The 56,525-nt window shown below is 62.6% G+C and carries 55 protein-coding genes and 1 riboswitch (2 of these 56 cut by a window edge); of the genes, 27 read left to right on the top strand and 28 right to left on the bottom strand.

All coding sequences use genetic code 11. From position 1 onward, the window contains the following. From metF to API01S_RS25450, 9 genes are all read right to left on the bottom strand, one after another. On the bottom strand, nucleotides 1–753 hold the 5' portion of the coding sequence (gene metF / locus API01S_RS25490) for a methylenetetrahydrofolate reductase [NAD(P)H] (protein ID WP_006216371.1). The gene continues 90 nt to the left of window position 1, outside the view; 753 of the gene's 843 nt are visible here — the first part of the coding sequence; the start codon lies at nucleotides 751–753; the stop codon falls past the left edge of the window. Continuing rightward, entirely contained in the window at nucleotides 753–1,088 is a 336-nt protein-coding gene (locus API01S_RS25485; RefSeq protein WP_006224804.1) for a phage holin family protein, read from the bottom strand. The genes metF and API01S_RS25485 overlap by 1 nt, the downstream gene beginning before the upstream one ends. Before the next feature lie 124 nt (nucleotides 1,089–1,212). Next, nucleotides 1,213–2,631 carry an adenosylhomocysteinase gene (ahcY, locus tag API01S_RS25480; RefSeq protein ID WP_006216373.1) on the bottom strand — a complete coding sequence of 473 codons (1,419 nt, stop codon included), beginning with the start codon at nucleotides 2,629–2,631 and terminating at the stop codon, nucleotides 1,213–1,215. Nucleotides 2,632–2,731: 100 nt separating this feature from the next. After that, nucleotides 2,732–2,878: riboswitch (S-adenosyl-L-homocysteine riboswitch) on the bottom strand. 59 nt (nucleotides 2,879–2,937) lie between these two features. Next, nucleotides 2,938–3,999 carry a glycosyltransferase family 4 protein gene (locus API01S_RS25475; RefSeq protein ID WP_061306472.1) on the bottom strand — a complete coding sequence of 354 codons (1,062 nt, stop codon included), beginning with the start codon at nucleotides 3,997–3,999 and terminating at the stop codon, nucleotides 2,938–2,940. An 87-nt stretch (nucleotides 4,000–4,086) separates the two neighbouring features. After that, entirely contained in the window at nucleotides 4,087–4,323 is a 237-nt protein-coding gene (locus tag API01S_RS25470) for a DUF1289 domain-containing protein (protein ID WP_061306471.1), read from the bottom strand. Nucleotides 4,324–4,401: 78 nt separating this feature from the next. After that, the gene (locus API01S_RS25465) at nucleotides 4,402–5,289 is read right to left on the bottom strand and encodes an alpha/beta fold hydrolase (RefSeq protein ID WP_061306470.1); all 888 of its coding nucleotides are present in this window, start codon (nucleotides 5,287–5,289) and stop codon (nucleotides 4,402–4,404) included. A gap of 19 nt (nucleotides 5,290–5,308) precedes the next feature. Then, nucleotides 5,309–5,965 carry a 3-isopropylmalate dehydratase small subunit gene (gene leuD / locus API01S_RS25460; RefSeq protein WP_061306469.1) on the bottom strand — a complete coding sequence of 219 codons (657 nt, stop codon included), beginning with the start codon at nucleotides 5,963–5,965 and terminating at the stop codon, nucleotides 5,309–5,311. Continuing rightward, nucleotides 5,962–7,383: a 3-isopropylmalate dehydratase large subunit gene (leuC, locus tag API01S_RS25455; RefSeq protein WP_061306468.1), complete on the bottom strand. Its 1,422-nt coding sequence runs from the start codon at nucleotides 7,381–7,383 to the stop codon at nucleotides 5,962–5,964. The genes leuD and leuC overlap by 4 nt, the downstream gene beginning before the upstream one ends. Nucleotides 7,384–7,548: 165 nt before the next feature. Beyond that, complete coding sequence (locus tag API01S_RS25450) at nucleotides 7,549–8,532, bottom strand: tripartite tricarboxylate transporter substrate binding protein (protein WP_061306467.1); 984 nt, start codon at nucleotides 8,530–8,532, stop codon at nucleotides 7,549–7,551. A gap of 154 nt (nucleotides 8,533–8,686) precedes the next feature. On the opposite strand from API01S_RS25450, the gene API01S_RS25445 reads away from it, so the two are divergent. Further along, nucleotides 8,687–9,610 (top strand): LysR family transcriptional regulator, encoded by a 924-nt coding sequence (locus tag API01S_RS25445; RefSeq protein ID WP_061306466.1) that lies wholly within the window; start codon nucleotides 8,687–8,689, stop codon nucleotides 9,608–9,610. A 178-nt stretch (nucleotides 9,611–9,788) separates the two neighbouring features. On the opposite strand, the gene API01S_RS25440 is transcribed toward API01S_RS25445, so the two are convergent. From API01S_RS25440 to API01S_RS25430, 3 genes are all read right to left on the bottom strand, one after another. Next, nucleotides 9,789–10,430 (bottom strand): flavin reductase family protein, encoded by a 642-nt coding sequence (locus tag API01S_RS25440; protein ID WP_006216383.1) that lies wholly within the window; start codon nucleotides 10,428–10,430, stop codon nucleotides 9,789–9,791. A 1-nt stretch (nucleotide 10,431) separates the two neighbouring features. Further along, nucleotides 10,432–11,202, bottom strand: a complete 771-nt coding sequence (locus API01S_RS25435; protein WP_061306465.1) for a GntR family transcriptional regulator — start codon at nucleotides 11,200–11,202, stop codon at nucleotides 10,432–10,434. A gap of 79 nt (nucleotides 11,203–11,281) precedes the next feature. After that, on the bottom strand, nucleotides 11,282–12,244 hold the full coding sequence (locus tag API01S_RS25430) for a polysaccharide deacetylase family protein (RefSeq protein WP_061306464.1): 963 nt from the start codon (nucleotides 12,242–12,244) through the stop codon (nucleotides 11,282–11,284). A gap of 231 nt (nucleotides 12,245–12,475) precedes the next feature. On the opposite strand from API01S_RS25430, the gene API01S_RS25425 reads away from it, so the two are divergent. Genes API01S_RS25425 through API01S_RS25415 form a run of 3 tightly spaced genes read left to right on the top strand, consistent with a single transcriptional unit; the run spans nucleotide 12,476 to nucleotide 17,076 of the window. Next, on the top strand, nucleotides 12,476–13,666 hold the full coding sequence (locus API01S_RS25425; RefSeq protein ID WP_061306463.1) for an ABC transporter substrate-binding protein: 1,191 nt from the start codon (nucleotides 12,476–12,478) through the stop codon (nucleotides 13,664–13,666). A 39-nt stretch (nucleotides 13,667–13,705) separates the two neighbouring features. Next, nucleotides 13,706–14,584 (top strand): branched-chain amino acid ABC transporter permease, encoded by an 879-nt coding sequence (locus API01S_RS25420; protein WP_006216388.1) that lies wholly within the window; start codon nucleotides 13,706–13,708, stop codon nucleotides 14,582–14,584. Beyond that, a complete protein-coding gene (locus tag API01S_RS25415; RefSeq protein ID WP_061306462.1) occupies nucleotides 14,584–17,076 on the top strand; it encodes a branched-chain amino acid ABC transporter ATP-binding protein/permease in 2,493 nt (830 codons plus the stop codon). Before API01S_RS25420 ends, API01S_RS25415 begins: the two co-directional genes overlap by 1 nt. A 119-nt stretch (nucleotides 17,077–17,195) precedes the next feature. Here API01S_RS25415 and API01S_RS25410 read toward each other — a convergent pair whose 3' ends face one another. Then, a complete protein-coding gene (locus tag API01S_RS25410; protein ID WP_061306461.1) occupies nucleotides 17,196–18,200 on the bottom strand; it encodes an Lrp/AsnC family transcriptional regulator in 1,005 nt (334 codons plus the stop codon). 82 nt (nucleotides 18,201–18,282) lie between these two features. On the opposite strand from API01S_RS25410, the gene API01S_RS25405 reads away from it, so the two are divergent. Continuing rightward, nucleotides 18,283–19,602, top strand: coding sequence for an MFS transporter (locus API01S_RS25405; RefSeq protein WP_006216392.1), 1,320 nt, complete (start codon nucleotides 18,283–18,285; stop codon nucleotides 19,600–19,602). Between the two features lie 72 nt (nucleotides 19,603–19,674). Further along, the gene (locus API01S_RS25400; protein WP_061306460.1) at nucleotides 19,675–21,105 is read left to right on the top strand and encodes an amidase; all 1,431 of its coding nucleotides are present in this window, start codon (nucleotides 19,675–19,677) and stop codon (nucleotides 21,103–21,105) included. Between the two features lie 94 nt (nucleotides 21,106–21,199). Here the strand turns inward: API01S_RS25400 and metK are convergent, their stop codons facing one another. Continuing rightward, entirely contained in the window at nucleotides 21,200–22,363 is a 1,164-nt protein-coding gene (gene metK / locus API01S_RS25395; protein WP_046802994.1) for a methionine adenosyltransferase, read from the bottom strand. A gap of 274 nt (nucleotides 22,364–22,637) precedes the next feature. On the opposite strand from metK, the gene API01S_RS25390 reads away from it, so the two are divergent. Genes API01S_RS25390 through xerC form a run of 5 tightly spaced genes read left to right on the top strand, consistent with a single transcriptional unit; the run spans nucleotide 22,638 to nucleotide 27,079 of the window. Beyond that, complete coding sequence (locus tag API01S_RS25390) at nucleotides 22,638–23,504, top strand: lysophospholipid acyltransferase family protein (protein ID WP_050728453.1); 867 nt, start codon at nucleotides 22,638–22,640, stop codon at nucleotides 23,502–23,504. Nucleotides 23,505–23,537: 33 nt separating this feature from the next. Further along, complete coding sequence (locus API01S_RS25385) at nucleotides 23,538–24,428, top strand: lysophospholipid acyltransferase family protein (RefSeq protein WP_006216397.1); 891 nt, start codon at nucleotides 23,538–23,540, stop codon at nucleotides 24,426–24,428. A gap of 27 nt (nucleotides 24,429–24,455) precedes the next feature. Further along, a complete protein-coding gene (gene dapF, locus API01S_RS25380; protein ID WP_050728452.1) occupies nucleotides 24,456–25,367 on the top strand; it encodes a diaminopimelate epimerase in 912 nt (303 codons plus the stop codon). A gap of 4 nt (nucleotides 25,368–25,371) precedes the next feature. Next, nucleotides 25,372–26,049: a DUF484 family protein gene (locus API01S_RS25375; RefSeq protein WP_006216399.1), complete on the top strand. Its 678-nt coding sequence runs from the start codon at nucleotides 25,372–25,374 to the stop codon at nucleotides 26,047–26,049. 22 nt (nucleotides 26,050–26,071) lie between these two features. Beyond that, the gene (gene xerC, locus API01S_RS25370; RefSeq protein ID WP_050728451.1) at nucleotides 26,072–27,079 is read left to right on the top strand and encodes a tyrosine recombinase XerC; all 1,008 of its coding nucleotides are present in this window, start codon (nucleotides 26,072–26,074) and stop codon (nucleotides 27,077–27,079) included. Nucleotides 27,080–27,110: 31 nt separating this feature from the next. Here the strand turns inward: xerC and API01S_RS25365 are convergent, their stop codons facing one another. From API01S_RS25365 to API01S_RS29395, 6 genes are read right to left on the bottom strand one after another with little or no spacing between them, the layout of a single operon-like run. Further along, a complete protein-coding gene (locus API01S_RS25365) occupies nucleotides 27,111–28,208 on the bottom strand; it encodes a nickel/cobalt transporter (protein WP_006216401.1) in 1,098 nt (365 codons plus the stop codon). Next, nucleotides 28,199–28,792, bottom strand: coding sequence for a DUF1007 family protein (locus API01S_RS25360; protein ID WP_231689362.1), 594 nt, complete (start codon nucleotides 28,790–28,792; stop codon nucleotides 28,199–28,201). The genes API01S_RS25365 and API01S_RS25360 overlap by 10 nt, the downstream gene beginning before the upstream one ends. Nucleotides 28,793–28,842: 50 nt before the next feature. Beyond that, nucleotides 28,843–29,829 carry a metal ABC transporter substrate-binding protein gene (locus API01S_RS25355; RefSeq protein WP_061306459.1) on the bottom strand — a complete coding sequence of 329 codons (987 nt, stop codon included), beginning with the start codon at nucleotides 29,827–29,829 and terminating at the stop codon, nucleotides 28,843–28,845. Nucleotides 29,830–29,848: 19 nt separating this feature from the next. Then, a complete protein-coding gene (locus API01S_RS25350; protein ID WP_061306458.1) occupies nucleotides 29,849–30,715 on the bottom strand; it encodes a metal ABC transporter permease in 867 nt (288 codons plus the stop codon). Next, nucleotides 30,712–31,434: a metal ABC transporter ATP-binding protein gene (locus API01S_RS25345; RefSeq protein ID WP_061306457.1), complete on the bottom strand. Its 723-nt coding sequence runs from the start codon at nucleotides 31,432–31,434 to the stop codon at nucleotides 30,712–30,714. The genes API01S_RS25350 and API01S_RS25345 overlap by 4 nt, the downstream gene beginning before the upstream one ends. Then, a complete protein-coding gene (locus API01S_RS29395) occupies nucleotides 31,431–31,601 on the bottom strand; it encodes a hypothetical protein (RefSeq protein ID WP_167351740.1) in 171 nt (56 codons plus the stop codon). Before API01S_RS29395 ends, API01S_RS25345 begins: the two co-directional genes overlap by 4 nt. 219 nt (nucleotides 31,602–31,820) lie before the next feature. Between API01S_RS29395 and API01S_RS25340 the strand changes: the two genes are divergently transcribed. From API01S_RS25340 to hslU, 5 genes are all read left to right on the top strand, one after another. Next, nucleotides 31,821–32,324: a Fur family transcriptional regulator gene (locus tag API01S_RS25340; RefSeq protein WP_039883708.1), complete on the top strand. Its 504-nt coding sequence runs from the start codon at nucleotides 31,821–31,823 to the stop codon at nucleotides 32,322–32,324. Nucleotides 32,325–32,677: 353 nt separating this feature from the next. Further along, nucleotides 32,678–33,805 (top strand): CobW family GTP-binding protein, encoded by a 1,128-nt coding sequence (locus API01S_RS25335; protein ID WP_050728446.1) that lies wholly within the window; start codon nucleotides 32,678–32,680, stop codon nucleotides 33,803–33,805. A gap of 126 nt (nucleotides 33,806–33,931) precedes the next feature. After that, nucleotides 33,932–34,396: an RNA polymerase-binding protein DksA gene (gene dksA, locus API01S_RS25330; RefSeq protein WP_006216410.1), complete on the top strand. Its 465-nt coding sequence runs from the start codon at nucleotides 33,932–33,934 to the stop codon at nucleotides 34,394–34,396. Nucleotides 34,397–34,528: 132 nt separating this feature from the next. After that, nucleotides 34,529–35,068, top strand: coding sequence for an ATP-dependent protease subunit HslV (hslV, locus tag API01S_RS25325; protein WP_006216412.1), 540 nt, complete (start codon nucleotides 34,529–34,531; stop codon nucleotides 35,066–35,068). 83 nt (nucleotides 35,069–35,151) lie between these two features. Further along, the gene (hslU, locus tag API01S_RS25320; RefSeq protein WP_006216413.1) at nucleotides 35,152–36,486 is read left to right on the top strand and encodes an ATP-dependent protease ATPase subunit HslU; all 1,335 of its coding nucleotides are present in this window, start codon (nucleotides 35,152–35,154) and stop codon (nucleotides 36,484–36,486) included. Between the two features lie 105 nt (nucleotides 36,487–36,591). Here the strand turns inward: hslU and API01S_RS25315 are convergent, their stop codons facing one another. Further along, a complete protein-coding gene (locus API01S_RS25315; RefSeq protein WP_061306521.1) occupies nucleotides 36,592–36,897 on the bottom strand; it encodes a copper-binding protein in 306 nt (101 codons plus the stop codon). Nucleotides 36,898–37,103: 206 nt separating this feature from the next. Between API01S_RS25315 and API01S_RS25310 the strand changes: the two genes are divergently transcribed. The 11 genes from API01S_RS25310 (at nucleotide 37,104) to API01S_RS25260 (ending at nucleotide 48,354) form a co-directional block, all read left to right on the top strand. Continuing rightward, on the top strand, nucleotides 37,104–37,664 hold the full coding sequence (locus API01S_RS25310; protein ID WP_061306456.1) for a cob(I)yrinic acid a,c-diamide adenosyltransferase: 561 nt from the start codon (nucleotides 37,104–37,106) through the stop codon (nucleotides 37,662–37,664). A gap of 177 nt (nucleotides 37,665–37,841) precedes the next feature. Further along, nucleotides 37,842–38,903 carry a dTDP-glucose 4,6-dehydratase gene (rfbB, locus tag API01S_RS25305; RefSeq protein WP_061306455.1) on the top strand — a complete coding sequence of 354 codons (1,062 nt, stop codon included), beginning with the start codon at nucleotides 37,842–37,844 and terminating at the stop codon, nucleotides 38,901–38,903. 147 nt (nucleotides 38,904–39,050) lie between these two features. Continuing rightward, a complete protein-coding gene (locus tag API01S_RS25300; RefSeq protein WP_061306454.1) occupies nucleotides 39,051–39,974 on the top strand; it encodes a glycosyltransferase family 2 protein in 924 nt (307 codons plus the stop codon). 8 nt (nucleotides 39,975–39,982) lie between these two features. After that, the gene (gene rfbD / locus API01S_RS25295) at nucleotides 39,983–40,879 is read left to right on the top strand and encodes a dTDP-4-dehydrorhamnose reductase (RefSeq protein ID WP_050728442.1); all 897 of its coding nucleotides are present in this window, start codon (nucleotides 39,983–39,985) and stop codon (nucleotides 40,877–40,879) included. After that, the gene (rfbA, locus tag API01S_RS25290) at nucleotides 40,876–41,757 is read left to right on the top strand and encodes a glucose-1-phosphate thymidylyltransferase RfbA (protein ID WP_050728441.1); all 882 of its coding nucleotides are present in this window, start codon (nucleotides 40,876–40,878) and stop codon (nucleotides 41,755–41,757) included. The genes rfbD and rfbA overlap by 4 nt, the downstream gene beginning before the upstream one ends. Beyond that, on the top strand, nucleotides 41,757–42,302 hold the full coding sequence (rfbC, locus tag API01S_RS25285) for a dTDP-4-dehydrorhamnose 3,5-epimerase (protein ID WP_050728440.1): 546 nt from the start codon (nucleotides 41,757–41,759) through the stop codon (nucleotides 42,300–42,302). The genes rfbA and rfbC overlap by 1 nt, the downstream gene beginning before the upstream one ends. A gap of 71 nt (nucleotides 42,303–42,373) precedes the next feature. After that, the gene (locus API01S_RS25280; RefSeq protein WP_197283407.1) at nucleotides 42,374–43,750 is read left to right on the top strand and encodes a glycosyltransferase WbsX family protein; all 1,377 of its coding nucleotides are present in this window, start codon (nucleotides 42,374–42,376) and stop codon (nucleotides 43,748–43,750) included. 1 nt (nucleotide 43,751) lies between these two features. Further along, entirely contained in the window at nucleotides 43,752–45,473 is a 1,722-nt protein-coding gene (locus API01S_RS25275) for a rhamnan synthesis F family protein (RefSeq protein ID WP_050728438.1), read from the top strand. Nucleotides 45,474–45,569: 96 nt separating this feature from the next. Continuing rightward, nucleotides 45,570–46,370 carry an ABC transporter permease gene (locus API01S_RS25270; protein WP_050728437.1) on the top strand — a complete coding sequence of 267 codons (801 nt, stop codon included), beginning with the start codon at nucleotides 45,570–45,572 and terminating at the stop codon, nucleotides 46,368–46,370. Nucleotides 46,371–46,400: 30 nt separating this feature from the next. Continuing rightward, entirely contained in the window at nucleotides 46,401–47,144 is a 744-nt protein-coding gene (locus API01S_RS25265) for an ABC transporter ATP-binding protein (protein ID WP_050728436.1), read from the top strand. A gap of 124 nt (nucleotides 47,145–47,268) precedes the next feature. Continuing rightward, nucleotides 47,269–48,354, top strand: a complete 1,086-nt coding sequence (locus tag API01S_RS25260; protein WP_050728435.1) for a class I SAM-dependent methyltransferase — start codon at nucleotides 47,269–47,271, stop codon at nucleotides 48,352–48,354. Between the two features lie 81 nt (nucleotides 48,355–48,435). Here API01S_RS25260 and API01S_RS25255 read toward each other — a convergent pair whose 3' ends face one another. The 7 genes from API01S_RS25255 to API01S_RS25225 all read right to left on the bottom strand — a co-directional run. After that, nucleotides 48,436–50,787 carry a hypothetical protein gene (locus tag API01S_RS25255; protein WP_050728434.1) on the bottom strand — a complete coding sequence of 784 codons (2,352 nt, stop codon included), beginning with the start codon at nucleotides 50,785–50,787 and terminating at the stop codon, nucleotides 48,436–48,438. A 42-nt stretch (nucleotides 50,788–50,829) separates the two neighbouring features. Further along, nucleotides 50,830–51,228 carry a GtrA family protein gene (locus API01S_RS25250; protein WP_050728433.1) on the bottom strand — a complete coding sequence of 133 codons (399 nt, stop codon included), beginning with the start codon at nucleotides 51,226–51,228 and terminating at the stop codon, nucleotides 50,830–50,832. Between the two features lie 3 nt (nucleotides 51,229–51,231). After that, on the bottom strand, nucleotides 51,232–52,524 hold the full coding sequence (locus API01S_RS25245) for an NAD(P)/FAD-dependent oxidoreductase (RefSeq protein WP_197283414.1): 1,293 nt from the start codon (nucleotides 52,522–52,524) through the stop codon (nucleotides 51,232–51,234). A gap of 2 nt (nucleotides 52,525–52,526) precedes the next feature. Continuing rightward, on the bottom strand, nucleotides 52,527–53,468 hold the full coding sequence (locus tag API01S_RS25240; protein WP_050728431.1) for an NAD-dependent epimerase/dehydratase family protein: 942 nt from the start codon (nucleotides 53,466–53,468) through the stop codon (nucleotides 52,527–52,529). A 91-nt stretch (nucleotides 53,469–53,559) separates the two neighbouring features. Continuing rightward, nucleotides 53,560–55,272, bottom strand: coding sequence for a hypothetical protein (locus API01S_RS25235; protein WP_050728430.1), 1,713 nt, complete (start codon nucleotides 55,270–55,272; stop codon nucleotides 53,560–53,562). Nucleotides 55,273–55,284: 12 nt separating this feature from the next. Beyond that, complete coding sequence (locus tag API01S_RS25230; protein WP_050728429.1) at nucleotides 55,285–56,040, bottom strand: SDR family NAD(P)-dependent oxidoreductase; 756 nt, start codon at nucleotides 56,038–56,040, stop codon at nucleotides 55,285–55,287. 2 nt (nucleotides 56,041–56,042) lie between these two features. Then, nucleotides 56,043–56,525, bottom strand: the final stretch of a protein-coding gene (locus tag API01S_RS25225; protein ID WP_061306453.1) for an FAD-binding oxidoreductase. 810 nt of this gene lie beyond the right edge of the window; the window shows 483 of its 1,293 coding nt (coding positions 811–1,293); its start codon lies off the right edge, out of view — the gene reads right to left on this strand; it ends in the stop codon at nucleotides 56,043–56,045.

The following is a 56,525-nucleotide window of genomic DNA, read 5'->3' as shown; positions in this document are numbered from 1 at the left end:
GGTCTGGCACAGCTCGGTCACCACATCTACGCCAAAGGCGCGGATGGATGCCTTGTCGTCGCCAAACTCGGCCAGGCGCAGACGGATCCAGCGCGGCACTTCCGCGCCGCACATTTCAGAGAAGCGCAGCAGTTGCGTGTGGTTCGTGATGGGCATGATGCCCGGCACGATCGGCACCTGCACGCCCTTGGCCTGGGCCCGGTCGACAAAGTCGAAGTAGGCGTCGGCGTTGAAGAAATACTGCGTGATGGCGGCGTCGGCGCCGGCTTTCACCTTGCCTACGAAATGATCCAAATCGGCCGACGGATTGGCGGCTTGCGGATGCATTTCGGGATAGGCCGCCACTTCGATGTGGAACCAGTCGCCCGTTTCCTCGCGGATGAACGACACCAGTTCGCTCGCGTAGCGCAGCTCGCCCGCGTCGCCGCCCATGCCCGAGGGCAGGTCGCCGCGCAGGGCCACCACGCGCCGCACGCCTTCGCTCTTGTAGGTCTGCAAAATGTCGCGCAGATCTTGACGCGTGGCGCCCACGCAGGACAAGTGCGGCGCGGCGTCGCAGCCCAGGTTGCGCAGCGTGCGCACGGCGTCGGCCGTGCCGGCGCGCGTGGAACCACCCGCGCCGAACGTCACGCTGACGTACTTGGGCTGAATGGCCAGCATCTGCTTGGCCGCGCGCACCAGCCGTTCCTGGCCGGCCAGGTCGCGCGGCGGAAAGAACTCCAGGCTGAAAGCAGGGGTAGTCGAGTCAGACATTAGGGGATCAGTTTGGTAAGCAGGCCAGAGATGATGCTGTACAGAATGGCACCGCCCACGGCCCACCAGAACCCGTTGACCTGGAAGCCTTTCAGCACGGAGCCGACGAACCAGAACAACAAGGCATTGATGACGATGAGGAAGAGCCCGAGCGTGACGATCGTGATGGGCAGCGTAAGCAGCACCAGCACCGGCTTGACCAGCATGTTGACCAGGCCCAGCACCAACGCCGCGATCAGCGCTGATCCGAAGCTGGCCACGGCGATGCCGGGCAGCAGGTAGGCGACGGCCAGCAGCGCCACCGCGTTCAGGATCCAGACGAGTATCAATGTCACCATGTTCGAACTCCTGTGTTGTCGCTCCGCGGCCCCGTCTTCAGCCTGCAAAAACGGGGGGCTCCGCGGTTCGGAAAGCCCGCGCCGACATGGCGCGGCATTTTCCTATTGTGCTTGGACCCGATCAATAACGGTAGTGCTCGGGCTTGAAAGGACCTTCGACCGGCACGTTGATGTAGTCGGCCTGATCCTTGCGCAGCGTCGTCAGCTTCACACCCAGCTTCTTCAGGTGCAGGCGGGCGACCTTCTCGTCCAGGTGCTTGGGCAGCACATAGACTTCGCCGGACTTGTAGGCTTCGTTGCGCGTGAACAGTTCGATCTGAGCGATGGTCTGGTTGGCGAACGAGGACGACATCACGAACGACGGGTGGCCGGTGGCGCAACCCAGGTTCACCAGGCGGCCTTGGGCCAGCAGGATGATGCGCTTGCCGTCCGGGAAGATCACGTGATCGACTTGCGGCTTGATCTCTTCCCACTGGCAATCGGCCAGGCCGGCGACGTCGATTTCGTTGTCGAAGTGGCCGATGTTGCAAACGATCGCCTGGTCCTTCATGGCGTTCATGTGCTCACGCGTGATGACGTGGTAGTTGCCGGTGGCGGTGACGAAGATGTCGCCATGCGCGGCGGCTTCTTCCATCGTCACGACCTTGAAGCCTTCCATCGCGGCTTGCAGGGCGCAGATCGGGTCGATTTCAGTGACCCAGACTTGCGCGCGCAGCGCGACCAGCGCCTGCGCGCAGCCCTTGCCCACGTCGCCGTAACCGGCCACGACGGCGATCTTGCCGGCGACCATCACGTCGGTGGCGCGCTTGATGCCATCGACCAGCGATTCACGGCAGCCGTACAGGTTGTCGAACTTGGACTTGGTGACCGAGTCGTTCACGTTGATGGCGGCAAAGGCGAGTTCGCCCTTTTGCGACATCTGGTACAGGCGATGCACGCCGGTGGTGGTTTCTTCGGTCACGCCCTTGATCTGGGCCAGACGCGTCGAATACCACTTCGGGTCGCGCTTGAGCGTTTCCTTGATGGCGGCGAACAGGATGCGCTCTTCGTCGCTGCCCGGGTTGGCCAGCACCGAGATGTCTTTCTCGGCCTTCGTGCCCAGGTGCAGCATCAACGTGGCGTCGCCGCCATCGTCCAGGATCATGTTGGCTTGCTGGCCATTGGGCCATTCGAAAATCTTGTGGGTGTACTGCCAGTACTCTTCCAGCGTCTCGCCCTTGACGGCGAACACCGGCGTGCCCGAGGCGGCGATCGCGGCGGCGGCGTGGTCTTGCGTCGAGAAGATGTTGCACGAGGCCCAGCGCACTTCAGCGCCCAGCGCCACCAGCGTTTCGATCAGCACGCCGGTCTGGATGGTCATGTGCAGGCTGCCGGCAATGCGGGCGCCCTTGAGCGGCTGCGCGGCGGCGAATTCTTCGCGGATGGCCATCAGGCCAGGCATTTCGGTTTCGGCGATGGCCAGCTCGCGACGGCCCCAGCCTGCCAGCGACAGGTCGGCAACCAGGTAATCGGAGAAGGATTTATCAGTAACAGCGTTCATGGTGTGTAGGCTCCACGTGAATATCGAACGGCGCACGATATGGCCGGACAACGCGAATACACCACGACAGTCGAGTGCTCGCCTTTCCCGCCATATGCGACAAAGGTGAGCGCCGTTGCTGTAGCGACGCGCAAGGCGCGGCGCTTGAACAAGGATTCCTGAGCCTGGCGAACCGGGTTTCACGCGGGGTGTGCACGATGCCGTGCAGGGCGGGAACCACGAGGTCGTCGCAACGCTCCTCAGGATTGCCGGGGATTGTACCGGTTTGGCCGATGGTGCGGAAATGCGTCCCTGAAAAAAATCGGGTCATCCGGCGCGCGCGGGCGCGGGGCCGGCAGCGGATCGCGGCGCGGCCGGCGACAGCGGGACCAGCGCGTCCAGCAGCGCCGCCGCCACGCCATCCCAACTGCGGGTCAATGCATGCGCGCGCACGGCGTGGCGATCCAGCGACAGCGCGGCGCGGCAGGCATGGGCAAGGTCGTCGTCCAGGCAGCCAGTGACGCCCTGCTCCACCACCGCCAGCGGCGCCTCGCTGCGAAACGCCGCCACGGGCGTGCCGCAGGCCATCGCCTCCAGCATGACCAGGCCGAACGTATCGGTCAGGCTGGGAAAGACGAACACATCGGCGGCGGAATACAGGGAAGGCAGCGCATCATCCTGCTGCATGCCGAGGAACACCGCATCGGGAAAGCGCTTTTGCAGCCGCGCCTGATCCGGTCCCGCCCCCACCACAACCTTGCTGCCCGGCAGGTCCAGCGACAGGAACGCATCCAGGTTTTTTTCTCGCGCCACCCGGCCCACGCTCAGAAATATGGGGCGCGGCAGATGCGCGAGCGCCGTGCGCGCCAGTGGCTGGAACTTGTGCGCGTCCACGCCGCGCGACCACACTTGCAGATTGGCCAGACCGCGCCGCACCAGCACGTCGCGCACCGTCGGCGTGGGCACCAGCACGCATCGGGACGGGCGATGAAACCAGCGCAGATAGCGCCACGGCAAGGCGGCCGGTATGCCCATGCGCGCTTGCAGGTAGTCGGGAAACATGGTGTGGAACGATGTCGTGAACGGCCAGCCGCGCGACAAGGCCATCCGGCGCGCCGCCAGGCCCAGCGGGCCTTCGGTGGCGATGTGCAGCGCGTCGGGAATGGTGTCGCCCAAGGCATCGCCCAGGACGCGGCGCAGTTGCCGCCCCGGTTGCAGACACAGCCGCAGCTCGGGTTCGGAAGGGGCCGGCATGGTGCGGCTGCCTTCCGGGCTGACCACGATCAGCTCGTGGCCCCAATCGCTGAGAATCTGCCGCATGGTCGTCCAGGTGCGGACGACGCCATTGACTTGCGGATGCCAGGCATCCGTAACCAGAACGATGCGCATGATAGGGCCGGAAGTGGGCGATACCGCGATTTAGCCCGCCCGATGTGACAGCCCCAAGACGGTTGCTGCAACCGCCTGCCCCGCGCCTCAGTTATTGCGCCGGGGATACCCTTGCGCCTTGATGCGCACCCAGACGTCGCGCTTTTCCTCTTCCGTCATGAATACCCAATTGGCGACTTCCATGGCGGTGCGGCCACACCCTCGGCAGATGTCATCGAACAAGGTCGAGCAGACGGCCACGCAGGGGGAGTCGGTCGCCTTGAAGACACGTTGCGCGTCTTCAGGCGAAGGCAATTCGGAAAGATCAGCGAAGTAACGATTCATGGGGCGAAGGTTACCACCAGGGTTATGTCCCTTTTTGGATAGCCCTTACGCCCACCCTGGCTTGATTGACAGCCGCGCCTAGCGCCATCCGAAGAACGCGGCGGCCTCGTCCAGCAGCGCGTCGGGGCACTCTTCGGCCAGGTAATGCGCTCCCGGCAGCGCCTTGCCCGAGACGTCCTCGGCGATGGCGCGCCACAGCGCCAGCACGTCGAAATTCCTGCCCACCGCGCCGCGCTCGCCCCACAGCGCCCGCACCGGCATGCGCAGCCGTTCGCCCTGTTCGCGGCCCGCGCGATCATGGTCCAGGTCCACCGTGGCCGACGCGCGGTAATCCTCGCAGATGCCGGTCGCCCAGCCGGGCAGGCGCGCCGCGCGTTCGTACTCGGCCATGGCTTCGGCGGAAAAGTGCACCAGTCCGCCCGGCCGCCCGCCCATCACCGAGCGCAGATAGAACACGGGGTCATGCTCGATCATCGTCTCGGGCCCTGGCGCGGGCTGGATCAGCCAGAACCAATGGAAGTACGCCTGCGCGAACGCGCGCGTCGTGCCCTCGTACATGTCCAGCGTCGGCGCGATATCCAGCAGCATCATGCGCGAGACCGCCTCGGCGTGGTCCAGCGCCAGCCGGTGCGCAACGCGCGCGCCCCGGTCATGGGCCAGCACCTCGAAGCGCGCATGGCCCAGCGCCTGCATCAGCCCGATCATGTCGGCGGCCATTTCGCGCTTGGAATGCGCCGTATGCCCCGGCGTGGCCGGGGGCTTGGTGCTGTCGCCATAGCCGCGCAGATCGGCCGCCACGCAGGTGCGATGCCGCGTCAATTCGGGCCACACGCGGTGCCAGATCGCATGCGTTTGCGGATGGCCATGCAGCAGCAGCAAGGGCGGGCCCGACCCATCGATGCGCGCGGCGATCTCAACGCCATTGGTCTGGATGCGGCGCACCGGCAAGTCAAAGAATGCGGTCATGGATAGTGCCTCCCTGGGGTCAGCGCCCCGTGTTGTCCAGCCGGTCGCGCACAATGCGCGCCACATCCTTCATCCACGGATGACGCGCCCAGTGCGCCGCCTCGAACCGCTCGACCTCGGGCAGTTGCGACAGCGACGCGCCCACCATGTCCTGGCCCTGCGCGTACATGCGGCGATGGCGTTCCGGCAAGGCGAAGCCCGCCGTCCACCCGTCGGCGGCGCGCACCTGCCCCGCCATGACGTCGATGGACACGCGGTTGGCGTCCGGCTGCTGCGTATTGGACACCCGCGCGAGCAGCGCGTCGACCTCGGGCGCCGCCAAGCTGACCAGCAGCAGCCCGTTGTTCACCGCGTTGAAGTAGAAGATCTCGCCAAAGCTGGGCGCGATCACGGCGCGGATACCGAACTGCTGCAAGCCCCAGACCGCGTGCTCGCGGCTCGAACCGCAGCCAAAGTTCGGGCCGGCCACCAGCACCGAAGCGGCGGCATACGCCGCCTGGTTCAGCACGAAGCCGGGGCGCGGCGCGCCGTGCTCATCAAAGCGCAGGTCATACAGCAGGCCCTGGTCCAGCCCGGCCTTGTCGATGATGCGCAGAAACTGCTTGGGCATGATCTGGTCGGTGTCCAGATTGGAAAACGGCAGCGGCGCGGCGATGCCCTCGATCAGCGGATTCATTGCGTGTGGCTCCAGTCACGGACATCGACGATGCGGCCGCTCAGTGCGGCGGCGGCGGCCATCGCGGGGCTCATCAGGTGCGTGCGCCCTGCCCGTCCCTGGCGGCCTTCGAAATTGCGGTTGGTGGTGGATGCGCAGCGCTCGCCCGGCCGCAGCACGTCGTCATTCATGGCCAGGCACATCGAACAGCCAGGTTGGCGCCACTCGAAGCCGGCTTCGATCAGCAGCGCCGCCAGCCCTTCGGCTTCGGCCTGCGCGCGCACCGCGCCCGAGCCGGGCACGACCATGGCGCGCACGCCGGCCGCCACCTTCCGGCCGCGCGCAAGATCCGCCACCACCCGCAGGTCCTCGATGCGTCCGTTGGTGCAGGAGCCGATGAACACGCGGTCCACGGGCACACCGGCAATCGGCGCACCGGCTGCCAGGCCGATGTAATCGATGGCCTTTTGCAGCGCCAGGCGCGCCAGCTGGTCGGGTTCGGCGAGCGGGTCGGGCACATGCCCGGTCACGGGCACGGCTTGATCGGGGCTGGTGCCCCAGGTCACGAAGGGCGCGATGTCGGCGGCGTCGAAGACGTGTTCGGCATCGAAGCGCGCCCCATCGTCCGTGCGCAGCGTGGCCCAGTAATCGCGCGCCTGCGCCAGCGAGTCACCGTGAAGTTGGGCAGCGCGTGCCGTCACGTAGGCGTCGGTCGTGGCGTCCGGCGCGATCAGCGCCGCGCGCGCGCCAGCCTCCACCGTCATATTGCATAGCGTCATGCGGGCTTCGGCGGACAAGGCGTCGATGGCCGTCCCGCAGTATTCCACCGCGTGTCCGCGCGCGCCCTGCGCGCCGATCCGATGCACCACGTAGATGACCAGATCCTTGGCGGACACGCCCGCGCCCAACGTCCCATCGACGCGGATGCGCATGTTGCGCGCCACGCGATACACCAGCGTCTGCGTGGCCAGAATGTGTTCGACTTCGGACGTGCCGATGCCAAAGCCCAACGCCCCCAACGCGCCATAGGTGGTCGTATGGCTATCGCCGCACAACACCACCATGCCGGGCAGGATCATGCCGTGTTCAGGCGCGATCACATGTTCGATGCCTTGCAACGGGTCGGTCGTGTCGAACAGGGCAATGCGCTGCGCGTCGCAATTGCGTTTCAGGTTGAGCGCCTGCCGCGACGACGCCTCATCGGCGATCACCCGCAACGCCGACGGCACGGGATGGGTGGGAATGATGTGGTCCACCACCGCCATCTGCTGGCCCGGCCGCAGCACGGCCCTGCCGCGCGCGGCCAATCCGCTGAAGGCTTGCGGGCTGGTGTACTCGTTCATGATGTGCAGATCGACGTACAGCAGGATGTGCTCGTCGTCGATGCGGGCCACCTCATGGCTGGCCACCAGTTTGTCGTACAGCGTCATGCCGGGCATGTCTTGCTTCCTTGTGTCTTGCTTGCCTGAATCCGGTCGCCCGCCTGATGCGGGCGCGTCTTGCGATGTCATTGCAGTGGCTGGCCCGCCGTCGGCAGCGCCGCATCGATGGCGCTGCATCAGCGGGCCAGAAAATCAAAGGTCCCGAGATCCAACAATCCGAAATCAGTTGGCCTCGATGCCGGCGTCTTTCACGACGCCGGCCCAGCGCGTCATTTCGGCTGCCACCATGTCATCCGTCTTGGCGGGCGTAGAGACCAGCGGGTCAAACCCTTCGCGCTGCATGCGCGCCTTCAGCTCGGGCGATTGCAGCGCCTGGGCCAGCTTCGCGTTCAGCGTGTCGATCACCGGCTGCGGCGTGCCCGCCGGCGCGCTGACGACGAACCACGTATTGAATTCATAGCCGGGCAGGCCGGATTCCGCGATGGTCGGCACGTCGGGCAGCAGCGGCGAACGCGTCGTGCCGGTCACCCCCAACGCGCGCAGCTTCTTGCCGTCCACCTGCGGCTTGGCGGCGGATAGCACCGGAAAGCTCATCTGCACCTGTCCGCTGATGGTGTCCACCATGGCCGGACCGCCGCCCTTGTACGGCACGTGCAGGATCTGAGTCTTGGACACCGACTTGAACAGCTCCGCCGCCATATGGAAGGTGCTGCCCGTGCCGGCCGAGCCGAAGCTCAGATCGTTGGCGGGACGCGCGCGCACGTAGGCCAGCAGTTCACTGACGTTGGCCACGGGCAAGGTGTTGGTCACCGTCAGCACATGCTGCGAGGTGCCCACCGTGCCCACCGAACGCAGGTCTTTCTTCGTGTCGAACGGCATGTCCTTGAACAGCGCCGGATTGATGGCGAGCGACATGGTGTTGATGGCCAGCGTGTAGCCATTGGGCTGCGCACGCGCGACGGCAGCCATGCCGATGTTGCCCGACGCGCCCGCACGGTTTTCGACGATCACGCTCTGCCCGAGCGCGCGCGCCCACGCGTCAGAGATCAGCCGCGCGGCGATGTCCACGCTGCCGCCCGGCGCGAACGGCACGACCAGCGTGATGGCGCGGTCGGGAAATGCGTCGGCGGCGCCAGCCGGAAATGTCCAACAGGTTCCGATGGCAAGGGCCGCGCACCAGGCACGGGCGACAGGTGTGAATTTCATTGTTTGTCTCCTCGGTGGACCACGTCAGGAACGCCCCGCGCGGCTCTATATGGGAAAGGCCAGTGTATAAGCCGGTTCGATTCTTATAATTCGCGGTAAAACTAAATCTTTATTAAATTGAATTTATAAATAGGCGCGTGGGCGCGTATAGGCCATGGACGCACTTTCCGATCTCGCTTTCTTCTCGCTGGTGGTCAAGCACGGCAATCTGTCCGCCACCGCCCGCGAGCTGGGCCTGACGCCGCCCGCCATCAGCGCGCGGCTGGCCCGTCTGGAACAGCGGCTGGGCGTGCGGTTGCTGAACCGCACCACGCGCCGCGTCAGCGTGACGCAGGAAGGCGAGCTGTACCTTGCCGAAGGCGGCCGCATCCTGGCGGACCTGGAAGCGCTGGAACGCTCGGTATCCAGCGCCCGCGCCCAACCTCAGGGCTTGCTGCGGCTGAACGCCACCTTTGGTTTTGGCCGCGCGCACATCGTGCCCGCCGTGTCGGATTTCGCGCGTCAGTATCCCGACGTCGAAGTGCTGATGCGCCTGACCGACCGGCCGCTGAACCTGATCGAAGAAGGCTTCGACGTCGCCGTGCGGTTTGGCGACATGCCCGACGCCCGGCTCACCGCCCGCAAGATCGCTTCGAACCGCAGGCTGCTATGCGCCTCGCCGCGCTACCTGGACACCTACGGCGAACCCCGCACGCCGGGCGACCTGCAACGGCACCGCTGCATCGTCGTGCGCGAGAACGACGTCGCCTACGGCACCTGGCGGCTGCAAGCCGGCCAACGCGCCGAAACCGTCAAAGTGCGCGGGCCGGTCAGTTCCAACGACGGCCAAAGCGCGCTGGAATGGGCGCTGGACGGCCACGGCATCGTCATGCGCTCGGAATGGGAAACCGCCGCCTATCTGCGCGAAGGCCGGCTGCGTGAAGTGCTGTCCGACTGGCGCACCCCGCCCGCCGACATCCACGCGCTATACCCGGAACGCCTGAACCTGCCCGCCAAGACGGTGGCCTTCGTAGAGTTCCTGGCGCAACGCTTTGCGCGGCATTTGAAGGGGGCTGGGGCGGGCGGCGGCTGTTGGTGACAAAATGAGCACCCTTTTGTAGCCCCAGGGCGACAAAAGATTTAGACTCGAGCGATATTGATGCCCGAGGGCCACAAAATGACCACGGGCACCAGCGAACGCTGGAAGACATCCTTGCCGAACAGCGGCGCGTGGAATAGCTAACGAAGCTGATGCACATGTCCGCTGGCATGGCAGCTCAAATTTCATCAATCGCCGTACTCGCCGACGTCCCTGCCGGGGCGTCGGCCGCGCCGATGGCGTAGCGGTCGCGCGTGGTGACGTAGAAGCTTGCGCCGAATCGCCCCACCGGGAAGTAGTCTTGCAATCGCACGCGCCAGGTTTCAGTGTCGATCAGGCCATCGCGTGCGTGCAGCCAGCGGACCTGGCCGATGAAGATCTGGCGGCTGGCGGTTTCCATGGTTTCGTACAGCGTGCATTCGAACGCCACGGGCGCCTGCACGATGCGCGGCGGCTTGACGTGATGGCTGGGCGCGGCGTCCAGGCCGGCGTGGGCCAGCTCGCTGATGTCGGCCGGCAGGCGGTCGCCGCAGCGGTGCATTTTTTCGGCCATGGCTTCGTCGGTCAGGTGCACCACGAATTCCTTGTCGCGCGCGATGTTGCGCGCCGTGTCCTTCAAGCCGCCGTCTTCCAGGCGGTTGATGCTGACCATGACGATGGGCGGGTCCTCGCCCAGCATGTTGAACATGCTGAACGGCGCGGCGTTGACCACGCCGGTGTCCGACAAGGTGGTGATCAGCGCGATGGGCCGGGGCACGATCAGGCTGGCCATCAGCTTGTAGCGCTGGTACTCGGTGATTGCGTCGAAATCGATTTCCATATCAGGCCAATCCCAGCATCTGGGCAAGGGTTTGCGCGGGCTGCGGGCGCTCAAGGCTGATGCGCCGCTCCAGGTCCGCCAGGTGGTTGTCATTGATCTTCACGGCTTCGGCCACCTCGCCGCGTTCCATCAGGTCGACGATCGACACGTGTTCGCCGTGTTCGCACGCCGCATTGCCGGGCGGTTCGTACAGCGCCACGATCAAGGAGCAGCGCGACACCAGTTCCGCCAGGTAGCCGTGCAGGATGGCGTTGCCCGAAAGTTCGCCCAGCCGAACGTGAAAGGCGCTGGCCTGGCGCGCCCAGGCGGGCTGGCCCGCGCGATGCAGCAAGGCGTGCTCGTCGCGCAACTGCTTGCGCAGCGAGGCGTAGTCGGCCTTGGTCGCGCGTGCGACGGCCAGCGGCAAGAGCGCCGCTTCCAGCGCGCGGCGCGCCTGGAAGATCTGGCGCGTGTCTTCGGGCGTGGGCTCGGCCACGACGGCGCCGCGGTTGTGATGCAGGTCCACCACGTGCTCGTGCGCCAGCCGCTGCAAGGCCTTGCGCGCCACCGAGCGCGACACGCCAAACAATTCGCAGATGGCCGCTTCCGGCAGCTTCGTGCCGGGCGTGAGCCGCTGACTCATCACGCTTTCATACACCGCTTCGCAGATGCGGCGTTCCATGTCGTTGTCGGGCGCGCCCTCGGCAGGAACGGCCGCCACGGTGGGCGGCGGGTCGATCTTGTCACGGGTGGCGGGCTTGGCGCGGGGCTTGGCGGTCTTTCGGGTGGGCATGCTGGACTCTGGCAATAAAGGGCAAGGCGGGCAGAGGAACGGGACAAGGCGACGGATAAGCACGATGACGGCCCGGCCATTACAGCCGGGCGATCACCTCGGGCGGCAAGCTGTCCACGTGGCGGTAGATGTCGCCAGGCGTGGTGAACCAGATTTCGCCCCGGTCACGCGCGGCGGCCAGTGGTTCCAGCGCCCGCCGCAGGTGACGCAATCGATACGGCTGCCCGACGATGTAGGGATGCAGCGCGATGCCCATCACCAGCGGCTGGCGAGCGGACTGCGCACGCATTTCCTCGAACTGATCGAGGATCATATCGGCAAAGTCGCGCGCGTCCATCTTGCGGCCCATGATCATCGGAATGTCGTTCAGCTCCTGCGGATACGGGATGGCCCACAGGTCGCCCGCGCGGGTGCGCATGCGCATGGGCTGGTCGTCATGGCACCAATTCAGCGTATAGCGGTAGCCGGATTCGGCCAGCAAGTCGGGGGTCGCGCGGCTTTCCGATATCCACGGCGACAACCAGCCCGCCGGGGCCTTCCCGGCGTGCCGCTCGATGCGGTCGCGGCAATGCGCCAGCAATGCGCTTTCGTCGTCCTCGGACAAGCCGCCCTGCCGATGCGCGTTGCTGAAGCCGTGGCCGATCAATTCATCGCCGCGCGCGTGGAACGCATCGATCAGTTCCGGGCAATGGTCATACAGCGCGGTGTTGATCAGTACGCCAGCGGGCAGGCGCAACTGGTCGAACAGCTCCAGGCAGCGCCACGCGCCGACCCGGTTGCCGTATTCACGCCAGGCGTAGTTCAGCACGTCGGGATGCGGCGATGCCGGGCCCAGTTCGGCCCCCAGCCCTTCCCCAAACGCGAAGTGCTCGATGTTGAAACCCAGGTAGACGGCCAGGCGCGCGCCGTTGGGCCAGACGTAGTCGGGCCGGCCGGCGATGCCCTGATACGCGAAACGGCCATGGCAGGCCAGCGCGTCGGGCGTCCACGCGGGGACGTCGTCACGCCCCGGATTAGTGCTTGCAAGCAAGGTTGGATTCATTTTGGTGCAAATCCTGATGCATGATTGTTAACAAAATTTCGGTCGCTTTGGAAACAAAACCAAGCTTTGACGCAGACAAACCACGCTCAAAGACGCTGCATATCCCCGTGCGGCAGAGCGATCGCCGCGACTCCGGGCCGGCTGGGCACGGGTGGCATGGATCTTGCATGGGCTACGCAAGCAGCCCTTATCCCCATGCAAGATCCGTTCCACTTTTTCAGGAGTGCCCCGATGGTCCCGACCCGCCGTTCCTTTCTGCTTCGCGCCACCGCCGCCGCCCTCTTCTCGGCCGGCTTCGCCCTGCAACCGGCGCTTGCCGCCGATCCGATCAAGATCGGCCTGATCACCGCGCTGTCGGGGGAATCGGCCCGCGCAGGCGAAGCGCTGACGCGCGGCATGACGATCGCCATCGACGAGATCAACGCCAAGGGCGGCCTGCTCGATGGGCGCCAGGTCGTGCTGGTGCGCCGCGATGACGAAGGCAATCCCGCCAAGGGCATGGCCGCCGCGCGCGAACTGATCTTCAAGGAGAAGGTTGCCGTGCTGTTCGGCGGCCTGGACACGCCCGTGTCAATGGCGATCGTGCCCATCGTGAATCAAGAGAAAGTGCCCTTCATGGGCCCGTGGGCCGCAGGCACCGCCATCACGCAGAACAAGGGCAATCCGAACTTCGTGTTCCGCGTGTCGGCGATGGACGAAATCGTGGACAGCGCGATGGTCCAGTACGCGCAAAAGACGTTCCAAACCGCCAAGCCCGGCCTGATCCTGGTGAACAACCCCTGGGGCGAGTCCAACGAAAAAGGACTGAACGCCGCGTTGGCCAGCGCCAAGCTCACGGCGGCCGGCACCGAAAAATTCCAGCCCAATGACCTGGACGTGGTGCCGCAACTGAGCCGCCTGAAGGCGGCCGGCGCGGACACGCTGTTCCTGGTGGGCAACGTGGGCCCGTCGGCGCAGGTGGTGAAGTCGCTGGACCGCATGGGCTGGAAGGTGCCGATCGTCTCGCACTGGGGCCCCGCCGGTGGCCGCTTCACGGAGCTGGCCGGCCCCAACGCCAAGAATGTGCACTTCGTGCAGACCTACAGCTTCTTCGGCAAGCAAGGGCCGGTGGGCGACAAGGTGATGCAGGCGCTCAAGACCAAGTATTCCGACATCAAGGGCCCGCAGGACATCACCCCGGCCGTGGGCGTGGCCAACGCCTATGACGGCATGCAGCTGGCGGCGCTGGCGATTGCACAGGCCGGTTCGACCGATGGCGACGCGGTACGCCAGGGCTTCTACAAGATCGGCAAGTACGACGGCCTGATCAAGACCTACGAGCAGCCCTTCACGCCGGCCTCGCACGATGCGCTGCGCGAGAACGACTACGTGTGGACGCAGTTCATCGACAACCGCATCCTGCCCGTCAAGGGCGCGCAATAAGCGACGCGGTCAAGCGAACGAATCACGCGGGAGACGCGCATGTTGTTGATGTCCGCCATAGTCAGCGGCCTGGGTCTGGGAAGCATGTACGGGCTGATGGCCCTGGGCTTCTACCTGACCTACGCCGTGTCGGGGACGGTGAATTTTGCCCAGGGCAGTTCCATGATGTTGGGCGCCGTGCTGACCTACACGTTTGCGCAGACGCTGGGCTGGCCGCTTGCGCCCGCGCTGCTGCTGGCGCTGGTGTTGTGCGGCGTGTATGGCCTGGTGGTCGAGCGGCTGGCGGTACGGCCGTTCGCCAGCCGGGGCTCGAACGCGTGGCTGATGTCGACGGTGGCGCTGGGCATCGTGCTGGACAACGTCGTGATGTTCACGTTCGGCAAGGAACCGCGCAGCCTGCCGTCACCGCTGGCCCAGGCCCCGCTTGAAATCGGCGGCCTGGGGCTGGGCATCTACCCGCTGCAACTGCTGATCCCGCTGGTGGGCTTGGCGCTGGCGGCGGCGCTGCATACCTTGTCGCGCCGCACGCGCTGGGGCGTGGCGCTACTGGCGGTGGTGCAGAACCCGAACGCCGCGCGCCTCATGGGCATCCCCGTGCGCCACGCCATCATGGCCGCGTTCGCCGTGTCCACGTTGTTCGCGGGCGTGGCGGGCGCATTGGTCGCGCCCCTGTTCAACGTGCAGGCGGACATGGGCACGTTGTTCGGGCTGAAAGCCTACGTGGTCGCCATCCTGGGCGGCATCACCAGCGCCTGGGGCGTGATGATCGCGGGCCTGCTGTTTGGCGTGGTCGAAGCGCTGATCACCGTGGCGCTGGGCTCCGGATACACCCAGATCATCAGCTTCACGCTGGTGATCGTCATGCTGGCCGTGCGTCCCAATGGACTCTTCGGCCGCGCCGATGTCAGGAAGGTCTGATGAATAAGCGACTTGCATCGCGCTGGCTACCGCTGGCGCTCTATGCGCTGCTGGCCGTGGCCGCCCTGGTTTTGGCCGCCACCGTCAACGGCTACTACGTGTTCGTGCTGGGCAATGTGGCGTTGCTGGCGCTGGCCGGCATCGGCCTGAACGTGCTGCTGGGATTGACCGGGCAGATGTCATTCGGCCATGCGGGCTTTTACGCCATCGGCGCGTACACCGTGGCCATCCTGACGGGCCAGGCGGGTTGGAGCTTCTGGCTGGCCTGGCCGGCCGCAGCCGTCGTGGCGGGTGCGGCCGGCCTGTTGCTGGCCTTGCCGGCGCTGCGCGTCAAAGGGCCTTACCTGGCGATGATCACCATCGCGTTCGGCTTCATCGTGGAACACGCGCTGATCGAAGGCGGCGACGTCACGGGCGGCCAGAACGGCTTGATGGGCATTGTGCAGCCCTCGCTTGCCGGCATAGGCGGCGACCGGGGCGTGGCGATGCTGGCCATCGTTGCGGTGTTCGTGGCCTTGGCCGCGTATGCGCTGCTGTCGCGCGGAACCTGGGGCGCGGCGATGCGCGCGGTCAAGGACAGCGAGACCGCCAGCGAATCCATCGGCATCAATCCGCTAATGGTGAAGACCGTGGCGTTCATGGTGTCGGCAGCCGTGGTGGGCCTGGCGGGAGGGCTGTATGCGCCGCAGGCGGGCATGATCACGCCGCACAACTTCAACTTCATGCAGTCGATCCTGTTCGTGCTGGCGGTGACGCTGGGCGGCGCGGGGTCGCTGGCGGGCCCCTTGCTGGGCGCGGTGGTGGTGGGGCTGTTGCCCGAGCTGCTGTCCAGCCTTGAGGAATACCGGCTGCTGTTCTTCGGCGCCTTCCTGCTGGTGGTGTTGTGGGCCGCGCCGGATGGCGTGGCGGGCTTGCTGTCGCGCTGGCGTCGCAATGGCGCGGGCCAAGAGTTGGCCCCACGCGCAGGCGGCGGCATGTCGGCGGCCGGACGGGCGCGACGCGTGCTGCGCGCGGACGCGCTGACCATGACGTTCGGCGGCGTGCGCGCGGTGCAATCCGTTTCGTTTGACGTGCCCCCCGCGGCCGTCACGGCGCTGATCGGACCCAATGGCGCGGGCAAGTCCACCGTCATCAACATGCTCAGTGGCTACTACCAGCCCACGGCCGGCACAGTGGCGCTGGGCGACGCGCCGCTGGCCGCGCTGCCCGCCTATCGCGTGGCGCGCAGCGGCATCGGCCGCACCTACCAGACCTCGCAGTTGTTCGACACCTTGACGGTCGAAGACAACGTGGCGCTGGGCATGGTGCGCGGCCGGCTGGGCGGCTTGCTGGGCTCACGCCGCTACCTCGCGCCCGACGTGCGCGAACGCGCGCGCGCCCTGCTGGCGTTCTGCGGCTACGAAGGCGCGCTCAACGCGCCGGCCGCCGACCTGCCGCACGTGGATCGACGTCTGGTCGAGATTGCCCGCGCGCTGGCCACCGACGCCGACATCCTGCTGATGGACGAACCCGCCGCCGGTCTTTCCCGCGAGGACAAGACGCGCCTGGCCGGGCTGCTGCGGCGCATCGCCGATGCGGGCGCCGGCGTGCTGCTGGTCGAGCACGACATGGCGCTGGTGATGGGTGTCTCGGATCACATCGTCGCCATCGATGCGGGCCGCGAACTGGCTAAGGGCAATCCTGCGCAGATCCAGCAATCGCCCGCCGTGCGTCAGGCCTATCTGGGCGATGAGAGCGCGCGCAACGCCCCCACCGCGCGGCAGCGGCCGGCCGGCGCGACGCTGCCGCCCGAAGTGCTGGGCGTGGGCAATCTCGTCACCGGCTACGGCGCAAACCCGGTGCTGCATGGCATCGACCTGCAAGTTCGGCAAGGCGAGATGGTGGCGTTGCTGGGTGCAAACGGAGCGGGCAAATCGACATTGATGCGCACGCTGGCCGGGCTGCATCGGCCCGCGCAAGGCGGCATGCATCTGCAAGGGACCGAGCTCAACGGCCTGGCCGCCGACCGTATCGTCGCGCGCGGACTGGTGCTGGTGCCGGAGGGGCGGCAGGTGTTTCCCGGCTTGAGCGTGCTGGACAACATCCGTCTGGGCGCATTCCTGCATCCGCGCGACCGCGAGGCGCGCGTAGAGGAAATGCTGACGCGCTTCCCGCGCCTGCGCGAACGCCTGCATCAGCGCGCGGGCCTGTTGTCGGGCGGCGAACAGCAGATGCTGGCGATTGCGCGCGGGCTGATGTCCAAGCCGCTGATCCTGCTGCTGGATGAGCCGTCGCTGGGCCTGGCGCCCAAGATCATCGACGAGCTGTTCGAAGCGCTGGATCGCCTGCGCGCGGAATCCATGACCATTCTGCTGGTGGATCAGATGGCGGCGCTGGCCCTGTCGCTGGCCGACCGCGCTTATGTGCTGGAGTCCGGCCGCGTGGCGGCGCAGGGCACGGCGGCGGACATCGCGCAGGACGGCGCGCTGGCGCGCGCGTATCTGGGCGCGTAGCGGGCGGGAGAGGACGCGGCGCGGGCACGATCGCGCGTTGCAAACGCATCAGGATGGCGCGCAGCCTGTTCGCGCGTAGCGCCGCGCCGCTCTCGACGCGTCCGCAACATCGCCACCCGCTAGCCCGCGTCCGTCCCCAGACGCGTGCCCGCGCGCACGATGCCGCAACGCTTGTGCGCGCGCATCACCACGCCGACTTCACTGTTCAGCACGCCGTCCAGTTCACCCAGCCGGCGGGTCGTCACTTCCCACAGGTGCAGGCTGTCGCGGCACAACACGTGCCAGAACAGTTGCGAGGCCCCGCTGGTGCCGAACAGGCAGCGCGTGTGCGGGTCCAGCGCCAGATGCGCGGCCATCGCGTCCACGGCTTGCGGCCGCACCTGCACAGAGATCACCGCTTCGACCGGAAACCCCACCAGCGCCGGTTCGACCTCGACACGGAAACTCAGCGCCCGGCGCTCGACCAGATGGGAAAGCAGGCGCTGCGCGGTGGGCTCGCTGACGCCGGCCTGCTCGGCCAGTTCCGCCAGGCTGGCGCGCCCATCGCGCATCAGATGCGCCACCATGCGCGACTCGGCTTCCGTCAGCGCGGCGGGCGGTTGCGCTTGCGGTGCGTCGGCCACGGCATCGGGTTGCGCCTGGATGCGCCACTGGCCGGCACGACGAAAGGGCCGCAGCACCAGACGCGCTTCCACGTGTTCGACGCCGTCGATCGACGGCAGCACCCGCGTGACGACGTCCGGCATGTCGGCCGCATCGGTCAGGGTCAGTTCGGCCATCAGGTCGGCCGTCCCGGCCAGCGTCACGACCAGCTGGCTGATGTCCAGTCGCGCCAGCTGTTCCGCCACCTCGGGCACGCGGCCCGATCGGCAGCGCACCCATGCATGCAGCACCACGCCCTGGCCCATGACCAGCGGGTCCGGTTCGGCAATGACGCGCAGCGCGTCCGCGTCCATCAGGCGGCGAATGCGGCGCGCCACGGTGCGCTCGGCAATGCCGGTGGCCGCGCCCAGCTCGCGCCAGGACGCGCGCGGGTCTGCCTGCAAGGCGATCAGGCAGGCCAGATCGGTGTCATCGAGCGCTGGCATTAGGGGCTTACCCTTACTTGACGTGACTATATTCATTAATCTAACGTTCGCGCATTGATAAAAACACAAAATTAAACGGTCTTTTTGACCAAAAATAAATTCTTATTTTGAGGACGTCATGAGCAGCCCATCCGCAACCTTGCGCAGCAAGCAAGGGGCAAGCACCGCGCCCGACAGCGCAGCGCCCATTTCCCGGTCCCGCACCATTCTGGCCGGTAGTGTAGGCAATGCGGTCGAATGGTTCGATTGGACCATCTATGCGTCGTTCGCCATCTTCTTTTCCGGCCAGTTCTTTCCGGATGGCAACGAAACCACCGCGCTGCTCGCTACCTTCGGCATCTTCGCCGTGGGCTTTTTCATGCGTCCCGTGGGCGGCTGGGTGCTGGGCATCTTCTCCGACCGTTACGGCCGCAAAGCCGCGCTGGGACTGACGATTCTGATGATGGCCGGCGGCTCGCTGATCATCGCCATCACCCCCACCTACGCCACCATCGGCCTGGCCGCCCCGCTGCTGCTGACCGCCGCGCGCCTCTTGCAAGGTTTGTCGCTGGGCGGAGAGTATGCCTCGGCCACGACGTTCCTGGCTGAAATGGCGCCGCCTGAAAAGCGCGGCTTCTATTCCAGCTTCGTGTTCTTCAGCGCCGCCGTCGGCATCCTGGCCGCCTCGGCCGTGGGCTGGATCCTGACGACCACGCTGACCAAGGCCGACATGGCCGCGTGGGGCTGGCGCATCCCCTTCCTACTGGGCGCCCTGGGCGGCCTGGCGGGCATGTGGATTCGCCGTTCGGTGCCGGAAACCGAAGCGTTCTCGCACGCCAAGCAGGCTGGCGTCGAAAAGCAGCCGCTGCGCACCCTGCTGCGCGACCACCCGCGTGAAGTGCTGCGCATCGTGGGCTTCTCGGTGCTGACCACGTTCGCGTTCTACATCTTCGTGGCCTATGTGCCCACCTACGCCATCCGCCAGGTCGGGGCCGATCCCAAGACCGCATTCGCCGCCAACACCGTGGCGTTGATCGTGTTCATGCTGGTGCAGCCGCTGTTCGGCATCCTGTCCGACCGCATCGGCAGAAAGCCGCAGCTGATCTTCTTCGCAGCCGGCTACCTGGTGTTCTTCTATCCGCTGATGACCACGCTGGGCCCGTCCTTCGGTTCGATCCTGGCGGTGGAGCTGTTCGGCCTGGTGCTGTATGCCATGTACACCGCGATTGCGCCGGCCATCATGTCGGAGCAATTCCCCACCAGCGTGCGCGCCGTCGGTATCGGCACCCCGTACAACCTGGTCGTGGCCTTGCTGGGCGGAACCACCCCTTATCTGCTGACGTGGCTGCAAAGCAAAGGCATGGAACGCTGGTTCTTCTATTACGTGCTGGCGGGCGCCGTGATCACCTTGATCACCTTCATCCGCATGCCCGAAACGCGTGGCCAGACGCTGAAATAAGCGCGATGCACGCCTAGCAAACGCTTTCCGGTTCCCTTGGGGCCGGAAAGCTTTTCCTTTTTCAAGAGACCCATGCCCGCACAAGACCACACCGACCTGCATTTTCGAGACGCTCGCGAACTTGCGCGCGCCATCCGTGACGGCGAACTGAGCGCCCGCCAGGTCACGACGCATTTCCTGGACCGCATCGAACGCGCCGCGCCCTTGGCCGCCTTCAGCGAAGTCACCGCTGAACGCGCACTGGCGCAGGCCGACGCGGCCGACCGCCTGCGGGACGCGGGCATGCTGCTGGGCCCCCTGCACGGCGTGCCGGTGGCGGTGAAGGACAGCCTTCAATGGCAGGGCATCGCCACCACCGGTGGCTCGCAGACCCGGCGCGGCGTCATCAGCACCGAGACCGCGACGGCGGTGCGCAGGCTGGCGGCTCAGGGCATGGTGATCCTGGGCAAAACACGCATGACGGAATTCGCGTTCGGACTGTCCGGACAGAACCCCACGCAGGGCACGGCGCGCAACCCCTGGGATGCGAAGGTCGCGCGCGCGCCGGGCGGTTCGTCCAGCGGCGCGGGCGTGGCAATGGCGGCAGGGCTGACCGCGATTGCGCTGGGCGGGGACACGGGCGGCTCGGTGCGCGCGCCGGCCGCGCTGAACGGCGTGGTGGGCTACAAGCCGTCCTCGGGCCTCATCAGCCGCGCAGGCTGCCTGCCGCTGTCGGACACGCTGGACGTGCTGGGCCCGCTTTCCCGCAACGTGGCCGACGCCCGGCTGCTGACGCAGTTGCTGGCCGGTCCGGACGTGGACGATGCGGCCACACTGGCCTTGCCCGCTTCCTGCGTCACCGCGCTGCGCCATCCCGCCCCGCGCCGCGCCGCCGCCGTTGCCGTGCTGGCCCCGCAGGCGTGGCCCGCGCAGCTGTCCGATGCCGGTCTGGTCAGTTGGCACCAGGCGCAGGAGCATCTGGCGCAGGCCGGCTTGACCCCCACCGCCTGGCACCCGCCCGCGTCGCTCTCGTTCGAGCGCATGGCCGATGACAACTCCGTGGTGCTGGCCTACGAGGCCTATCGCTATTACGGCGCGCTGGCCGAAAACCCCGCCGCACCCTTATGGGAAGTGGTGCGCGCGCGCATCGCGGCGGGTGGCCGCATCGCGCAAGCCGACTACGAAGCGGCGCTGGTCCGCCGCCAGGCCGACATGGCGGCCTTCGCCGCGGCAATGCAGGGGTTGGACGCGCTGCTGATGCCGGCATGCGACCAGGCGGCGCAAGCGCTGGACGCGCAAGACGTGCGCCATGTGGGCCTGGGCAAGCTGCTGCGCCCGGCCAACTTCCTGGGCGCGGCCGCCATCGCGTTGCCCGCTGGCCTGGACCCGGAAGGCATGCCCATGGCCGTGCAACTGCTCTCCCCCGCAGGCGGCGACGCCGCCATGCTGGACTGCGCGGCGGCGCTTGCGCCCGTGCTGGCGCCCACGCCGCTGAGGCCCGATCTGTCGGCCTGGGGCCTGTAGAACGCAGCGCTGCGCCGAACCAACGTGCTCGGCCGCGTCAAAAAAAATGCCCCTGCCAATTGCTGGCAGGGGCATTTTTCATGAAAGAGCCGCTTTACAGCGCCTTCTTCAGTTCCTGGACCTTGTCGGTCGCTTCCCACGAGAATTCCGGCTCGGAACGGCCGAAGTGGCCATAGGCGGCGGTCTTCGCGTAGATCGGGCGCAGCAGGTCGAGCATGTTGACGATGCCCTTGGGGCGCAGATCGAAATGTTCGCGCACCAGCTTGGCGATCTGGTCGTCGGGGATGACGCCCGTGCCTTCGGTGTAGACGGTGATGTTGATGGGTTCGGCCACGCCGATGGCGTAGCTGACCTGCACCTGGCACTGGCGCGCCAAACCGGCGGCCACGATGTTCTTGGCCACGTAGCGCGCGGCGTAGGCGGCCGAACGGTCAACCTTGGACGGATCCTTGCCCGAGAACGCGCCGCCACCGTGCGGGCATGCGCCGCCGTAGGTGTCGACGATGATCTTACGGCCGGTCAGGCCGCAATCGCCTTGCGGGCCGCCGATGACGAAGCGGCCGGTCGGGTTGACCAGGAACTTCGTTTGCGGGGTGATCAGGCCTTCCGGGAAGCTGGGCTTGATGATGTCTTCAATCACCGCTTCACGGATGGTTTCCTGCGTGACTTCCGGCGCGTGCTGGGTCGACAGCACGACGGTATCGACTTCAGCCGGGCGGCCGTCGATGTAGCGGAACGTCACCTGGGACTTGGCATCCGGACGCAGCCACGGCAGGCGGCCATCCTTGCGCAGTTCGCTCTGGCGCTGCACCAGGCGGTGCGCGTACCAGATCGGGGCGGGCATCAGGTCGGGCGTTTCGTCGCAGGCATAGCCGAACATCAGGCCTTGGTCGCCCGCGCCCTGGTTCAGATAGTCTTCCGAGCTGCGGTCGACGCCTTGGGCGATGTCGGGCGATTGCTTGTCGTAAGCAACCAGCACGGCGCAACCCTTGTAGTCGATACCGTATTCGGTGTTGTCGTATCCGATGCGGCGGATGGTGTCGCGCGCAACCTGGATGTAATCGACGTTGGCGGTGGTGGTGATTTCACCGGCCAGCACGACCAGGCCCGTGTTGCACAGCGTTTCGGCTGCAACGCGCGCGTTGGGGTCCTGCGTGAAAATGGCGTCGAGGATCGAATCGGAAATCTGGTCGGCAACCTTGTCGGGATGCCCTTCAGAAACGGATTCGGAAGTGAAGAGAAAGTCGTTATTGGCCACAGATGCGTCCTTGGTGTCCGGCCTTGCCGGCGCAGAGGTTCACGAGGCGCGTTGCACCCCGGACTGCATGAATGCGCGATCTGGGCGCGACGCTTTAGCGGATTTGGCAAAGGCGGCGCAATGCGCTGTGCCCCTGCCGTCGCCCCGCAAGTTGTCGGTTAACTCGGCGACTGAGCGGATTTTAAGCGAAAATGCCGTTCTTATGCTCGCGGCGGGGGTGTATACATATTCCCGATTACCGGCATAACCCTGCCCGTCCTTACCTATTTGCTGAATGCTGCTCGCCCTGTTCCGACTCTTCGCTGCCTTGCCGCTACCCATTGCGCACGCCCTGGGCCGCGCGGCGGGGCTTGCCGTGTACGCCTGGCCCGGCAAGTATCGGCGCCGTCTTCAGGCCAACGCTGCCCAGGCCGGCTACCCCGGCGCCGCGTTCGCGCGCCGCGCTGCGGCGGAGACCGGCGCGATGATTCTTGAGAACCCCCGCGTCTGGTTCAGGAACGAGCAAAGCCTGGCGCAAGTCGTGTCCGACGACAACGACGTGGTCGACACGGCGCGCGCGGAAGGACGCGGCATCCTGTTCCTGACCCCGCACCTGGGCTGCTTCGAGATCACCGCGCGCTACCTGGCGCGCCAGATGCCCATGACGGTGATGTTCCGTCCCCCGCGCAAAGACATCCTGGCGCCCTTGCTGGAGACGGCGCGCAACAGTTCCGCCGTCAACGCCGTGCCGGCCACCATGCAGGGGGTGCGGGAATTCGTGCGCGCGCTGCGGCGCGGCGAGTCGGTGGGCATGCTGCCCGACCAGGCTCCCAGCGTGGGCGACGGCGTGTGGGCCCCGTTCTTCGGGCGGCTGGCCTACACCATGACGCTGCCCAGCAAGCTGGCCACGCAAACGAACGTGCCCATCATCCTGACGGCGGGCGAGCGCCTGCCACGGGGCAAGGGCTGGCGCATTCATTACGTGCGCGTGCCCGAACCGCTGCCGGCCGATCCCACCGCGCAGGCCGCGCTGATCAACGCCGCGATGGAAACGCTGATCCGCCGCTGCCCGCAGCAATACCTGTGGAGCTACAACCGCTACAAGACCCCGCGCGGCGCGCCCCCCGCCCCCGATGCCGACGCCGCTGCGTCCGCTCGCTGACACCTTTTCGCCGCCCGGTCACTCCCCGACACGATGACAGATTCAAAGACGCGCACGCTGGTTTCCCTGTTGAAATGGTTCGGCCGCATCAAGCCGTCAACGCGCTTGCGCATTGGTGCCGTGCTGGGCTGGCTGGCGCCCCGGCTGGCGAAATCGCGGGCGCGCATCGTGCGACGCAATCTTGAACTCTGTTTTCCCGACCAGCCCGAATCCGTGCGCGAACAATGGCTGGCGCAGCATTTCCGCGCGCTGGCCCAATCCATCGTCGATCGCGGCGTGCTCTGGTACGGCACGCCCGAGGCCATCAAGGACATGGTCACGCAAAGCGGCGCGGAACGCATCAACGAGCTGACCGCCCAGGGCCGCTCCGTGATCTTGCTGGCGCCGCACTTCATCGCGCTGGACGCGGCCGCGACGCGCCTGACCATGGAAGTGCCCAGCGCCGCCACCATGTACACGCCGCAAAGCGATCCGCACATCGATGCGGTCGTGGCCGCCGGGCGGGCGCGCTTCAACGAAGTTTTCCTGGTCAGCCGCAAGGATGGCGTGCGTGACCTGATCCGTCACCTGCGCGCGCCCCGGCCGGTCTATTACCTGCCCGACATGGACTTCGGCCGCCAAGGCTCGGTCTTCGTGCCCTTCTTCGGCGTAGAGGCCGCCACGTTGCTGGCCACGGCCCAGCTGGCGCAGAAATGGAATGCGGCGGTAGTGCCCATCGTCGGATTCTGGAATCCCGAGACAGGCCGCTACCATGTGGACGTGATGCCGCCGCTCGAAGATTTTCCCGGCGACGCATCGTTGGAAGACGCCACCGCCCGCTTGAACCGCGAGCTGGAATCCTGGGTGCGCCGCTGCCCCAGCCAGTACTACTGGGTGCACCGCCGCTTCAAGACACGCCCGCCCGGCGAAGCCAAGCTCTATTGATCCGGCCCGGCTGTCCACGCCCGAATAATGGGCGATAATCCAGCGATGAACTGGAACTTCACCAAAATGCATGGCGCGGGCAACGATTTCGTCGTGCTCGACGGGGTCCGCCAGACCATCGAAATGACGCCCGAGCGCGCGCGCGCCCTGGGCGATCGGCACTTCGGCATCGGCGCCGACCAGATCCTCGTGGTTGAGCGCCCCACCGTCGCCGACGCCGATTTCCGCTATCGCATTTTCAATTCCGACGGCAGCGAAGTCGAACACTGCGGCAACGGCGCGCGCTGTTTCGTGCGCTTCGTGCATGAACAAGGGCTGTCCGACCGCAACCCGCTGCGCGCGCAAATCGCCACCGGCATCCTGGTGCTGGACGAAGGCGACGACGAACAAGTCACGGTCGATATGGGCAGCACCCGTTTCGAACCCGAAGCCCTGCCCTTCGACACCGCCGGCCTGGCCTCGATGCGCGAAGGCGAAGACACCCTCTGGGAACTTGACCTGGACGCCCCCGACGGCGTGCCCGCCAAGGTCTGGCTGTCCGCCGTGGCCATCTCCAATCCGCATGCGGTCCAGGTCGTGGACAACGTCGACACCGCGCCCGTCGCCATCCAGGGCCCGCTGATCGAAACCCATCCGCGCTTCGCCCGCCGCGTCAACGCCGGCTTCCTGCAAGTCATGGATCGCCACAACGTCCGCCTGCGCGTCTTCGAACGCGGCGCGGGCGAAACGCTGGCCTGCGGCACGGGCGCCTGCGCCGCCGTCGCTGCCGGCATCCGCCGCGGCTTGCTGGAATCGCCCGTGCGCGTGCAAACCCGTGGCGGCGTGCTCACCGTCGCCTGGAACGGCGACCAACTGCGCATGACCGGCCCGGCCGAATCCGTGTTCACGGGGCAAGTCGACATCGACAAGCTCGTCTTCTCCATGGCGCTGAACCGCTGACCCTATGACTGATACCGCTTTCACCGCCCACGACATCGCCGCATTCCTGCAAGACCACCCCGGCTTCTTCGATGAACATGCCGACGTGTTCGCCACCATGCAGGTGCCGCACCCGCACGGATCGCGCGCCATCTCGCTGGGCGAACGCCAGATCCTCACGCTGCGCGAACGCAACCGCGAACTGGAATGGCGCTTGAACGAACTGGTGCGCAACGCCACCGCCAACGAAAGCATCGGCACGCATGTCGCCAAGTGGTGCAGCCGCCTGCTGTCCGAGAACGACGCGCAGCGCGTACCCGGCGAAATCGCGTTGGGTCTGGCCGAGCAGTTCGACCTGAACCACGTCGCGCTGCGCCTGTGGAACCTGTCCGAGCTGCCGCCCACCGGTTACGGCGAACCCGTCTCGCAAGACGTGCGCACTTTCACCGACAGCCTGAAGACGCCGTATTGCGGCACCGACACCGACTTCGAAGCCGCTGGCTGGCTCGACAGCAAACCCAAGTCGCTGGCGCTGGTGCCGTTGCGGCTGGAAGCCGACGGCGCGGCCGTGGGGCTGCTGGTGCTGGGCTCCGACGACCCTGAACGCTTCACGCCTGAAATGGGCACGGCTTTCCTGGAATCCATCGGCCAACTGGCCTCGGCCGCGTTGCATCGATTGAACCCGGCCTCGCCCAAGGCCTAGCGCCACGACAGGGCGAGCGGACATGGATCAGACCTCGCACAACGCGCCCCCGCCCGGCGCCGCCCAAGCAGACACCGCTGCGCTGCCCGAGCCGATGCGCGCGTGGTTGCGTCATCTGGAAACCAACCGCCGTTATTCTCCGCACACGCTGGATGGCTACCGGCGCGAGCTGCACTTTCTGCACGAACTGGCCGACCGCGCCAAGCTGCCGCTGGACAAGATCGCCAACGGCCACATCCGCCAATTCATTGCGCGACTGCATGCGCAGGGCCGTGGACCGCGCAGCCTGGCGCGCACGCTGGCGGCCTGGCGCGGCTTCTATCAGTGGTGGGCGCCGGCCGTCGATCTGGCCGGCAACCCCGTGGCGGGCGTGCGCGCACCCAAAGCGCCGCGCGGCTTGCCCAAGGCATTGTCAGTCGAACAGACCCAGGCCCTGCTGGACCGACCGGCCGCCAAGGTGGCTAACGAGCCCGTCGCGCTGCGCGATCAGGCGATGTTCGAACTGCTGTATTCCAGCGGATTGCGCCTGTCGGAACTGGTGGGCCTGGACCTGCGCTACACGCGCACGGCCGATTACGAATCCGCAGGCTGGTTGAAGCTGGACGAAGCCGAGGTCGAAGTGCTGGGCAAGGGCGGCAAGCGCCGTTCCGTGCCCGTCGGCCAGGCCGCCGTGGCCGCCCTGAGCAAATGGATAGCCGCGCGCCCCCAATTGGCGCCGCCCTCCCCCGCGCCGCAAGACGCCGCCGCCCTGTTCCTGGGCGCGCGCGGCAAGCGTATCTCGCCGCGCGTGGTGCAGCTGCAATTGGCGCAGTTTGCGCAAGCGGCCGGACTGCCCACGCATGTGCATCCGCACGTGCTGCGCCACAGCTTCGCCAGCCATGTGCTGCAATCGGCGCAAGACCTGCGCGCCGTGCAGGAAATGCTGGGCCACGCCAACATCTCGACCACGCAGATCTATACCCGGCTGGATTTCCAGCATCTGGCCAAGGCCTACGATCAGGCGCATCCGCGCGCCGGCCGCAAGTCTTGAAGGTGGCGCGGGCCGTGCAGGCCTGACGCCATCAACCGCCTCCGGCCAGCATGCCGCCCAGCAGCATGACCCCCAGCATCAACACCGCCAGCGCGGCCAACGCTTCAACACCGTATCGCAGGCGCGCCGCGCCCTGGCTGGATAAACGCTGACCCACGCGCGTCGCCGCCCCGCCAGCGGCAACCGCCAGGCAGGCCAGCGCCGCCACCGTCAAGCCCGTGCCCAAGCCCATCGCCAACGCCGAGGCCACGCCCGCCAGGAAGAATCCTTGCGCCAGCGAGAACACCAGCACGATCAGCGCGCCGCTGCACGGACGCAGCCCCACGGCCAGAATGGCCGACGTCGCCCGTCGCCAGCTCAGCGCGCCAGCAACCTGATCGGGCGCAGGCACGTGCGCGTGTCCGCAACCGCAGTCGTCATCGTGGTGATGGTGGGGTTGATGTTGATGGGGCGTCGCGCTGGCCGCCCCATTCACCTTGATCGCACTGAGCGCAGCCGCGCCTTTCAACGGCGGCGTGGACACCGGCTGATCAGCAGGCCTTTCACGCCGACGCCGCAGCAGCGGCCGGATCGCCTTGACCCACACCAGCCACGCGCCCAACAACGTCACCAGCGCATAAGAGGCCAGCTCCAGCCACCGCGTGGCCTGGTTCATCGTGGCGGCGGTCGCGTTGAACACCAGCGCCAGCACCGCGACCAACACGATCGCCACCAGCGCTTGGATCAAGGCGGACGCCAACGCCAGCAGCGCGCCGTTGCGCGCGGTCTGCCGGTTGGCCAGCACATAGGAAGAAATCACCGCCTTGCCATGTCCGGGGCCCAGCGCATGGAACACGCCATAAGCGAACGACAGGCCGATCAGGGCCCAGGCGGCGCCGCCATCGGCCTGCCACGCGCGCACCGCGCCCGTGAGCTGACGATAGAAATGGCTTTGCCAGACCGACACCTGCCCGAAGAAACTGGCCAGCCAGCCCGGCCCTCCCATGCCTGCGCCGCTTTCCGGCACGCCGAAGGGATGCGTGCCCTGCGCCGCCGCCGCGCCCGCGCCGCCCAGCAGCAGCAACCAGCAAAGCAGCACTGCGCCCGTCGTCCAGCGCGCAAGGGTCAACGGCGAGCGCGCTACGGGCATCGCACCTCGATGCGGTGCGTCAGCCCCTTGGTGATGGCAAAAAGTTCGTCCGGCAACGCTTCCGGATCGGCCGGGATGGCCGCCAACTGCTGCATGGTCTTCCAATCCAATTCCTTGGGCTTGCGATAGGCGGACGTGCAGGCCGAGGCGTTCGGCCCGCCCAGCGCCACCGCGCCTTTCTCGTCGAACGCGTAGGCGACGAAGTAGGTCGGGTCATAGATGTCCACCTGCGCCCCGTCCGCGCCGATGGGCAGCGGCGTTGCCAGCGGCAACGTGAACGAGAGCGTCAGGCGTGTGGTCTTCGGGTTCCAGTCGACACGGGCATCGCGCGGGGCTGCGAAGGTGGCGGTCTTACCCGCCACCGTGACGCGCGTGAAGTAGTGCGAGATCGGCTCGCCCAGCGACTTCATCCAGTCATCGGCCATGCCCTTCAAGGTGGCGGCCGGCAAGGAACCGCCCTTGCCTTTGGCCATGCCTTGCGTGGCGTAAGCGCCAAACATTTCGTCAAACAGCCAGACCTGGCGGACGGCGGTGACGCGCTGCTCGGCGTCGATATCGATCACTGCGCGGGCGTCGATCCACATATGTGGATGCGCGCTGGCGGACCCCGCCGCCAGCAAGGCCGTCGCGGCGCTCAGGGCTGCAAGGCCGCGGCAAGCTGACGTACGTTCCATTCAAACATTTCCAAATAGGTCGCGCCGGGCTGTCCGGGCTTGGACAGGGCGTCGGAATAAAGCGTACCACCCACCTTGGCGCCGGTTTCACGCGCAATTTGCTGAACCAGTTTGGGGCTGGAGATGTTCTCCACGAAGACGGCCGGCACCTTGTCGCGCTTGACCTGTTCGATGATGCGGGCAACTTCCCCGGCGGAGGGTTCGGCATCCGTCGACACGCCCATCGCGGGGATGAACGAAACGCCGTAGGCGTCGCCAAAATAGCCAAAGGCGTCGTGCGAGGTGACCACCTTGCGGCGGTCGGCGGCAATCGCGGCAAACGTGGCCTTGGTTGACGTGTCCAATGCCTGCAAGCGCGTGATGTAGGCGGCGGCGCGCTGGCGATAAGCCTCGGCACGGGCCGGGTCGGCGGCCGCCAGGCCGTCTGCCACGTTGCGTGCGTAGATCACGCCGTTGGCCAGGTTCTGCCAGGCGTGCGGATCGGCGTCGCCGTGATGATGGTGACCGTCTCCGTGATCGTGGTCGTGGTCATGATCATGTTCATGGTCATGGTCGTCATGCTTATCCCCGGCGGCTGCCTGCGCGAACTTGCGCGGCGTCACGCCTTGCGAAGCCACCACCGTCTTGCCCGCGAAACCGGATGCCTTCGTCAGTTTGGGAAGCCAGGTCTCGAAGTCCAGCCCGTTCACAAACAGCACTTGCGCGGCCGACAGCTTCTTTGCGTCGCCGGGCGTGGGCTCATATTCGTGGGCATCGCCATCGGGTCCCACCAGCGTCGTCAGGCTGACGTCCTTGCCTCCCACTTCGCGCACGATGTCGCCAAGGATGGAGAAGCTGGCCACCACCTTCAACGGCTCGGCGGCATGCGCGACGCCGAATACCGCCGACAGGCACAGGCCGGCCACGGCCATCAGGGCGCGACGGCGCGACGGCAAAATGGAACGCATAGCGAATCTCCTTGTGAAATCAGGCGCGGCGCGCTCGGCGCGACGCCCGCAGCAACCCGCCTTGCGGGCCGCCAACGATGGAAAACAGATAACAGGCCCCGGCCGCCAGGATGATCGACGGCGAAGCGGGAACGTTGAAGTGATAGGACAGAAGCAGTCCGCTGACCGAGGCCAGCACGCCGAAGCCGGCCGCCAGCGGAATCTGACGCGCGGCCGAGCGCACCCAGAAGCGTGCGGCGGCGGCGGGCAGCATCATGATTCCCACCACCATCAAGGTGCCCAGCACCTGAAAGCCCGCCACCAGATTGACCACCACCAGCACCAGGAACCCCATGTGCACCCATCCACCGCCGCCGCCGCTTGCGCGCAGGAAGCCCGGGTCCAGGCATTCGGCGACCAGCAGCCGGTAGATGGCCGCGAGCACCAGCAAGGTGACGCTGGCCGTGATGGTCACCAGCAGCAACGACGCATCGTCCAGGCCCAGCACCGTGCCGAACAGCACGTGCAGCAAGTCCATGTTGGAGCCGCGCAAGGACACCAGCAGCACGCCCAGGCCCAGCGATATCAGATAGAACGCAGCAAAGCTGGCGTCTTCGCGCAGTGGAGTCAGGCGGGCGACCAACCCGGCCAGCAGGGCCACGGCCAGGCCAGTGGCGATGCCGCCTAGCATCATCGCGCCCAGCGACAGCCCGGACAGCAGGAAGCCGGCCGCCACCCCCGGCAGGATGGCGTGCGACATGGCGTCGCCCATCAGGCTCATGCGCCGCAGCACCAGGAACACGCCCAGCGGCGCGGCCCCCAGCGACAAGGCGCACGCCCCCGCCAGCGCGCGCCGCATGAATCCATAATCCATGAAGGGCGAAAACACCCACTGCGCCAGACTCATTGGTAGGCCCTCGCGTGCCATTGGCGCGCCAGTTTCAGATGCGCGTCGCTCAACGCGTCGGCGGTGTCGCCCCACGCCACCACGGAACCGGACAAGAGCAGGCAGTCGGGGAAGTGGTCACGAACCAGGTCCAGGTCGTGCAGCACGGCGATGACCGTGCGGCCTTGGCCATGCAGCCCGCACAGCAGGGCCATCAGGTCTTCGGCGGTATGGCTGTCGACGGCGGCGAAAGGCTCATCGAGCAGCAGCACCGGAGCATCCTGCACCAGCATCCGGGCGAACAAGGTGCGCTGCATCTGGCCGCCCGACAAGGTATCCACGCCGCGCCCGGCAGCATCGGCCAGCCCGACGGTTTCCAGCGCGTCCATGCAACGTTCAAGTTCATCGGCACGAAAGCGGCGCCAGGCTCCCACCCGACGCCACGCGCCCATGACCACCAGATCCAGCACCGTCACGGGAAACGCCCGGTCCAGTTCGGCCGCCTGCGGCAGCCAGGCCAGCTCGGAGCGTCCCGCCCCGCTGATGCGCACGCTGCCCGCCATGGGCCGCAGCACGCCCATGATGCCCTTGATCAGGGTCGACTTGCCGGCGCCGTTGGGGCCGACCACCGCCGTCATGCCGCCAGCGGCAAAACGGCCCGACACGGACTTCAGCGCGGGATGCCCATGCCAGCCGAAGGACGCCTCGGACAGCTCAATCGAAACGGGCGCGACGCTCATCGCGGCCACCAGTCGAGCGCCCAGCCGGTCAGCGCCCACAACGACGCGGCGGCCACAAGCGCGACCGCCATGCGACGCCAGGCCGACATCAGGAAAGCAGAGCGGGGAATGTTGCCGTGCCGGAGCGCGGCGCCGGGCCGTGCGGGCAGAAGCGTGACGTGGGACATGAGAAAGCAGAAAGCGTGAAGAAGAAAACCCGGGCATGGGCCGGGCAGATAAATCCAAAGCCAGGAGGCTGCAAGCCGCAGCGCTCTTAACTTTTACAATGTTATATCATAACTAAATTCGCTTGATAAAGGCGGGGCCGCCCGCATATCTGAGTTTTCTGCTACCTTCCAGGCATCTCGCGCGCGTCGCGCGCGTTTTCCATTCAGATGATTCCGAACATGCCCGTTCCGCCCCGTTCCCCCCGCAGCGACACCGTCGGCGCCCAGCTCAGCGTCGCCGAGACGCTGTGCGAACAACGCGGACGCCGCCTGACGCCCATTCGGCGCAAGGTGCTGGAATTGCTGCTGCGCCACGGGCGCAGCCTGAAGGCGTATGAATTGCTGGAGGCCATGCGTGAAGTGCACCCGGGCGCCGCGCCCCCTACCGTGTACCGCGCACTGGACTTCCTGATGGACGAAGGTCTGATCCACCGGCTTGACGCAGTCAACGCCTGGAGCGCCTGCCACGACGCGGGCGGCGCGCCGCACGATCTGCTGGTCGTGTGCACGGGCTGCGGCGCGGTGGCCGAAGTGTCCGACCCCGCGATGAGCCGTCAACTGGCCGAACGGGTCGCCCAAACGGGCTACGCCCTGGCCACGCACGAAACCGAGATCCGGGCGCTCTGTCCCCAGTGCCAGCAAAAGCAACCTGCCGAGGCGGGGCACCAACATCATCACCACTGATTTTCTTGCGCGCGCCGCGGCGCGCGCAGGCGTCGAACCGCCATTCACCAAGAGGCGGGACAGATAGCGGCGGCACGCCCGTGGCCCCGGCTCTTGAAATCGCGGAAACCGCCCCAAAATACGGATATCGCCGGGTACTTGCCGGCGTACAGACGCGATCCGGAGGGCTTCGGCCCCTGGGTTGACCCGGGGTTTGCCCCCTGCCCCCGACTGTGCTGTAATCCTGCGTCCGGCCGCTGTTGGCGGCCCACGCAGCCTGTGGCAAACATCATCCTGCACGGGGCAAAACACCCTGTCAGGGCCTGTGTTGAATGCCTAGACTTCAGCCTTGACTTCACGCTAGCAGCTTCGCCATGAACACCCCGCGCAGTTTGGACAAAATGGTTCCCGTCACCATCCTCACCGGCTTTCTCGGTGCGGGCAAGACCACCCTGCTCAAACGCATCCTGACCGAATTCCACGGCCGCCGCGTTGCGGTCATCGAAAACGAATTCGGACCGGAAAGCATCGACAACGACCTGCTGGTGCAAGACAGCGATGAAGAAATCATCGAACTGTCCAACGGCTGCGTCTGCTGCACCGTGCGTGGCGACCTGATGCGCACCCTGTCCGAGCTGCGCGCCAAGCGCGAAGCCGGCGAACTGACTTTCGAACGCGTCATCCTCGAAACCACTGGCATGGCCAACCCCGGCCCGGTTTGCCAGACGTTCTTCATGGATGACGACATCGCCGAATACTACCGCCTGGACGCGGTGGTGACCGTGGTCGATGCCAAGCATGGCATGTCCACGCTCGACGCACAGCCCGAAGCCCAGAAGCAAGTCGGTTTCGCCGACCGCATCCTGATCTCCAAGCGCGACCTGGTCAACGAAGTCGACTACGAAGCGCTGCGCCATCGCCTGGTTCACATGAACCCGCGCGCGCCGATCACGCCGGTCAATTTTGGCGAAGTCGACCTGAAGTCGATCATCGACATCAGCGGCTTCAACCTGAATTCCATTTTGGACATCGACCCGGAATTCCTGGCCGACGAGCACCCCGACGCCGCCCACGACCATGCGCATGACCACGGTCATGACCACGGCCACGGGCACGATCATGGCCACGATCACGATCATGACCACGACGGCGATTGCGGTGCGCATTGCAATCACGCCCACCATCACCACCCCAAGCACGACGACGAAATCGGCGCGTTCGTGTTCCGATCCAACAAGCCGTTCGATCCCGCGCGCCTTGAGGAATTCCTGGGCGGTGTGGTGCAGGTCTATGGTCCGGACCTGATGCGCTACAAGGGCATCCTGTACATGAAGGGCATCAACCGCCGCATGTTGTTCCAGGGTGTGCACATGATGATGGGCGCCGAACCCGGCAAGCCGTGGACCGCGGCAGAAAAACCGTCCACCAAGATGGTATTCATTGGACGTAAGCTGCCCCAGGAGATTTTCACCCGGGGCTTGGAGCAGTGCCTGGCGGGGTAATCCCCCTTCCCGACGTGACGCGAGGCGACGAAGGCAGTACTGTGAGGTACGAGTAGCGTAGTCAGCAAGCAGCACGAACCGGGAAAGGATGCCCGCGCCAGGATCGATTCATAGTGGAGTGTTTTCATGGCTACCAAGGCAGCAACTAAAAAATCAAGCAAGTCGACGAGCGATACGGCGATTGATCTGCCCAGCGAGAAGGAATTGCTGGCCATGCCCGAGTCCGACTATATGAACGAACGCCAACTGGCGTTCTTCAAGGAACGGCTCAAACAACTCGAACAGGACATCCTGGCCAACGCCGGCGAGACCACTGAGCACCTGCGCGAAACGCAGTTCGTGCCCGACCCCGCCGACCGCGCCACCATCGAGGAAGAACACGCACTTGAGCTGCGCACCCGCGACCGCGAACGCAAGCTGCTGAAAAAGGTGCAACAGTCCATCGCCCGCATCGACAGCGGCGAATACGGCTGGTGTGAAGAAACCGGCGAACCGATTGGCGTACCCCGCCTGTTGGCCCGCCCCACGGCCACCCTGTCGCTGGAAGCGCAGGAACGCCGCGAGATGCGCCAAAAGCTGTACGGCGACTGATCCGTCCCGTTTTCACGCCATGCCCCGAAAGGCTATGCTGATTTCCAGCATGGCCTTTTTTATTGGCTGCCGCGCACCGCGCTTGATTTCCTTGGAACCGCCCCCAGCTAGTCCTTTCAAAGGAAGGAACGCATGGAACAATTTCACGCCACCACCATCGTGTGCGTGCGCCGCGGCAACCGCGTCGCACTGGGCGGCGATGGCCAGGTCACCCTGGGCAACATCGTCGTCAAGGGCACGGCCCGCAAAATCCGCCGCCTGTATCACGACAAGATTCTCGCTGGCTTCGCCGGCGCCACCGCCGACGCATTCACCTTGCAGGAACGCTTCGAGGCCAAGCTGGAAAAGCATCAGGGCAACCTGATGCGCGCCGCGGTCGAGCTGACGCGCGACTGGCGCACCGACCGCGTCCTGCGCCGCCTGGAAGCCATGCTGATTGTCGCCGACACCGAGCACACCCTGGTGCTGACCGGTAACGGCGACGTCCTCGAACCCGAACACGGCCTGGCGGCCATCGGCTCGGGCGGCGCCTACGCGCAGTCCGCCGCGCTGGCCTTGCTGCGCAACACCGAGCTGTCGCCCGAGGCTGTCGTCAAGCAGTCGCTGGAAATCGCCGGCGACCTGTGCATCTACACCAACCAGAACCACGTCATCGAAACGCTGGGCGACTGACGTCCGCACGCGGCGCGAGGGGTCCGTCCCCACGCGCTGCCGCCGCTTCCCCAGCCCGCCTCAAGCTCCAAGGATTCGCCCTCATGTCCGCATCCAACATGACGCCCGGAGAGATCGTCTCCGAACTCGACAAATACATCGTCGGCCAGAATCGCGCCAAGCGCGCGGTGGCGGTCGCGCTGCGCAACCGCTGGCGCCGCCAGCAGGTCGCCGAGCCCCTGCGCCAGGAAATCCACCCCAAGAACATCCTGATGATCGGCCCCACCGGCGTGGGCAAGACCGAGATCGCGCGCCGTCTGGCCAAGTTGGCCAATGCGCCCTTCATCAAGATCGAAGCCACCAAGTTCACGGAAGTGGGCTATGTCGGCCGCGACGTCGACACCATCATCCGCGACCTGACCGAATATTCGATCAAGCAAACGCGCGAACTGGAAATGCGCCGCGTGCGCACCCAGGCCGAAGACGCCGCCGAAGACCGCATCCTGGACGCACTGGTGCCGCCCGCTCGCGGCGCATCCGGCGAACCGGAACGCGGCGAAGACAACAGCGCGCGCCAGACCTTCAGGAAGCGCCTGCGCGAAGGCAAGATCGACGATCTGGAAATCGAGATCGAAGTGGCCCAGGCCGCGCCGCAGATGGACGTCATGACGCCCCCCGGCATGGAAGAAATGGCCGAGCAGCTGCGCGGCATGTTCGCCGGCATGGCCCGCGACAAGAAGAAGTCCAAGAAGATGAAGGTGCGCGAAGCCTTCAAGCTCATCGTCGACGAAGAAGCCGCCAAGCGCGTCAACGAAGAAGACCTGCGCACCGTGGCCATCAACAACGTCGAGCAGAACGGCATCGTCTTCCTGGACGAAATCGACAAGATCGCGGCGCGCCAGGAATCCGGTGGCGCCGACGTGTCGCGCCAGGGCGTGCAGCGCGACCTGCTGCCGCTGGTCGAAGGCACGACCGTCAACACGCGCTACGGCATGGTGCGCACCGACCACATCCTGTTCATCGCCTCGGGCGCCTTCCACCTGGCCCGTCCGTCGGACCTGATCCCGGAATTGCAAGGCCGCTTCCCGATCCGCGTCGAATTGGAATCGCTGACCGCCGAAGACTTCGTGCGCATCCTGTCCGACACGGACGCCTCGCTGACCAAGCAGTACACCGCGCTGATGGCCACCGAAGACGTGCAGCTGGAATTCACGGACGAAGGCGTGCGCCGCCTGGCCGAGTTGGCCTACGACGTCAACGAAACCACCGAGAACATCGGCGCCCGCCGCCTGTACACGGTGATGGAGAAGCTTCTGGACGAGCTGTCGTTCGATGCCACGTCCAGCCAGGACAAGCATGTGAAGATCGACGCGGCGTACGTCAATTCGCAACTGGCCGAAGCCGCCAGCAGCCAGGACCTGGCGCGCTACGTGCTGTAAGCCATGACGGATGCCGCGCAAGCGGCGTCCGCCAATAAGCAAAACGCCGTGTTCCGCTTGATTGCGGACACGGCGTTTTTATTGCCCTGGGGATCAGCGCCCCCATCAATTCGTGATTGCGGTCACCACGTACTTGCCATCCTTGCGCGTCGCCGTAAAGCGAACTTTGTCGCCCGCCTTGATCTTGGCCAGCAGCGCCGGGTCGGCATCGTAGACCAGCGTCATGGCGGGCAGGTCCAGCGCCTTGATCTCGTCATGCTTGATCGTCACCTTGCCCGCAGCCGGATCCACGCGGCGCACTTCACCGCTGGCATCCGCCTGCTGCGCAAAGGCCAGCGGCGTCGCCAGAGTCACAACAGCCATCGCGGTGGCGACGGCCATGGGCATTGCATACTTGCGATTAAAAGCCATATAGGCATCCTCCATAACAGCGAAAGCAAGAGGGCCGGGCGCACCGCCCCGCCGCTTTACACAGTGCTAGGATACCGCCGTTATGAAACCGTTCCGGCGGCAGAACGCAACAATCCTGACGGATGTTTTCGAGCCGGCCCCGCGCACGGGGCGTACGCTTACCGCTGGACGCAACCCCCACATTTACCCATTTCAGGACGTTTCCCATGGCCAACCGCTTATCTGTCATAGCCACCCGCACGGGAGACGACGGCACGACGGGGCTGGGGGACGGATCCCGCATCGCAAAAGACGCCCCCCGCGTGGCGGCACTGGGCGATGTGGATGAACTGAATAGCGTGCTGGGCGTCCTGCTGACCGAACCGCTGTCACCCGAGATCTCGATGGACCTGATGGCAATCCAGAACGACCTGTTCGACATGGGCGCCGAGCTATGCATCCCGGGCCATTCGGCAGTCACCGAAGACCAGATCGCCCGCCTGGACGCCCGCCTGGCGCACTACAACGCCACCCTCGCGCCGCTACGCGAATTCATCCTTCCCAGCGGCACACGCGGCGCGGCGCAAGCGCACGTGGCGCGCACGGTATGCCGGCGCGCGGAGCGGGCGGTGGTGGCGCTGGCGCGCGTGGAAACGGTGAACCCGCCGGTTCGGCAGTATTTGAACCGGTTGTCGGATCTGTTGTTTGTGCTGGCGCGCTGTATCAACCGCGTAGAGGGAACAGGGGACGTATTCTGGGCCAGTCCGAACGCCCGTAAGGCCACGTAACTCCTGAGATGAAATGCAAGGCAGCAGGCATTAATCCCGTGGACTGGGAGGCTGTAACAGGAAGATGTCAGTGCACACTTTGTTTCATGTTCTAGGTGAGAATAAAGCAGTTGCGGCATAATTGCGGGTTAATCGGCGGCCCTGCGCGCACGCTGAACGCCCAAGGAATACATAAGAATGAGTATTATTGTCACCGGCGGAGCAGGATTTATTGGCTCCAACTTCGTTCTCGACTGGTTTCAGGAAAGCAGCGAACCCGTCGTTACCTTGGATAAGCTCACGTACGCGGGCAATCCCGAAAATCTTGCCTCACTCAAGGGCAATCAAGCACACAAGCTCGTGCAAGGCGACATCGGCGATGTCGAACTCGTCAGCCGCCTGCTGGGCGAACATAAGCCGCGCGCCGTTCTTAACTTCGCCGCCGAATCGCACGTAGACCGTTCCATCCACGGTCCGGGCGAATTCATCCAGACCAATATCGTGGGTACCTTTCACCTGTTGGAAGCCGTACGCGCGTACTGGAACACCTTGCCCGATGTCGAACGCGCGGCATTTCGTTTCCTTCACGTGTCTACCGATGAAGTTTACGGTTCGCTGGAAAAGGACGATCCCGCTTTCAGCGAAACGAATCGCTACGAGCCCAACAGCCCCTATTCCGCGAGCAAGGCCGCGAGCGACCACTTGGTGCGGGCATACCACCATACCTACGGGCTGCCAGTGCTGACCACCAATTGTTCCAACAACTATGGTCCCTATCATTTCCCCGAAAAGCTGATTCCTCTGGTTATCCACAACGCCCTGGCGGGCAAGCCGTTGCCGATCTATGGCGACGGGCAACAGATCCGCGACTGGCTGTACGTGAAAGACCACTGTACGGCTATCCGTCGCGTGCTGGCTGACGGCCAGCTAGGGGAAACCTACAACGTGGGCGGCTGGAACGAGAAAGCTAACCTGGAAGTCGTCCACACGCTTTGCGCGCTGCTGGATGAACTCAGCCCCCGGGCTGATGGTCAGTCCTACAAAAATCAAATAACGTTCGTCAAAGATCGGCCTGGTCACGACCAACGTTACGCTATTGACGCCTCCCGGCTTGAGCGCGAGCTAGGTTGGAAGCCTGCCGAAACTTTCGATACCGGCATCCGCAAGACGGTCCAGTGGTATCTGCAAAACCAAGATTGGGTCGCCAACATCACCAGTGGCGCATATCGCGATTGGGTTAGCACTCAATACAGCGCTTGAACCAACCGCGACCCGGCCCCTGCCTCGGCCCCGTATTGTCGGCAGCTACCCTGAATTATTCCGGGCGCCGGGTTCCGCCTGCAGCGACCGCCATCACGCCGAGTTTTCCGTTTTGCCAATTAGCCGAGTATCCATGCAGGTAGTCCAGTGAGCCAGCACGTTGCCATTCTCCTTTGCACATATCAGGGTGAAAAGTACCTGGCTGCGCAACTGGACTCATTTGCGGCGCAGACTTTCCCATCTTGGAAACTCTGGGTATCGGACGACGGCTCGACCGATGCAACCCTGGACGAGTTGAAGGCTTTTGCCGAGCGGCGCAAGCCAGGGCAAGTCACGCTCCAAGCAGGCCCGCGCAAGGGATTCGTAAAGAATTTCATGTCCTTGATCTGTGAACCCACCCTGCACGCGGACTATTACGCCTTGTCTGATCAGGACGACATTTGGCACCCCGACAAGCTGGAACGTGCCTTAAAGTGGCTGCGCGACGTGCCGCAGGGGCAACCCGCGCTGTACTGTACCCGGACCGAGCTGGTCGACGGGGCGGGCCAACCTATCGGCTTTTCGCCATTGTTTACGCGCCCACCGGCATTTGCCAACGCCCTCATGCAGAACGTGGCCGGCGGAAATACCATGGTGATGAACAATGCCGCTCGCGACCTACTGCTGGAGGCCGGTGCAGACATAGATGTAGTCGCCCACGATTGGTGGATTTATATCGTGGTCAGCGCCTGTGGCGGCCGTGTCTATTACGACAGTGAGCCCTCGCTGCGCTATCGGCAGCATGGGGACAACCTGATTGGTGCCAACGCTGGATTAAGTGCCCGCCTATTACGGATCAAAATGCTGTTTGAAGGACACTTGAAAATGTGGACCAACCAGCATATTCAAGCGCTGTCGCCCTTGCTACCGAAACTGACTCCCGCCAATCTCGTCATCTACAACCGCTTTATCTCAGCGCGTCAGCGGAGCCTGCTTCCGAGGGTAGTCGGCATTAAACGTTCCGGGGTTTATCGTCAGACCTTGCTGGGCAACCTCGGATTATTGGCCGCTGCGCTGACCAATCGAATTTGAAGGCTATTATGAAAATCCTGCTACTCGGCAAAGATGGGCAAGTCGGACACGAATTAAAGCGCACCCTGCTGCCGCTGGGCGACGTACATGCCTTTGGCCGTCAAGGCGCCAATCTGGAAAACCTGGAAGCGTTGCGCCAATTACTCGCTCAACAAGCGCCAGACATTATCGTGAACGCCGCTGCCTACACCGCAGTGGACAAAGCCGAAACCAATCAAGACGTCGCCCGCACGGTGAACGCCGATGCCGTAGCGGAAATCGCGCGGTACGCGAAGGCAAATGACGCCCTGTTCGTACACTACTCCACCGACTACGTATTCGATGGCCGCAAAGAGGCACCTTACGACGTCGATGACCAGACAAATCCACAAAGCGTGTACGGTTCGACCAAGCTCGCGGGTGAGGCTGCCATCACCGCAAGCGGCTGCAAGGCGCTGATCCTGCGTACGAGCTGGGTGTTCTCCGCCCACGGTGGAAATTTCATCAAAACGATCTTGCGCCTCGCTAAAGAGCGGGATGCATTGAATATTGTGGCTGACCAGCATGGTGCGCCGACATCCGCCGAACTGATCGCGGACGTCACTGCCTTGGCTGTCGCCGGCTTTCAGCAAGGCAAACTTGCCGCTGGCATATACCACCTGACTGCCGCTGGCCACACCACATGGCACGGGTTGGCGACACATGTCGTCGCGCGCGCCCGCCATAATGGCTTGGCTCTAAAAGTCCAGCCCGGCGATATCGGTGCCATTACAACCGAGCAGTATCCGGTGCCCGCGGCTCGGCCAAAAAACTCTCGATTGAATACGAACGCCCTGACCGCGCCGCTGAAGCTGCAACTGCCGGACTGGACAGTGCATGTTGACCGCACGGTAGATCAACTTACGTCATTGGAACTTTCCGCATGAAACGCAAAGGCATTATCCTGGCCGGCGGCTCCGGCACCCGACTGCACCCCGCCACGCTCGCGATCAGCAAGCAGTTGTTGCCGGTTTTTGATAAACCGATGATTTACTATCCGTTGAGCACGCTGATGCTCTCGGACATTCAAGACATCCTGATCATCTCGACCCCCCAAGACACGCCGCGATTCCAGCAACTGCTGGGCGACGGTTCTCAATGGGGCTTGAATCTCCAATACGCAGTGCAGCCGTCGCCCGATGGCTTGGCTCAAGCGTTCCTCATCGGTGAATCGTTCCTCGGTAACGATCTGTCTGCGCTCGTGTTGGGCGACAACATTTTCTACGGCCACGACTTCCACCAGCTTCTGGCCAACGCCAATGCGCGCGTCGAAGGCGCCAGCGTATTTGCCTATCACGTCCATGACCCCGAGCGTTATGGCGTGGCGGAATTCGACGAAAAGGGCAAGGTCCTTTCGTTGGAAGAAAAGCCAAGCAAGCCGAAGTCCAACTACGCGGTTACCGGCCTGTACTTTTACGACGAAAACGTCGTCGAGATCGCCAAGCAGATCAAGCCTTCACCGCGTGGCGAACTGGAGATTACCGATCTGAACCGCGTCTATCTCGAGCAAGGCAAGCTGGGGGTTGAAATCATGGGCAGGGGATACGCCTGGCTGGACACCGGCACCCACGAATCGCTGCTCGAGGCCAGCCAGTTCATTTCCACTCTGGAGAACCGCCAGGGATTGAAGGTGTCGTGCCCTGAGGAGATTGCGTTCCGCAATCGGTGGATAACGCCGGAACAGCTGGAAGCGCTGGCCGCTCCGCTGTCCAAGAATGGCTATGGAAAGTATCTCCAACGTCTACTCGTTGAGAAGGTGTATTGATGAACGCCACTCCGCTCGCAATTCCGGAAGTCATCCTGTTCGAACCGAAGGTATTCGGGGACGACCGTGGATTTTTCTTCGAGAGTTTCAATCATCGCGTCTTCGAAGAAGCCATTGGTCGAAAAGCGCAGTTCGTGCAGGACAACCATTCTCGCTCGGTCAAGGGCGTACTGCGGGGCCTGCACTATCAGATCCAGCAGGCGCAGGGCAAGCTTGTGCGCGTCGCCCAGGGCGAAGTCTTTGATGTCGCCGTCGACCTACGCAAATCCTCCCCGACGTTCGGGCAGTGGGTCGGTGCGTTGTTGAGCGCCGAGAACAAGCACCAATTGTGGGTACCAGAAGGTTTTGGCCACGGATTCGTGGTGTTGTCCGACACCGCGGAGTTCCTGTACAAGACAACTGACTACTACGCCCCGGCGCATGAGCGCTGTATCGCCTGGAACGATCCGACGCTTGCCATCGATTGGCGTATGAGCGGCGACCCGGTCGTCTCGGCCAAGGATGCACTGGGCTTACCCTTCCTGCAAGCCGAATACTTCGCCTAAGACAGTCCGATTCGCTCCGGCAAGCTGCGGCTGCCACTGTCGTGGACACACCCACGCCCTGCGGCTATCTAATGTTCGACATGAAAAACACTACTGATTTGACCGACTCCCCCTCGTTTAAAGCCCTTTCCGGCCATCGCGGGGAAGGGGCGGCCGATGACGCCGGCTATACGATGGATACCTCGAAACTGATCGCGTTTTACCTGCCTCAATACCATCGCGTGGCGGAAAACTCGGAATGGTGGGGCCCGGGGTTCACCGAGTGGACCAATGTGGCTCGCGGCAGGCCTAATTTTGACGGACACTATCAGCCTCATATCCCGCGGGAATTGGGTTTTTACGACTTGGACCGCGTGGAAACCATGCGCGAACAGGCCGTTTTGGCGCGCGAGTATGGTGTACACGGATTCTGCTTCTACTATTACTGGTTCAGCGGCCGCCGCATCCTCGAGCGGCCCCTGAACAATTTTCTGGCGTCCGACATCGACATGTCGTTCTGCCTGTGCTGGGCCAATGAAAACTGGACGCGGACTTGGGATGGAGATACCAAGAGCGTACTGCTCGAACAAAAGTACGCGGAAGGCGACGAAGAGCGCTTTATTCAGGACATCCATCCCTTCCTGGCAGATCCTCGCTATATCCGCGTGGACGACAAGCCGCTGCTCGTCGTCTACCGCATCAAGGAATTGCCGGATCCTGCCGGTTCGATAAAGAAATGGCGCGCGGAAGCGGAACGCCTTGGCCTGCCTGGCCTTCATGTGTCCGTCGTCGACTTCTACGACATCAGCGATCCGCGTGAAGTCGGTGCCGATGCCATGGTCGAATTTCCGCCGCACAAGTTCAACGGCCCGCAAAACTGCCCGGATCCATCGCCTCATCTGACAAATCCGAATTTCCGCGGTGGCCTGATCGACTATTCGCGGGTCATTGCGCAAAGCATGCTGCGCCCCGAGCCGCCGTTCACGCTCTACCGAGGCATCATCCCCAGCTGGGATAACACTGCCCGACGCCAAGACACGGGCACAATCATCGTGAATGCCACCCCTGCATTCTTCGGCTCGTGGCTGAAATTCCTGCGCGCCTACACCCGTGAGACGCGTCCCGGGGCATCCGATCCCTTCATTTTCGTCAATGCCTGGAACGAATGGGGCGAGGGCTGCCATCTTGAACCCGACGTGCAATGGGGTCTGGGCTATCTGGACGAAGTCGCACGCACTTCGTACGTGTCTCCTGAAGATAAGGTGCCAATGGAACAGGCCCGCGAAGCAGCATTCCGCCGTATCCAGCGAATCGCCTCCGACGACGGCATCGGGATCAAGACGGATCTCAGCAAGCATGTACCGATGAAGCCCCGTGTGCAGCGTCTGGCTCATGCGCTGCAGAAATATCCGCTGCTGCACAAGATCGCACGCAAGCTGTATCGCGCAACCCACGCACTTTTGCATTGATATGCCGAAGACTGTCGCTGTTGTCGCCCATTTTGATCCAGATGACGTTTTGGATCCCACGTTGCATGGCATCCTAGAGGAATTGGAAGCGCTGTGCGATAGCGTTGTTCTGGTCACGACAAGTCGACTGGCGGCGGACGACGTGCCCCGCAGCAAGCGGATTCAGACAATCTGCCGACCCAACATCGGCTACGACTTCTACAGCTATCGTGTAGGCATCAGCGCGGTGCTGCAGCAAGGCGGTTGCGACCGCATGCTGCTGCTCAACTCAAGTTATCTGGTGACCGACAATCACCGATACCGGGACACGATGGCGACAATGCTGCAGCGACTCGACGACGTGGACATCGTTGGAGTGACACAGTCACGCCAATGGCAGTGGCATCTGCAATCCTATCTGATCGCATTGCGGGGCGAATCCGTTTCGAGCAGTTGGTTTCAGTCGTGGCTCTCGACTATCTCCCCGCGCAATACCAAAATAGAAACCATACTTTCAGGCGAACTCGGGCTGTCTGCGGCCATCATGGCCAGCGGCGCGTCCGTGGACGTCGTTTTCCAGCCGACCCGCTGGGACAACTGGCGCGCCATGGCGCTCTGGGGACGTAAGAGCCTGACCCTCAAGAGCTTGGCAAAACTGGGCCGGCCCTCGTTCTGGCGTTCGCTAACGCAATTCAATCCCACTCACTTTCAGGCGCAAGCGCTTGCGCGGAAAACGGGATTGGTCAAGACCGAGCTCGTTCGGAACAACCCCCACAAGCTCAGCTTGGCCTGGTTGCGGCGGCTATGCCCGCCAACTGAGTACGAAGCGATAAATCGATTCGTCACGCGCTCGCAGGCTCACTACCAATCTAAGTCAGGACCGCTCACTGCCTTGACGACAAAAGCCAGCCCGTTGCCCTGGCAGCGCGTCATCCACACCGCGCCGCTGGGCAGACCCGGGGTCCGAGTCGCGGTGGTCGTTCATATTTTTTATCCGGAACTGGCCGGCGAGATTTACGACTACATCAAAAACATCGTCGAACCGTTCGACCTCATCATCACCACGCCTCACGAAGGGGCGGTATCACAGTTGATCGATATCTTTGCGCCGCTGGCAAGCAGCGTGGCGGTCGCGCTGTCGGAGAACCGCGGCCGGGATGTCGGACCGTTTCTTGCAGTTCACCGTAGCGGGATACTTGAGCACTATGACGCGGTGCTCAAGCTGCATTCCAAGAAGAGCACATATAGCGACAGCGGGCAGCAATGGCAGCAGAGCCTGTTCCGCCAGCTTTGCGGCAACTCTCAGACTGTACGCCGGAGCCTCGCACTGTTGCGCGACGGCACGACTGGCATGGTAGGACCACACGATTACTATCTGACGCACCCGCACTACTGGGGCGCCAACCGGGCCACTGTGCGCGCGCTGATGCAAAGCCTTACGCCCACTACCTTAAAAGAAGAGGACGTACCGCTCGGTTTTTTCGCCGGCACCATGTTCTGGTTTGCACCGAAGGCCATCGCGGCGCTACATGACATTCCGGATTCCCTGCTGACCTTTGCGCCCGAGAACGGAAAGCAAGACGGCACACTGGCACATGCGCTGGAGCGGCTGTTTGGAATACTGCCGGAACTGGGCGGATATACCATCACCAGCCTAGCGCTAGCCGGACGGAGCTTGAACGAAGTAGCAACCCTTGACCATAGCGTTCCCGTGCTGAAAAAGCCCTCTGAGTTGGTCCAATAGGCGCATGAAACCTCTTTGATGCTGGCGTATCCGCTCCGACGTACCGCGGTGCCAGCTTGCCACCAATTGACTATTTATTGATAGACCCATCCGTTTATGTCCAACCAAACCGCTGCTGGCGCCGTACAAGACATCCTGTCAGCGCTAAAACGTTTTTCTTTGATAGGCACACTAGGCTGGCAGGATGTGCGACAGCGCTACCGCCGTTCCTCCATTGGAGCCTTCTGGCTGACCATCAGTATGGGAGTGATGATCGGCACGATCGGCATCGTATTTGGCCAGATCTTCAAATCGCCAATGAACGAGTTTTTGCCGTTTCTGTCAGTCGGCTTGATCCTATGGGGGTTCATCTCGACAGTCATCACAGAAGGGTGCAGCGGCTTCATCGCTGGAGAGGCCGTGATCAAGCAGTTGCCCATCCCGCTTAGCGTGCACATTTTCCGCGTCCTTTGGCGCAACCTGATCATCCTGGCGCATAACGTCGTGATCTTTCCGCTGGTCCTCATCGCGGTCCAAAAGGCACCTACTTGGGATGTCCTAGTCGCAATCCCGGGCTTGTTGCTCTTGATGTTGAATCTGACCTGGATCGCCATTTTTTTGGGTGTCATCTGTACTCGCTATCGTGACATTCCCCAAATTATCTCCAGCTTTCTGCAGGTCGTCTTCTATGTCACGCCGATCATGTGGCTGCCGAGCCTTCTGCCTTCCCGCGCCGGCGCTTATATGCTGGATCTGAACCCTTTCTATCACTTCCTTCAGATCGTTCGTGCCCCCCTCCTCGGCCAAGAACCTTCACTGGAGAACTGGCTAGTGTCGATTGGCATCGCCATCGTAGGCTGGACTTTGACCTTGGTGCTCTTCGGCCGTTATCGCCGCCGTATCGCCTACTGGCTTTAAGACACAACGACTCTTCAAGAAAGACAGATTATGGCTTCCATTGTTTTCGACAAAGTCTGCGTCGACTTTCCCATTTACAACGCCAGTGCACGTTCACTTAAAAAGCGACTATTCCAGGTTGCGACCGGTGGTCAGATCAGCGCCAACTCAAGTGGCCGGGTGATCATCCGCGCACTCGAGGACTTGACCTTGACAATCAAGGATGGGGATCGCGTCGGCTTGCTTGGACATAATGGTGCAGGCAAAAGTACGCTGTTGCGCCTGCTGAGCGGCGTTTACGAACCATCAAGCGGCAGGGCCGAAATCAAGGGTGAAATTGGATCTTTGATCGATGTCAGTTTCGGCATTGATCCGGAGGCAAGCGGCCGCGAGAACATATACCTGCGCGGCGCCCTCCTGGGTCTGACTCGCGCCGAGATAAAGACCAAGCTCGAAGAGATCATCGATTTCTCGGAGCTGGGTGACTTCATCGATATGCCAGTTCGCACATATTCATCTGGGATGCACTTGCGCCTGGCATTCTCGGTATCCACCATCATCAGACCCGAAATCCTGTTGATGGACGAATGGCTATCCGTCGGCGATGAGGGATTTCGTGTTCGTGCAGAAGCCCGCATGAATGAACTGGTGGAGTCCACGCACATCCTCGTCATCGCGAGCCACTCGCGCGAACTGGTCAGGGACACATGCAACCGCGCTATCTGGCTCGAGCATGGAAAGATAAAAATGGACGGAACGCCCGAAGAGGTCACTCAGGCTTATTTCGGCCATTGAACTGATCCCGCCCGCCTGAACGCCACACACCGGATGAAGCTCGAATTTGCAGGGCGTAATTTCGGCGATCCGTTTTAGGGTGCGTTCGCTCGAATATTGGTCTCCACGCAAGGCGAAACAGATAATGACTCAAGACTCGTTGCGAAGTTTATATGACAACCACGTCGGGAAAGTCTCTGACAAATGGGAAATCTATCTCGAGGAATATGGGCTAATCCTAGAGAAGTACCGCGACCGCCCTATCCGATTTCTTGAAATTGGAATTCAAAACGGCGGTTCCCTGGAAATCTGGTCCAGATTTTTTCCCAATGCCGCGAAGTTCGTGGGCTGTGATATCAACCCGGACTGTGCCAAATTGCGCTACGCGGATCCGCGCATCGACGTGGTCGTAGGCAATGCCAATACGCCCACCACGTATACCGAGATCACGCGGGCATCAGCGGCGTTCGACATCATCATTGATGACGGCTCTCATCTTTCCGGAGACATCATCAAGACCTTCTGCCTCTATTTCCCATTGGTGGTAGAGGGCGGGACGTTTATAGCAGAGGATCTGCACTGCAGTTACTGGGCATCGTACGAAGGCGGCCTATTTCATCCTTATTCATCGATAGCCTTCTTCAAGTTACTGGCTGACGTCATTAATGCCGAACACTGGGGAGTGAATGCGCCAGATCCGTTGCGCCTGCTCTCAGGCATTCTCTCCCACAATGGATGCGAGATAGCGCTGGATTTGCTAGCGCAGATCCGGTCGGTGGAATTTATCAATTCCATGTGCATCATTCGCAAGCATCCTGCCTCCAGCAACACGCTCGGACGTCGCATCATTGCAGGCCAGGAGGAACTCGTCGTCGCTGGCCACTTGGCCCTGAGCGGCGCGCCCTACACAAGGCAAGACGCGCCTGCACAAGCGGACAATCCCTGGTCCACACGCCTGACCCCACCGGCCGAGACGATAGTGGAAACGGAGCAATTGTTGAGCGCGACACAAACCATACTCACCGAGCGCGATGAGGCCGCACGGATCAGCGCCAACGAAATCAAGCGCTTGGAGCAATCCATAAGCGAACTTCAAGGCGCGTGGCAACAGGCAGAGCAACGGGCAGAAAATGCCGAACGTTCCAATAAGTCGCTGCAGCTATCGACTAGTTGGCGCATGACCGCCCCCCTGCGTTGGATTGCAGATACCTTACGCCGTTTAACCCGATAGCCACTGTCTGGCGGTGTACCGTCAACGCCCTGGTTAAAAGGTCGGCCGGCCTGGTGACGTGTCACCAGGCCGGCGTTTCGACTACTCATCTATCGCCATGATGAGCGGGCATGTGTAAACCTCACCGCCTGATACCGACTTTATATAGAGTTTTTTCGGGCCAGGCAGGTCTGAAATGTCCATGCCCAAGTCAAAGCCGGACGACATCAGGCCGGGACGCTTGAAATAAGCAGCGACATCGGGACGTTTCTCCGTTCCAGCTTTGAAAAATCGTTCTCGGCCATCGGCACCCTGCACAATGATCCAGGCCTGAATAGGTTGACGATCCTCTCCGTCGATGGGTGCAGTCCATCCGCGCAGCCTCATCAGGCCACCGACGGTACGCACTCTGGTGCCTGGCAACAACGCTTGCCCGTTTACATCGTCAACCACACACTGGGCCGCATTCTTTGTCATCCCCTCCAACGGCAGGTCGGACGAGTCCGCGGCCCGCTTGAACAACTGATCCCGGGCGGTCGTCTGAGGCACAATGTCAATGGGCGTTTGCCGGACCTCGAAGTCGTTCTTCCACAGATACTTTTGCTCTGACAAAAAACGCACCGATTTGACCTTTGCGCCGAGATCCACGCCAGCGGCAAGCGCAGCAAAATCCTCAGCCACGGCCAGATAAGGGGCCACGATGAAACCGGTCGACGTGATTTTGGGAATGACCCGCTTGCGGATCACAGCCCCATTGTCAAACGTCATTTCTATCTGCAGCTGAGGCAAACGAAACACTCCCGCAACCAACTTGCCCAATAGCGTAGGTTGGATGTCCGCTTGCATCCATACCGGTCGCAAGGGATCTAATTCAATAGCTTTACCGAACTCGCCAGGGACCGCTTTCTGGTGATCAAGATCAAGCGACGCCCCACGTTCTCCCATTCGCTTCTTCAGTACGAGGTACGGCGACTCGATTGCCGACACCGTATATCCTGCCAGCAGCTCAAGCACGCTGCCTGCGTCCTCGATAGCCGGCAAGCGGTCATCAATCGGAGAAAAAGAAAAAAACACGGTGTCGGGCGCATTGCCACCCCGAAGATGGGCCACGTTCTTATCGTCGAGACTGGTGTCGTATACGGAATAGCTTTGGGGAATCGGTCGTCCAGACCAATTCAAGTCATGGGCAAAGATCGTGGACAATTCGGTAGGATACAGATCCACGGTCCCCGTCGCGAGTGGCAATGGATGCTCCAAGCGGATCTTTTCCTTCGCCTTTTCGTACTGTTCGATAAAGCGCTCAGGATGTGCAATTCGTTGATGAATACCCGATATGGTATTCACCCAATGAGCAGCCACTTCGTTCCAAACAAATCGTGGCGTGCGATCGAAGTTGCTGGGCGCGATCAGGCACCACACCGTTACCATCGCACACCACGTGGCGATAATGGCGATCACGTTCGCATAAAGCGATATTCCATAACTCAACATCAGCAGCACGCCGATCGTCACTAAGATATGCCCGTCCTGGCGTACGAAGCCCGCTTTGAACGCCACGAACAGCGTAAACGCCATCCCGAGCACGAGCATCCAGGCGCGTGAGCCAAATGCCCGCAAGAGCGCGTGCGAAAAGAGGCTAAGGACCAATATCGATGCCAACAGGATGTATACCACCGCGTCGACGGGCCCACCTTGAGACATGGCATTGGTGTATCCCGAAATAATCGGCCCCTGTGCCATAAAGAACTGCGGAAGATCTTTCAAGTTCTGGCCCGCAACGATCCAGTTGAGACAGACCGACAGCAGCAGCAGCGCAGCGAAACCCAAAGCGGCTCTCTTTTGAGATCTCCACAACATCAAGAATGTCAACCCGCCAACCGGCAGGACAACCCCAGAGAAACTCCCCTTTACAAGGGGTCCCAGGCCCATCGCATACGTCGCCACTGCAAGAGCCAACACAACACCAGGGCTCGGCCGGAGGCAATAACGAGAATTTGGATGCGCGGTCACACGCGTCACGGCCAGGAGCAGGAAAAACGGAAGCACCAGAAAGAGCACATCGCGAGTGAAGAGCAGGCATAAAAGGACCGGAAGCAAAACCGCCCACCACTGCCGCTTGACGGGTGCGCTCAGATGCACGGCGATGGCAAAACCGATCACATAGAGACCACTGCCCCACCGCATCTGAAAATCTGTACCTGGGCCATACGCCGTCGAGTAGACGGACCCCATGGGACCGAATGTGAAGATCATGTCACGACCAAACACCAGCCCGCGCTCTACGGCTTCATTGATCGCGTAACACCAAGAAGGGTCCAAACCTGCCCGGGGCATCCAAGGAGAAAACGGAATGAACGCGAGGCAAGTCAGCACCAAAGCCACCAACACAATCACTTGCCGGAGCACCGAGCGCCTAAACGATGGCGTGGCAATGAGCTCAGAGGGCTGAATCATTATATTTATATACTCGAATTCAAATTCAATAAAAGGCGCTTTTCAACGAAAGGAAAAGTGCTTATGCCCCAGATAGCTTGAAAAAACCGGCACCACGATACCTGTCGCATGTGCGATTTCGTGCACAAAGATTTCTATGCCCAGTGCCGGAAGGACATACACCGCAAGTCCCATGCTTATCAGCCACGTTTGCAGCACCGCGAACACATTGACGGCAATAAAGAAGAGGATCGACTTTTTCGTGGATTGCGTACTTTCCCGGAATACGAAAGCCTTCGCCAGCAGAAAAGCGACGACCATCCCGGTAATGTAGGCGAGAATCACCGCCGAGGAAAAATCCATCCAGCGGCTAAAAATAATGCGTGAACCGAAGTTCGCCGCGGCAGCGATCCCACCTGTCACGACGAACAGCGTGAATTGCTTGTTCAGGAAAATTTTCATGGCTTACCGCTTCACCACCCGCTTTGCCAAGTTCCTGCCGAAACCAATACTCTCCGAAATTCCCCGATCCTCCGGATAGTAATAGGAAGTGTCAGCCGCCCATAGACCGTCGACTGGGAGCATGGCGTCCGGCACACCATCCATGTAGCCGGGCTCACAGATTGGCTGAGCGTAGCGATAACGGCTCGCACGGATATCGAGAAAATCGCTATCCGATAAGGCTGGATTGATTTTCTTCAGATAGCGCTTAACTTTACTTATGAAGGCCTCGTCAGACTCAGAATACTTTGGGTGCTCGCCAGGCATGTAAAAAGGTACATAGACGATATGCTCGCCCAGTGGCCGCAGATTTGTGTATTCCACCAGACCGGGAATATCCATCTCAGGATCATTGATGTTGAGCCAGAAGTTCTCCGTCACGGGCTTCTTCAGTTTTGCGATCACGCACACCACGGCAATGTTCTTTTTATTATTGAACTTGTCCAAAATGGACTGCGGCAGGTCGGGCATCAGCCGTGAGACGTATGGGAGTGGCACCGTGCTCACCACTTTGTCGAAAGCCTCCATTTCCCCCCCGACCATAATCCCTCGAACCCGGCCGTCTTCGATTACGACCTTGCTGGCCGGGGATTTCAGGCGGATCTGCCCCCCGTTGTTGCGAATAGCATTGGCCAAGCCTTGCAACAACGTCGACGACCCCCCTTCCAGATAGCCGAGCTTTTCACGGAATAGGCTGTAACGCGAACGGCCGATCCGCCGGATACGGCTCCATATCCAAGCGGCGGATAGATTATCGGTGTAGTCGTAAAACTTATAATCGAACAATCGGCGCCATAAAACTTCATAGGCCTCGGCACCGACCCATCGGCGTATCCACCCCGTGGCCTCCACCCGATCCAATGGCTTCCAATCATCGCGTTTGACTGACAGGAAGGCATGCAGGCCATAACGGACTTTAGCCACCAGGCTCAGCCCTTTGAACTTCAGCAATGCGATGGGATTTCCCCAGGGCTGCAAACGGTTCTGATACCAATAGCCCATCTTGGTTTCGACCCAGCGCATCTTCTCGGCCATACCCAACTCTTCCAACACCTGCAGAAAGGCTGTGTCGGAAGTGCAGTGGAAGTGGTAATAGCGTTCGATATCAAGTCCGTTGAAATCGAACGTGGCCGTCATACCTCCGACGCGGTCATCCGCCTCAAACACCACAGGTTGATGCCCGTCCAAAGCAAGCTGATACGCGACGGCAAGCCCCATTGGCCCCGCGCCTAAGACTGCAATTCGTTGGCCCATGATATTCAAAACTCCAGAACCACTTTGCTGTACACCGGATGATGGAACGTCTCGTCGACCGCTTTGGCAAACGGCGTTGGCGTTACATTGAATATCGTCGGCCAGTCTATGACCTCAAACTCGTCATGGGCCACCAATGCCTTGAGTTGTGCTGCAGTAAACGGCGGATCACGGTCGAACAATGCATATATCTTCAGAAGTAAATAAAACAGCCCATATGGAATCTTGAGCAGTGTTGCCTTAGCACCCGTGGAAGACTTGATAGCCCTGATGATATCAATATAGTCAATCTTTTCCCGGCCAGTTATATTAAATATCTGGGGAGGAATACGCGACTCAATACAGCTTATTATGATATCGGCAAAATCGCCGGCATAAAGCGGTTGCCGCATGAACTTTCCATTTCCTGGTATCGGGAACACAGGAGCGCGCTGCATGAAGCGCGAGAGCCACCCTAGGTGTTTTCGGTCGAACCAGCCGAACATAAGCGTCGGACGGAGGATTGGGCACGGAATGCCACTCTCCAGAACCAGCTGTTCCTGCTCTTTCTTCGACCGCGTGTAAAAATCGTCAGCGACGGACTCCACAACCGAAGAGCTGATGTGCACAAGATAAGGCACACCATACTTCTTAACCTGATCAATAATATTTCTCGTCGAAACGATATTATTATTCTCAAAATCGGAATAGTTAATGCCGCCAATTTGCGCCTGCAACATCACAACGGAATCGGAATTTTCGAAATGCCGCTCCCAAATTCCAGCTTTGGCCAAATCAGCATACTCGGCAGTGATCGACGGCTGGGTCTTCCGAAGAATGGCCAAATTCGCTTCATGTTTATCCAGCACAACGATATTTGTATAACCTCGTTGTAGCAGGCGTGCCACCAGATTCTGCCCCACTAAACCAGCCCCACCAGGCAACACAATTTTCGCTTCTTTCTTCATAATTTCAATTACCGAATAATAGGGTTGGCATTCTTGAATAGGCTATCCGCAACCAATTGCCAAACCTCGCGCCCATCTTTTGGACTGATGATTACTTAACGCCAATTATGGCAGGTGAGATCTTTCCCAGATCCAGCTGGCATGGCACATCTACACCTACTGCACTAATCGAAACGTCCTTGCCATCGCGCTTCATATAACCGACAAAGCCAGCCTTGACGGCGGATTTCGATAATGAGGAAGCTAGACCTGCGCGAGAGTGCCCCGTCAACGCATAGCCAACAATAGAGTTGTTTTCCACGATCTTCACCAACTTCGGAGAGGCACCAGCCCGATCGTTGTACATCCATCCAGAAACTCTCCAATATCCCGTATCTTCGAGGAGGAGAGTAGCCTTTTCCAGATGGCCCACGCATGCAGGCAGGGCTTCCGACGCAACCTCAGCCCCCAGATCGGCCTTTAAACCTCGATAGGGGAACCTTCCGAACACTGACAACTCCCTTGCCTGCGCTGCCCTCGCCATTGAGAGCGGCTCTTCCATCTTGGGATAAACCAAACCAATGTATTCCTGGTCTTTAATTCCCAACTCCAACGCCAAGGCCGCGATCTCCCGGTTCTGCAGCATATCGGCGTCGCCTCTTGCTGCACGCACTTGGTAGCCCAACATCAAAACAGCGGCCACAGCGAAAACCAAGACCGCGGATTTCGCGCTTCGAGCGCTGCGGGACACTCCACTGTTCAGGTAGAGAACGACCGTGAACGCCAGCCAGGCCATCAGCGCCGGGGTCGTATAGCGGGAGGAGATCGCTGATTCCATTCCAAAAATAAGTCGTCCACTAGCGGTGCCGAAGGCTGAGCCACCGATATAGAGGATGAAGAACAGCAGCGCGATGGATATGGATGCCTGCCTGGCACTACGCACGAGGCATAGCGAAAGCCATGCCGAGCCCAGAGTCAGCAAACACCCGGCGGCTGCGGCCACACCCATTCCAATCACCCCCTTGCCTACCATGAAGTAAAACGGGCTGCCGAGGTACATCATCGTATAGACGATGAGCCTGAACGGCTGATCTCGCAGGGCATCCGAAAGGTGGCCATGGAAAGGCGGTGGCACGTAGGTGGCGAAATAAGCCGTTAGGCATAGCGCTGCAAGCACCGCCAATACGACTATACGCAGCGGACTCAGGCGAAGCACCACCGCACATATGACCATAAGGGGCAGGGCCAATACCCCGTTGGCCATCGTACCCGTCGCCAGCACGCCAAACAGACAGGCCAATGCAAAGTCAGCTGCGCTGTCCTCGCGCTGAACCGAACGGCCAAGCCATACCAGCCCGCACATCGGCAGCAGTTGGGCGAGAAAGAACTGGCTCTGAAATCCCCATGCCAGATTGTTGTCTTGAGACCAGAAGAACAGTGCCCCGGCGATAAATAGCGCCAGCGCCTTCCTGGAAACCGCGCTGCGACCGCCACTGTCAGTATTGCGCAACACGATCCAGAACACCCAGATCGCCGCCGCGACGATCACGTAGTTCATGATGATCAGAAAGACGCTGACTCCGCCGAAATACCTATAATCCAGCCAGAAGAGCACCCTGGATAGCAATACTCGGTGCTCGTTGTGCTGGCGCCACCAAGCAGACGCAATGCCGTCCTGGGTGTCTAGATAGAATTGCAGCGTGCCATCCCACATATCCCAATGAGGAATGGGCGAATACATGCGGATCGCCCCAATAACGGCCAGTACGGTCATGACGAGCGCGAACAGGCCTGCCAGAATATTCAAACGCTGGAGCTTCCACATGGCGGTCGGGAATCAAATATCCATCTTGTTGAAGACGAAACGGGGCAGGTTACGGATCACCAGCATGATTACAGCCCACTTTCCCGGTGCATAGACGACAGGCTTCCCTGCAGCGATTCCTGCGACGATAGTACCGGCCACATCTTCGACCCGAGCCATGCGAGCATAGGCGGCACCCATCGCAACGGTCATCGGCGTTTGCGTTGGACCAGGCTTGATCAAGACGACCTTGACTCGCGTTTTGGCTAATCGGTGCTGCAATCCTTGCGCATAACGTTCAACAAGGCCTTTCGCTGCTCCATAGACATAATTCGACTTGCGACCCCGATCACCTGCTACCGAGCCAATCACAGCCAAGGTACCGTGATCTACCTGCTCCATGCCACGCACAAATGCTTCGGCATACATCACTGGAGAAACCGCGTTGACATGAAGAGCCTGCTCGCAAACACTGAGCGTCGTCTGGCATGCAGCTTGATCCGGCAAATTTCCGTGCGCGATCAGTACGAGATCGACCGTCCCTTCGGCCTGGATGGCGTCGACCTGCTCCTCAATCCTCGTCGGATTGACGAAATCGCCAATTACCGTACGCACATCTGATCGGGGGCTTCGAACCCGCAGATCAGCAGCGACCCCATCGAGTTTTTCTTGATCACGGCCAATCAGCGTTAGGTCTACATCCGCATTCGTGACCCATGCCCGCGCACAATGCTCGGCAATTGACGAGGTAGCGCCCACGATGACAATACGTTTCTTCTTGATCGACACTATTAGTTCCCCATCAGCCGTCGTGAGAGCGCGGAACTCACTCCCGGATCACGGTAGGACAGAAATTTGGTTAATGCGGGATACCCCGCTTCAAACAGCGCCCTCGGCATGCGCGCGTCCTTCGCCGGATAAATTCGCCCGCCTGCCTCCGCCACAATCGAATCCAGGCGGGAGAAAAGACGATGCGTTGCCGGGCCTTTATTCTGAAAATCCAATGCCAACGTAACCCCAGGCTGCGGAAAACCCAACATACCCACAGATGGCTGGCTACCGAACGTTTTCAATACCGCCAGGAATGAGCCTTCTCCGGAGCGCGAGATCTCACGCAGCATGGCACCGATCGCATCACACCCCAATGATCGCGGCACGACACTCTGATACTGATAAAATCCGGTGGGGCCGTACATGCGGTTCCATTCAAGCAAATTATCCAGGGGATAAAAGAACGGTGCGTAATGCACGACTTCTCTTCCGGCATTCTTCTT

It is taken from the genome of Achromobacter piechaudii NBRC 102461, assembly GCF_001571245.1.
Taxonomy (GTDB): domain Bacteria; phylum Pseudomonadota; class Gammaproteobacteria; order Burkholderiales; family Burkholderiaceae_B; genus Achromobacter; species Achromobacter piechaudii.
Note: the sequence above shows the minus strand (reverse complement) of the source record. Positions and strands in the feature narration are given on the sequence as shown.

Bases quoted from the DNA above. Each gene is read 5' to 3' on its own strand.
- API01S_RS25275 (WP_050728438.1), top strand. From the start codon at position 43,752: ATGCCGAAGACTGTCGCTGTTGTCGCCCATTTTGATCCAGATGACGTT.
- dksA (WP_006216410.1), top strand. From the start codon at position 33,932: ATGGCTACCAAGGCAGCAACTAAAAAATCAAGCAAGTCGACGAGCGAT.
- API01S_RS25475 (WP_061306472.1), bottom strand. From the start codon at position 3,999: ATGCGCATCGTTCTGGTTACGGATGCCTGGCATCCGCAAGTCAATGGC.
- API01S_RS25280 (WP_197283407.1), top strand. From the start codon at position 42,374: ATGTTCGACATGAAAAACACTACTGATTTGACCGACTCCCCCTCGTTT.
- API01S_RS25440 (WP_006216383.1), bottom strand. From the start codon at position 10,430: ATGGAAATCGATTTCGACGCAATCACCGAGTACCAGCGCTACAAGCTG.
- rfbB (WP_061306455.1), top strand. From the start codon at position 37,842: ATGAGTATTATTGTCACCGGCGGAGCAGGATTTATTGGCTCCAACTTC.
- API01S_RS25400 (WP_061306460.1), top strand. From the start codon at position 19,675: ATGCCCGCACAAGACCACACCGACCTGCATTTTCGAGACGCTCGCGAA.
- API01S_RS25260 (WP_050728435.1), top strand. From the start codon at position 47,269: ATGACTCAAGACTCGTTGCGAAGTTTATATGACAACCACGTCGGGAAA.
- API01S_RS25255 (WP_050728434.1), bottom strand. From the start codon at position 50,787: ATGATTCAGCCCTCTGAGCTCATTGCCACGCCATCGTTTAGGCGCTCG.
- API01S_RS25270 (WP_050728437.1), top strand. From the start codon at position 45,570: ATGTCCAACCAAACCGCTGCTGGCGCCGTACAAGACATCCTGTCAGCG.
- API01S_RS25350 (WP_061306458.1), bottom strand. From the start codon at position 30,715: ATGAGTCTGGCGCAGTGGGTGTTTTCGCCCTTCATGGATTATGGATTC.
- rfbC (WP_050728440.1), top strand. From the start codon at position 41,757: ATGAACGCCACTCCGCTCGCAATTCCGGAAGTCATCCTGTTCGAACCG.
- API01S_RS25430 (WP_061306464.1), bottom strand. From the start codon at position 12,244: ATGAATCCAACCTTGCTTGCAAGCACTAATCCGGGGCGTGACGACGTC.
- API01S_RS25420 (WP_006216388.1), top strand. From the start codon at position 13,706: ATGTTGTTGATGTCCGCCATAGTCAGCGGCCTGGGTCTGGGAAGCATG.
- API01S_RS25235 (WP_050728430.1), bottom strand. From the start codon at position 55,272: ATGTGGAAGCTCCAGCGTTTGAATATTCTGGCAGGCCTGTTCGCGCTC.
- API01S_RS25415 (WP_061306462.1), top strand. From the start codon at position 14,584: ATGAATAAGCGACTTGCATCGCGCTGGCTACCGCTGGCGCTCTATGCG.
- API01S_RS25390 (WP_050728453.1), top strand. From the start codon at position 22,638: ATGCTGCTCGCCCTGTTCCGACTCTTCGCTGCCTTGCCGCTACCCATT.
- API01S_RS25465 (WP_061306470.1), bottom strand. From the start codon at position 5,289: ATGACCGCATTCTTTGACTTGCCGGTGCGCCGCATCCAGACCAATGGC.
- xerC (WP_050728451.1), top strand. From the start codon at position 26,072: ATGGATCAGACCTCGCACAACGCGCCCCCGCCCGGCGCCGCCCAAGCA.
- API01S_RS25265 (WP_050728436.1), top strand. From the start codon at position 46,401: ATGGCTTCCATTGTTTTCGACAAAGTCTGCGTCGACTTTCCCATTTAC.
- rfbD (WP_050728442.1), top strand. From the start codon at position 39,983: ATGAAAATCCTGCTACTCGGCAAAGATGGGCAAGTCGGACACGAATTA.
- API01S_RS25405 (WP_006216392.1), top strand. From the start codon at position 18,283: ATGAGCAGCCCATCCGCAACCTTGCGCAGCAAGCAAGGGGCAAGCACC.
- hslV (WP_006216412.1), top strand. From the start codon at position 34,529: ATGGAACAATTTCACGCCACCACCATCGTGTGCGTGCGCCGCGGCAAC.
- API01S_RS25360 (WP_231689362.1), bottom strand. From the start codon at position 28,792: ATGTGGATCGACGCCCGCGCAGTGATCGATATCGACGCCGAGCAGCGC.
- hslU (WP_006216413.1), top strand. From the start codon at position 35,152: ATGTCCGCATCCAACATGACGCCCGGAGAGATCGTCTCCGAACTCGAC.
- API01S_RS25250 (WP_050728433.1), bottom strand. From the start codon at position 51,228: ATGAAAATTTTCCTGAACAAGCAATTCACGCTGTTCGTCGTGACAGGT.
- API01S_RS25435 (WP_061306465.1), bottom strand. From the start codon at position 11,202: ATGCCCACCCGAAAGACCGCCAAGCCCCGCGCCAAGCCCGCCACCCGT.
- API01S_RS25470 (WP_061306471.1), bottom strand. From the start codon at position 4,323: ATGAATCGTTACTTCGCTGATCTTTCCGAATTGCCTTCGCCTGAAGAC.
- ahcY (WP_006216373.1), bottom strand. From the start codon at position 2,631: ATGAACGCTGTTACTGATAAATCCTTCTCCGATTACCTGGTTGCCGAC.
- API01S_RS25345 (WP_061306457.1), bottom strand. From the start codon at position 31,434: ATGAGCGTCGCGCCCGTTTCGATTGAGCTGTCCGAGGCGTCCTTCGGC.
- API01S_RS25335 (WP_050728446.1), top strand. From the start codon at position 32,678: ATGAACACCCCGCGCAGTTTGGACAAAATGGTTCCCGTCACCATCCTC.
- API01S_RS25445 (WP_061306466.1), top strand. From the start codon at position 8,687: ATGGACGCACTTTCCGATCTCGCTTTCTTCTCGCTGGTGGTCAAGCAC.
- rfbA (WP_050728441.1), top strand. From the start codon at position 40,876: ATGAAACGCAAAGGCATTATCCTGGCCGGCGGCTCCGGCACCCGACTG.
- API01S_RS25310 (WP_061306456.1), top strand. From the start codon at position 37,104: ATGGCCAACCGCTTATCTGTCATAGCCACCCGCACGGGAGACGACGGC.
- dapF (WP_050728452.1), top strand. From the start codon at position 24,456: ATGGGCGATAATCCAGCGATGAACTGGAACTTCACCAAAATGCATGGC.
- API01S_RS25410 (WP_061306461.1), bottom strand. From the start codon at position 18,200: ATGAATATAGTCACGTCAAGTAAGGGTAAGCCCCTAATGCCAGCGCTC.
- API01S_RS25425 (WP_061306463.1), top strand. From the start codon at position 12,476: ATGGTCCCGACCCGCCGTTCCTTTCTGCTTCGCGCCACCGCCGCCGCC.
- API01S_RS25450 (WP_061306467.1), bottom strand. From the start codon at position 8,532: ATGAAATTCACACCTGTCGCCCGTGCCTGGTGCGCGGCCCTTGCCATC.
- API01S_RS25365 (WP_006216401.1), bottom strand. From the start codon at position 28,208: ATGCCCGTAGCGCGCTCGCCGTTGACCCTTGCGCGCTGGACGACGGGC.
- API01S_RS29395 (WP_167351740.1), bottom strand. From the start codon at position 31,601: ATGTCCCACGTCACGCTTCTGCCCGCACGGCCCGGCGCCGCGCTCCGG.
- leuC (WP_061306468.1), bottom strand. From the start codon at position 7,383: ATGCCCGGCATGACGCTGTACGACAAACTGGTGGCCAGCCATGAGGTG.
- API01S_RS25240 (WP_050728431.1), bottom strand. From the start codon at position 53,468: ATGAAGAAAGAAGCGAAAATTGTGTTGCCTGGTGGGGCTGGTTTAGTG.
- API01S_RS25340 (WP_039883708.1), top strand. From the start codon at position 31,821: ATGCCCGTTCCGCCCCGTTCCCCCCGCAGCGACACCGTCGGCGCCCAG.
- API01S_RS25375 (WP_006216399.1), top strand. From the start codon at position 25,372: ATGACTGATACCGCTTTCACCGCCCACGACATCGCCGCATTCCTGCAA.
- API01S_RS25355 (WP_061306459.1), bottom strand. From the start codon at position 29,829: ATGCGTTCCATTTTGCCGTCGCGCCGTCGCGCCCTGATGGCCGTGGCC.
- API01S_RS25385 (WP_006216397.1), top strand. From the start codon at position 23,538: ATGACAGATTCAAAGACGCGCACGCTGGTTTCCCTGTTGAAATGGTTC.
- leuD (WP_061306469.1), bottom strand. From the start codon at position 5,965: ATGAATCCGCTGATCGAGGGCATCGCCGCGCCGCTGCCGTTTTCCAAT.
- API01S_RS25315 (WP_061306521.1), bottom strand. From the start codon at position 36,897: ATGGCTTTTAATCGCAAGTATGCAATGCCCATGGCCGTCGCCACCGCG.